General features: G+C 61.9%; 52 protein-coding genes and 3 riboswitches (2 of these 55 cut by a window edge). Of the genes, 24 read left to right on the top strand and 28 right to left on the bottom strand.

Annotated elements, in window-relative coordinates; genetic code table 11:
• From P3T25_RS05775 to P3T25_RS05765, 3 genes are all read right to left on the bottom strand, one after another.
• Nucleotides 1–356: the start of an urea amidolyase associated protein UAAP1 gene (locus tag P3T25_RS05775; RefSeq protein ID WP_154565901.1), read on the bottom strand. The gene continues 400 nt to the left of window position 1, outside the view; only the first 356 of its 756 coding nucleotides appear in the window; it begins with the start codon at nt 354–356; its stop codon lies beyond the left edge, outside the window.
• A gap of 57 nt (nt 357–413) precedes the next feature.
• Nucleotides 414–571, bottom strand: a riboswitch (guanidine-I (ykkC/yxkD leader).
• A 512-nt stretch (nt 572–1083) separates the two neighbouring features.
• Nucleotides 1084–2142, bottom strand: a complete 1059-nt coding sequence (locus P3T25_RS05770; protein WP_154565900.1) for an isopenicillin N synthase family dioxygenase — start codon at nt 2140–2142, stop codon at nt 1084–1086.
• Between the two features lie 9 nt (nt 2143–2151).
• A complete protein-coding gene (locus P3T25_RS05765) occupies nt 2152–3090 on the bottom strand; it encodes a sugar phosphate isomerase/epimerase family protein (protein ID WP_429357678.1) in 939 nt (312 codons plus the stop codon).
• A gap of 156 nt (nt 3091–3246) precedes the next feature.
• Between P3T25_RS05765 and P3T25_RS05760 the strand changes: the two genes are divergently transcribed.
• The 4 genes from P3T25_RS05760 (at nt 3247) to P3T25_RS05745 (ending at nt 6771) form a co-directional block, all read left to right on the top strand.
• Nucleotides 3247–3615, top strand: a complete 369-nt coding sequence (locus P3T25_RS05760; protein ID WP_154565898.1) for a MarR family transcriptional regulator — start codon at nt 3247–3249, stop codon at nt 3613–3615.
• 117 nt (nt 3616–3732) lie between these two features.
• Nucleotides 3733–3866: riboswitch (guanidine-I (ykkC/yxkD leader) on the top strand.
• 173 nt (nt 3867–4039) lie between these two features.
• Complete coding sequence (locus P3T25_RS05755; RefSeq protein WP_154565897.1) at nt 4040–5083, top strand: ABC transporter substrate-binding protein; 1044 nt, start codon at nt 4040–4042, stop codon at nt 5081–5083.
• 68 nt (nt 5084–5151) lie between these two features.
• Nucleotides 5152–5607 (top strand): hypothetical protein, encoded by a 456-nt coding sequence (locus tag P3T25_RS05750; RefSeq protein ID WP_429357677.1) that lies wholly within the window; start codon nt 5152–5154, stop codon nt 5605–5607.
• 120 nt (nt 5608–5727) lie between these two features.
• The gene (locus P3T25_RS05745) at nt 5728–6771 is read left to right on the top strand and encodes a rod shape-determining protein (protein WP_028194510.1); all 1044 of its coding nucleotides are present in this window, start codon (nt 5728–5730) and stop codon (nt 6769–6771) included.
• Nucleotides 6772–6781: 10 nt separating this feature from the next.
• On the opposite strand, the gene P3T25_RS05740 is transcribed toward P3T25_RS05745, so the two are convergent.
• The 9 genes from P3T25_RS05740 to atzF form a co-directional block, all read right to left on the bottom strand.
• A complete protein-coding gene (locus P3T25_RS05740) occupies nt 6782–7531 on the bottom strand; it encodes a GntR family transcriptional regulator (RefSeq protein ID WP_154565896.1) in 750 nt (249 codons plus the stop codon).
• A 36-nt stretch (nt 7532–7567) separates the two neighbouring features.
• Nucleotides 7568–7954, bottom strand: coding sequence for an oxalurate catabolism protein HpxZ (gene hpxZ, locus P3T25_RS05735; protein ID WP_154565895.1), 387 nt, complete (start codon nt 7952–7954; stop codon nt 7568–7570).
• A complete protein-coding gene (locus P3T25_RS05730) occupies nt 7945–8640 on the bottom strand; it encodes a cysteine hydrolase family protein (protein WP_154565894.1) in 696 nt (231 codons plus the stop codon). Before P3T25_RS05730 ends, hpxZ begins: the two co-directional genes overlap by 10 nt.
• On the bottom strand, nt 8637–10274 hold the full coding sequence (locus tag P3T25_RS05725) for an ABC transporter ATP-binding protein (RefSeq protein ID WP_154565893.1): 1638 nt from the start codon (nt 10272–10274) through the stop codon (nt 8637–8639). Before P3T25_RS05725 ends, P3T25_RS05730 begins: the two co-directional genes overlap by 4 nt.
• Before the next feature lie 3 nt (nt 10275–10277).
• Nucleotides 10278–11012 (bottom strand): biuret amidohydrolase, encoded by a 735-nt coding sequence (gene biuH / locus P3T25_RS05720; protein WP_154565892.1) that lies wholly within the window; start codon nt 11010–11012, stop codon nt 10278–10280.
• A gap of 61 nt (nt 11013–11073) precedes the next feature.
• Entirely contained in the window at nt 11074–12000 is a 927-nt protein-coding gene (locus P3T25_RS05715) for an ABC transporter permease (protein ID WP_154565891.1), read from the bottom strand.
• Nucleotides 11993–13108 carry an ABC transporter permease gene (locus P3T25_RS05710; RefSeq protein ID WP_097396658.1) on the bottom strand — a complete coding sequence of 372 codons (1116 nt, stop codon included), beginning with the start codon at nt 13106–13108 and terminating at the stop codon, nt 11993–11995. Before P3T25_RS05710 ends, P3T25_RS05715 begins: the two co-directional genes overlap by 8 nt.
• A 57-nt stretch (nt 13109–13165) precedes the next feature.
• On the bottom strand, nt 13166–14263 hold the full coding sequence (locus P3T25_RS05705; protein WP_054042313.1) for a BMP family ABC transporter substrate-binding protein: 1098 nt from the start codon (nt 14261–14263) through the stop codon (nt 13166–13168).
• A 40-nt stretch (nt 14264–14303) separates the two neighbouring features.
• Entirely contained in the window at nt 14304–16169 is a 1866-nt protein-coding gene (gene atzF / locus P3T25_RS05700) for an allophanate hydrolase (RefSeq protein ID WP_168435943.1), read from the bottom strand.
• A gap of 350 nt (nt 16170–16519) precedes the next feature.
• Here atzF and P3T25_RS05695 point away from each other — a divergent pair, with 350 nt between their 5' ends.
• Nucleotides 16520–18106, top strand: a complete 1587-nt coding sequence (locus tag P3T25_RS05695; protein WP_154565890.1) for a gamma-glutamyltransferase family protein — start codon at nt 16520–16522, stop codon at nt 18104–18106.
• A 34-nt stretch (nt 18107–18140) separates the two neighbouring features.
• Here P3T25_RS05695 and P3T25_RS05690 read toward each other — a convergent pair whose 3' ends face one another.
• Complete coding sequence (locus P3T25_RS05690) at nt 18141–18902, bottom strand: GntR family transcriptional regulator (RefSeq protein WP_154565889.1); 762 nt, start codon at nt 18900–18902, stop codon at nt 18141–18143.
• On the bottom strand, nt 18899–19864 hold the full coding sequence (locus P3T25_RS05685) for a polysaccharide deacetylase family protein (protein ID WP_154565888.1): 966 nt from the start codon (nt 19862–19864) through the stop codon (nt 18899–18901). Before P3T25_RS05685 ends, P3T25_RS05690 begins: the two co-directional genes overlap by 4 nt.
• Before the next feature lie 316 nt (nt 19865–20180).
• On the opposite strand from P3T25_RS05685, the gene P3T25_RS05680 reads away from it, so the two are divergent.
• The 5 genes from P3T25_RS05680 (at nt 20181) to P3T25_RS05660 (ending at nt 26847) form a co-directional block, all read left to right on the top strand.
• Nucleotides 20181–21239 carry an ABC transporter ATP-binding protein gene (locus P3T25_RS05680; protein WP_429357676.1) on the top strand — a complete coding sequence of 353 codons (1059 nt, stop codon included), beginning with the start codon at nt 20181–20183 and terminating at the stop codon, nt 21237–21239.
• 152 nt (nt 21240–21391) lie between these two features.
• Nucleotides 21392–22687, top strand: coding sequence for an ABC transporter substrate-binding protein (locus tag P3T25_RS05675; protein ID WP_154565886.1), 1296 nt, complete (start codon nt 21392–21394; stop codon nt 22685–22687).
• 108 nt (nt 22688–22795) lie between these two features.
• Complete coding sequence (locus P3T25_RS05670; protein WP_154565885.1) at nt 22796–23710, top strand: ABC transporter permease; 915 nt, start codon at nt 22796–22798, stop codon at nt 23708–23710.
• Between the two features lie 2 nt (nt 23711–23712).
• Nucleotides 23713–24606, top strand: coding sequence for an ABC transporter permease (locus P3T25_RS05665; protein ID WP_154565884.1), 894 nt, complete (start codon nt 23713–23715; stop codon nt 24604–24606).
• 966 nt (nt 24607–25572) lie between these two features.
• On the top strand, nt 25573–26847 hold the full coding sequence (locus tag P3T25_RS05660) for an acyl-CoA dehydrogenase family protein (protein WP_266239288.1): 1275 nt from the start codon (nt 25573–25575) through the stop codon (nt 26845–26847).
• Nucleotides 26848–26984: 137 nt separating this feature from the next.
• Here the strand turns inward: P3T25_RS05660 and P3T25_RS05655 are convergent, their stop codons facing one another.
• Entirely contained in the window at nt 26985–27959 is a 975-nt protein-coding gene (locus tag P3T25_RS05655) for an aliphatic sulfonate ABC transporter substrate-binding protein (RefSeq protein ID WP_429357675.1), read from the bottom strand.
• Between the two features lie 185 nt (nt 27960–28144).
• Between P3T25_RS05655 and P3T25_RS05650 the strand changes: the two genes are divergently transcribed.
• The 5 genes from P3T25_RS05650 (at nt 28145) to P3T25_RS05630 (ending at nt 32810) form a co-directional block, all read left to right on the top strand.
• A complete protein-coding gene (locus tag P3T25_RS05650; RefSeq protein WP_154560432.1) occupies nt 28145–29203 on the top strand; it encodes an LLM class flavin-dependent oxidoreductase in 1059 nt (352 codons plus the stop codon).
• A gap of 102 nt (nt 29204–29305) precedes the next feature.
• Nucleotides 29306–29824 carry an SLATT domain-containing protein gene (locus tag P3T25_RS05645; RefSeq protein WP_266239323.1) on the top strand — a complete coding sequence of 173 codons (519 nt, stop codon included), beginning with the start codon at nt 29306–29308 and terminating at the stop codon, nt 29822–29824.
• A 449-nt stretch (nt 29825–30273) separates the two neighbouring features.
• Nucleotides 30274–31044 (top strand): DUF4118 domain-containing protein, encoded by a 771-nt coding sequence (locus tag P3T25_RS05640; protein ID WP_154560433.1) that lies wholly within the window; start codon nt 30274–30276, stop codon nt 31042–31044.
• A 3-nt stretch (nt 31045–31047) separates the two neighbouring features.
• Nucleotides 31048–31932 carry an alpha/beta hydrolase gene (locus P3T25_RS05635; RefSeq protein ID WP_154560434.1) on the top strand — a complete coding sequence of 295 codons (885 nt, stop codon included), beginning with the start codon at nt 31048–31050 and terminating at the stop codon, nt 31930–31932.
• Between the two features lie 80 nt (nt 31933–32012).
• Nucleotides 32013–32810 carry a MipA/OmpV family protein gene (locus tag P3T25_RS05630; protein ID WP_154560504.1) on the top strand — a complete coding sequence of 266 codons (798 nt, stop codon included), beginning with the start codon at nt 32013–32015 and terminating at the stop codon, nt 32808–32810.
• Between the two features lie 61 nt (nt 32811–32871).
• Here P3T25_RS05630 and P3T25_RS05625 read toward each other — a convergent pair whose 3' ends face one another.
• Nucleotides 32872–33576, bottom strand: coding sequence for a YceH family protein (locus P3T25_RS05625; RefSeq protein WP_154560435.1), 705 nt, complete (start codon nt 33574–33576; stop codon nt 32872–32874).
• Nucleotides 33577–33799: 223 nt separating this feature from the next.
• Between P3T25_RS05625 and P3T25_RS05620 the strand changes: the two genes are divergently transcribed.
• Complete coding sequence (locus tag P3T25_RS05620; RefSeq protein WP_154560436.1) at nt 33800–34372, top strand: helix-turn-helix domain-containing protein; 573 nt, start codon at nt 33800–33802, stop codon at nt 34370–34372.
• A 12-nt stretch (nt 34373–34384) separates the two neighbouring features.
• A complete protein-coding gene (locus P3T25_RS05615; RefSeq protein ID WP_154560437.1) occupies nt 34385–34912 on the top strand; it encodes a GNAT family N-acetyltransferase in 528 nt (175 codons plus the stop codon).
• A gap of 112 nt (nt 34913–35024) precedes the next feature.
• Here P3T25_RS05615 and P3T25_RS05610 read toward each other — a convergent pair whose 3' ends face one another.
• Nucleotides 35025–35657: a LysE family translocator gene (locus tag P3T25_RS05610; RefSeq protein ID WP_168435690.1), complete on the bottom strand. Its 633-nt coding sequence runs from the start codon at nt 35655–35657 to the stop codon at nt 35025–35027.
• A gap of 232 nt (nt 35658–35889) precedes the next feature.
• A riboswitch (glycine riboswitch) is annotated at nt 35890–35983 on the top strand.
• A gap of 175 nt (nt 35984–36158) precedes the next feature.
• On the opposite strand from P3T25_RS05610, the gene P3T25_RS05605 reads away from it, so the two are divergent.
• Nucleotides 36159–37370 carry a D-amino acid dehydrogenase gene (locus P3T25_RS05605; protein ID WP_429357674.1) on the top strand — a complete coding sequence of 404 codons (1212 nt, stop codon included), beginning with the start codon at nt 36159–36161 and terminating at the stop codon, nt 37368–37370.
• A gap of 211 nt (nt 37371–37581) precedes the next feature.
• Nucleotides 37582–37848, top strand: a complete 267-nt coding sequence (locus tag P3T25_RS05600) for a BON domain-containing protein (protein WP_154560439.1) — start codon at nt 37582–37584, stop codon at nt 37846–37848.
• On the opposite strand, the gene P3T25_RS05595 is transcribed toward P3T25_RS05600, so the two are convergent.
• From P3T25_RS05595 to P3T25_RS05580, 4 genes are all read right to left on the bottom strand, one after another.
• Nucleotides 37845–39032 (bottom strand): acetate/propionate family kinase, encoded by a 1188-nt coding sequence (locus P3T25_RS05595; RefSeq protein WP_429357673.1) that lies wholly within the window; start codon nt 39030–39032, stop codon nt 37845–37847. The genes P3T25_RS05600 and P3T25_RS05595 overlap by 4 nt on opposite strands.
• Before the next feature lie 12 nt (nt 39033–39044).
• Nucleotides 39045–41438: a phosphoketolase family protein gene (locus tag P3T25_RS05590; protein WP_429357672.1), complete on the bottom strand. Its 2394-nt coding sequence runs from the start codon at nt 41436–41438 to the stop codon at nt 39045–39047.
• Between the two features lie 373 nt (nt 41439–41811).
• Nucleotides 41812–42018 (bottom strand): hypothetical protein, encoded by a 207-nt coding sequence (locus P3T25_RS05585; RefSeq protein ID WP_101563197.1) that lies wholly within the window; start codon nt 42016–42018, stop codon nt 41812–41814.
• A gap of 31 nt (nt 42019–42049) precedes the next feature.
• Complete coding sequence (locus tag P3T25_RS05580) at nt 42050–42172, bottom strand: hypothetical protein (protein ID WP_266239280.1); 123 nt, start codon at nt 42170–42172, stop codon at nt 42050–42052.
• A gap of 324 nt (nt 42173–42496) precedes the next feature.
• On the opposite strand from P3T25_RS05580, the gene P3T25_RS05575 reads away from it, so the two are divergent.
• Nucleotides 42497–42622, top strand: a complete 126-nt coding sequence (locus P3T25_RS05575; protein ID WP_257021129.1) for a hypothetical protein — start codon at nt 42497–42499, stop codon at nt 42620–42622.
• 34 nt (nt 42623–42656) lie between these two features.
• Here the strand turns inward: P3T25_RS05575 and P3T25_RS05570 are convergent, their stop codons facing one another.
• The 4 genes from P3T25_RS05570 to P3T25_RS05555 all read right to left on the bottom strand — a co-directional run bounded on the left by P3T25_RS05570 (nt 42657) and on the right by P3T25_RS05555 (nt 46650).
• Entirely contained in the window at nt 42657–43361 is a 705-nt protein-coding gene (locus P3T25_RS05570; RefSeq protein WP_171927091.1) for an HAD family hydrolase, read from the bottom strand.
• A 15-nt stretch (nt 43362–43376) separates the two neighbouring features.
• Nucleotides 43377–44414 (bottom strand): phosphogluconate dehydrogenase (NAD(+)-dependent, decarboxylating), encoded by a 1038-nt coding sequence (gene gnd, locus P3T25_RS05565; protein WP_233464864.1) that lies wholly within the window; start codon nt 44412–44414, stop codon nt 43377–43379.
• A gap of 404 nt (nt 44415–44818) precedes the next feature.
• On the bottom strand, nt 44819–46141 hold the full coding sequence (locus P3T25_RS05560) for a sugar efflux transporter (protein WP_429357671.1): 1323 nt from the start codon (nt 46139–46141) through the stop codon (nt 44819–44821).
• Between the two features lie 128 nt (nt 46142–46269).
• Nucleotides 46270–46650, bottom strand: coding sequence for a DUF2628 domain-containing protein (locus P3T25_RS05555; protein ID WP_266239277.1), 381 nt, complete (start codon nt 46648–46650; stop codon nt 46270–46272).
• A gap of 355 nt (nt 46651–47005) precedes the next feature.
• On the opposite strand from P3T25_RS05555, the gene P3T25_RS05550 reads away from it, so the two are divergent.
• A complete protein-coding gene (locus tag P3T25_RS05550; protein WP_054035427.1) occupies nt 47006–47326 on the top strand; it encodes a thioredoxin family protein in 321 nt (106 codons plus the stop codon).
• Nucleotides 47327–47367: 41 nt separating this feature from the next.
• Nucleotides 47368–48387 carry a class I fructose-bisphosphate aldolase gene (locus P3T25_RS05545; protein ID WP_154560446.1) on the top strand — a complete coding sequence of 340 codons (1020 nt, stop codon included), beginning with the start codon at nt 47368–47370 and terminating at the stop codon, nt 48385–48387.
• A 36-nt stretch (nt 48388–48423) separates the two neighbouring features.
• Here P3T25_RS05545 and P3T25_RS05540 read toward each other — a convergent pair whose 3' ends face one another.
• From P3T25_RS05540 to P3T25_RS05530, 3 genes are all read right to left on the bottom strand, one after another.
• Nucleotides 48424–50577, bottom strand: coding sequence for a hybrid sensor histidine kinase/response regulator (locus tag P3T25_RS05540; protein ID WP_266239321.1), 2154 nt, complete (start codon nt 50575–50577; stop codon nt 48424–48426).
• 285 nt (nt 50578–50862) lie between these two features.
• Nucleotides 50863–53079 (bottom strand): glycogen debranching protein GlgX, encoded by a 2217-nt coding sequence (gene glgX / locus P3T25_RS05535; RefSeq protein WP_429357670.1) that lies wholly within the window; start codon nt 53077–53079, stop codon nt 50863–50865.
• A 282-nt stretch (nt 53080–53361) separates the two neighbouring features.
• The gene (locus P3T25_RS05530; RefSeq protein ID WP_429357669.1) at nt 53362–53820 is read right to left on the bottom strand and encodes a response regulator; all 459 of its coding nucleotides are present in this window, start codon (nt 53818–53820) and stop codon (nt 53362–53364) included.
• Nucleotides 53821–54579: 759 nt separating this feature from the next.
• Between P3T25_RS05530 and P3T25_RS05525 the strand changes: the two genes are divergently transcribed.
• Both P3T25_RS05525 and zapE read left to right on the top strand, forming a co-directional pair.
• Nucleotides 54580–56901, top strand: a complete 2322-nt coding sequence (locus tag P3T25_RS05525) for a PAS domain S-box protein (protein ID WP_154560448.1) — start codon at nt 54580–54582, stop codon at nt 56899–56901.
• Between the two features lie 19 nt (nt 56902–56920).
• On the top strand, nt 56921–57296 hold the beginning of the coding sequence (gene zapE / locus P3T25_RS05520; protein ID WP_266258512.1) for a cell division protein ZapE. It continues 731 nt past the right edge of the window; the window shows 376 of its 1107 coding nt (coding positions 1–376); it begins with the start codon at nt 56921–56923; the stop codon falls past the right edge of the window.

Raw genomic sequence — 57296 nt, 5'->3', positions numbered from 1 at the left:
GTGCCGTATTTGTCGGCGAACAGTTCGGCGTCGCCTAGGCCGCCTAGCGGATCGTGCCAGCCGAGCGTATCGGCGGTGATCGACGCCATGACGCGGCCCATATCCGAATAGAGCACGTGACCGCGTGTCAGATGCGCGGTGTGTTGTGCCTTCAAGGTATCGGCCATGTTGTAGCGTTCGAGCGGTTCGTCGTGCCGGTAGAACACGGCGGCCAGATTGGCGCCGCCCTCGGGATCGACGATGCGCAGCGCCATGCCACGGCGCAGCACGCCGGACCAATGCGTGCCGGCAGGAATCACTGTTTCCCACAACACATGCGGGATCGGTGCGAGATCGACTGAGGTTTGCGTCGACATGGAGGCTCCAGGTATCGGTTGGGAAAAAGCATGAGAGGGCGATTGACCGACATCGCGACCTCCCGGGCTTTTATCCCTCCGTGGAGCCTCGCCGGCGCCTTGAAAGAAGGTGAACGGCAAGACCGGATTGCTCTCGGACCAGACATCGTGTGCGCGCTTTGAAGCCTTCTGGAAGCCTTTAAAGCGGTACGACCGGAACCCTAGCGATCCTGAAGATGATGCAAATTACTTCGCACCTCTCGCTGCGTAGCTAAGCGAGTTGCGTGCCAGCGTGATGTTGCTGAGGCCGCAGGCGCATTGTGGCAAGGGATTGAATGGTATCGGCGGCACAATGCGGCAAGCAGAGGTTCATTGGCTTGATGGCGCACGCACCACGGCTGAGGGCAAACCGGCACCAGTTGAATGCGCGAAGCACCATGATTGGGCCGCGCGATTACGTTTATCACGGGGTGTAGGGGCTCTGCACGATGGCACGGTGTGTGCGTGATAAGGCGTCACACACTTCACCGCCCTCATCCGACCATGCTCACGCTTGCCACGCTTCGCCGCACGCTCTACACGCTCATGTCGGCTCGTTTCATCGAACTGCAAAAGCAACGGCGCCGCTCGTAGACTAGGCTGCGCGTTGGTTGAGAACCTGTGTCTTGCAAGCACGTTCCGGCCAGATAACCAGCACTAAACGCGCTTCCGGGGCGGCCACACACACGGCCTCAATGAGTGCCATCAGTCAGGCAACATCCTGCTCAGTACCCGCATAACGAGCCTGCTGCCCAAAGCTCGCCAACCCCTTCGACCCCTCCGGCAACACCAACTCACCGCGTTCGAGACGCTGCTTCAAATAGGTAAAGCTCTGCGCCGTCTGCGCGAACAGATGATCTCCCGCCGAAACCGGTGGGTATTTCGCCAGCGCCTCGGGTGTTGCAAACTGCGGCAGTGGTAGGACCACGGTGTGGTAATCGCAGGCAAAGAAGAGCGGAAACGAGTAGCGCTCTTCCCTCACCTTGCGCACGCGATGTGACGTCGCCACATACGTGCCGCCCGTCCATACCTCCAGCATGTCGCCGATGTTCACGACAAACGCGTTGTCGACCGGCGGCGCGTCGATCCACTCACCCTCGCCGTTCATCACTTCGAGGCCAGGGGCCGTCGGCAGCAGGATCGTGAAGCACTCATAGTCAGTATGCGCACCGATGCCCGGCCGGTCTTCCGCGGACGGGTCGAAGGGATAGTGAAGCAGGCGCAGTTGGCTCGGGGGCTTCTGCAAATAGCTGTCGAAATGCGTCTCCGGCAAGCCGAGTGCAAGCGAGAAGCCACGGAACAACGCGCGGCCGAGCGCGAACGCCGCCTCGTAATAGCCGCCGATCGCTTCACGAAAGCCTGGCTGCTCGGGCCACAAATTCGGCCCGAGCATCGGCGTGCCGGCCCGGACATCCGGGTCGTCAGGCGGCAGTTCCCGGCCCGTGTCGAAACCTTCCTTCCTGTCGCGCTTGCCGCCTGCGAAAACCTCTTCGCCTTCGGGTACATAGCCACGATGCGCAGTCGATTTGCCAATGTAATAGCGCATCTTCCAGTCGTCGGGGGCGGCGAAGAACTGCTTGGCCTGTTCTATGAGCGCAGCTTGCTGTGCACGCGAGACCTGATGACCAGTGACGTAGAAAAAACCCGCGTCACGCGCCGCGCGGTCGAGTTCGCGGGCGGCTGCAAGACGCTGGTCGGGATCATCGCTAAAAAGGCCGCTGACGTCGACGATGGGCAGACGGTCGAAACGCGTGTGGGATTGGCTCATGAGCTTGGCTTATACGGGCTGCGGTTCGGTGGGCGATTGAGTCGGCGAATGCATTTGCGCGGACAGGTTCGCTTGCGATTCGGTTTGCTGGCCGCCACGCGCCTCACGTCCGGCAAGAAACGCCGCGATGTGACGTCGCTCTTCGCGCCCCATCCACGTGTTGATCTCCCATAGATCGGCCACCGGAGCATTCGTGAACGGCAAAGTGTGCAGATAACCGTCGGGGCCGAACTCGGGTGTCATCGTCGTGGTCGTATAGCCCCTATCGACCTGCGCGCTCCACAGCGCCTCCCAGATCCGCTGATGCGAGGCGAGGCAGTCCGCGTACTCAGGTGCAGCCGGATGCGGCACCTGCGGACCTTGCGGATAGCCAACACGCCCGTGCAGATGATGCGCATGCGGCGCAAGCTCGAGGATCGTGTCCCACTCGCTGTCGAGAAGACGCTCGCACACCGATACCCAATGGCTGAAGTCGCAAGTCAGCTTGAGGTCCGGCACGGCACGCGCGACGTCGCGGGTAATCCATGGGTTGTAGAACGAGCGGCCGCGATGCGTCTCGAAGCTGCAGATCACCTCGTGCTTCGCGGCGATTTCCACCGCGCGCGTGAAGAAATCCACCTGTGTGGCGGCCGGCCATGCGTCGCAGCCCGCCATCACATTGAAAAAGCGTGGCTTGAGCGGCTTGCCCCAAACGATCTTTTCTTCGAAGTCGCGCAGGTGGTCCGCGGGTGTGGCGGACCGTTCCGGCACATAACTGCCCGCCGTCGTAATTTCCGCAATGAACTCGAGACGTTCATCCGCGATTGCCTGCGCAAACGCTTCACGCTCAACCCCACCCGTCGGAACCGGCGCTTCGATACCGTCGAACCCGGCGGCACGTACCATTGGCGCCGCATCATGCGGACCACCATCGAATCCCCAGAACGTCTTGAACAATTCGAATTTCATCGCCTCTCCAATTACATGCAAAATTGCATGCAATAGTACACACGAAATTCCTTCGCCAATAAAATATCCCGGCCTCGCCATGCATAATTCTGGCGCGCCCAATTTCCGGCGCGATTAGCACTTAAACTGTGCACCCCTCCTCCTCGTGGTGAATCGATGAAGAAGAAACTTGCGCGTCACAAGGGGCAAGCCGTCGCGCGCGCCATTCTCGACATGGACTGGCAGTGGTCCTCGCATTTCGGCGACCTGGGGCTGAACGACCTTAACTACAGCGATCTGTTTTGCCGGATGTGGGTCGAACCGGAAGATGATTTCGCCAAGACGGCGCTCTACGAGTTCATGCCTGGCGTGAGCCGCCGCACCGCGGTGCGCTACGTGCAGGAGCTGATCGACGCCGGCTGGCTGCTGGAGACGAGTTCCGAAGCGGATCGCCGCATCAAACGGGTCAGTCTCGCGGCCTCGATCGAGGAACGCCTCGAGCAGTTTCTCGCCTACGTGCATCAGCGTTTCGCCACCTTGGATTGAGCCTTTGACGCCATGTCCGCGTTGAAGCATTCGCATAACAAGCATCTCGAGGCATCGCGCAATCCGGCTGGCATATTTCTCGCTAGATTAATCGCCGAGAGGTGCGGCAGCGTCGCATCTTAGGGATGCTAGGGTTCCGGTTCGCGAGAATGTCTGGTCCGAGAGCAGCCCGGTGCACCTGTTCGTTCGATTCGGACTTGATCCGGGAACGAGCTGGCCGCACTACACGGCGGGACAAAAGCCCGGGAGATTGGCGATAGCGATGCCTATCGTGCCTCTCCGTGGCCGGCGTTTGTCTCCCGCAGTTTTCGCACAGTGTCCGCACCAATCGGATTCTCGCGGGAACCGGTCATGTTGTTTTATCGCGCAGTCGCCGCGCGATCCAACTCAACAATCGCAATTGACCGGTCTCCTGGAGAAAACGATGAAACGCTTCGAATCCGCCCGTACGTCCCTTACCTTACTGAGCAGCCTTGCCTCGTCGCGCCGCATGCGTGGCGCGATCGCCGGTGCTGCCGCCGCGGTCTCTATCGCCTTTGCCGCCGCACCTGCACAAGCGACCACGCCGCTCGCCATCGGCTATAGCGACTGGCCCGGCTTCGTCGCGTTCCAGGTTGCCATCGACAAAGGCTGGTTCAAGGAAGCCGGCGTGGATGTCAATTTCCAGTGGTTCGACTACTCGGCCTCACTCGACGCGTTCTCCGCCGGCAAACTCGACGCGGTCGGCGCAACCAACGGCGATGCGCTGGTCACCGGCGCAAGCGGCGCCAAAAACGTGATGATTCTCCTGACCGACTACTCGAGCGGCAACGACATGATCGTGGCCAAGCCGCCCATTCGCACCGTGGCCGGACTCAAGGGCAAGAAAGTTGGGGTCGAAATGGGTCTGGTCGATCACCTGCTGCTGGACACGGCGCTCGAAAAGCATGCGCTCAAGGAATCGGACATCACGCTCGTCAACGCGAAGACGAATGAGTTGCCGCAAGTGCTGGCGTCGTCCGGCGACGTCGCAGCGGTCGGCGCATGGCAACCGAACGCGGGCGAAGCACTCAAGCGCGTGCCGGGCTCACGTCCCATCTTCACCTCGGCCGACGCGCCGGGCCTGATCTATGACGCGATCACGGTCAATCCGGTCAGTCTGCAGTCGCGCAAGGCCGACTGGGCCAAGGTGATCAAGGTCTGGTATCGCTGCGTGGCCTACATCAACGATCCGAAGACGCAACCGGATGCCGTCAAGATCATGTCCGCGCGCGTCGGCCTGACGCCGGCCCAATATCTTCCGTTGCTGAAAGGCACGCACCTGCTCGACGCGACGGCGGCGAGGAAGGCCTTCGTCAAAGGTGACGGGCTGGACTCGGTGTACGGTTCGAGCGTGAACGCGGACAAGTTCAACGTACGCAACGCCGTCTACAAGCAATCGCAGAACGTGAGCGCCTATCTCGATCCGGCGCTGACCAACGCGCCGTAAGTAGCGCTGGCCGGGCGTCTATAGCTATACACGGTAATATGGGGGCAGCACGCTCCGTCGCTGCACACATGCGATTCATTGCGGCGCCGGAGGACGGCCACAAGGAGGCAATCGTGTATAAAAACCGGTCTCGCTATCACGCCCTGGTTGCGCTGGCACCCGTACTGGCGCTGCTTTTGTCGCTTCTGCTGCTGACCCAGCCGCGATCCGTGTTAGCCAGCGAAGACAGCGCCAACGGCAGCGCGGAAGCCGCGGGCCAGCGCGCCCGCTTTGCCAAAGAATTCTGCGGAGGCTCCGAGCAGGACGTGGTCGAGTACAAGGAGAAACTCAGAAAGGTCCTGACCGAAGCCAGCCAGTTCGATACGCGCTGGCAGGCGGGCTGGCAGCGCGGGGATAGCGATGCGATCCAGATGCGCGCGCTGCAACTCAACTCCCCGTCGGAATTCGCAGTGCGGGTCAAAAGCAACTGCGACCGCATCAAATGGCAGGGCGACAACTTGCTGCGAGCACGCCCGCCGAAGTAGCCCGGCGCCCGAAACTGTTATTCTTCCCTCTCTCCGGCCATCACCTGGTCGCCTGCCGCCTCCGGGCGGCATCCCAAGCGGCGCGCTCACGCGCCCGGCATCAGCGAGACAGGAATTTGCATGTTCGGTTTTTTGCGTGGCTATTTTTCCAACGACCTGGCAATCGACCTCGGCACGTCGAACACGCTGATCTATATGCGTGGCAAGGGCATCGTGCTGGACGAACCCTCGGTGGTCTCGATTCGTCAGGAAGGCGGCCCGAACGGTAAGAAGATCATTCTGGCCGTCGGCAAGGAAGCGAAACAGATGCTCGGCAAGGTGCCGGGCAATATCGAGGCGATCCGCCCGATGAAGGACGGCGTGATCGCCGACTTCAACATCACCCAGCAGATGATCAAGCGCTTCATCCAGATGGCGCACGAGTCGCGGATGTTCGCGCCGTCGCCGCGCATCATCATCTGCGTACCATGCGGGTCGACTCAGGTCGAGCGCCGCGCGATCAAGGAAGCCGCGCATAGTGCGGGCGCCTCGCAGGTCTATCTGATCGAAGAGCCGATGGCCGCAGCGACCGGCGCCGGCCTGCCGGTGTCGGAAGCGACCGGCTCGATGGTGGTCGATATCGGCGGCGGCACGACCGAAGTGGGCGTGATCTCGCTCGGTGGTGTCGTCTATAAAGGTTCGGTGCGCGTGGGCGGCGACAAGTTCGACGATGCGATCGTCAACTATATTCGCCGCAACTACGGCATGCTGATCGGCGAGCAGACTGCCGAGGCCATCAAGAAGGAAATCGGCTCCGCGTTTCCGGGCTCCGAAGTCAAGGAGATGGAAGTCAAGGGCCGCAATATGTCCGAAGGCATTCCGCGCAGCTTCACGGTGTCCAGCAACGAGATTCTCGAAGCGCTCACCGATCCGCTGAACCAGATCGTTTCGGCGGTGAAGATCGCGCTGGAACAGACGCCGCCGGAACTGGGCGCCGACATCGCCGAGCGCGGCATCATGCTCGCGGGCGGCGGTGCGTTGCTGCGCGATCTCGACCGCCTGCTCGCGGAAGAAACCGGCCTGCCGGTGTTCGTCGCCGAAGCGCCGTTGACCTGTGTGGTGCGTGGCTCGGGGATGGCGCTGGAGCGGATGGATAAGTTCGGCGGGGCGTTTTCGTACGAGTGAGGGTGGTCACTCAGGACACAAACGGCAACTTGCTATCGCGCGCAGCGGCCAGCATGGAAAGCGTGATCTTGCGCACTTCCAGCTTGCTCTGCGTGATATGCGCGCGCAGCAGGATGATCGCTTCCGTCACCCGGTTGCGTTCGATCAGGTTCAGCATGGTGGCGTGCTCGTCGTAGGTGGCGCTCGTGCGGTGCGGTTTGAGGAAGTCCAATCTACGCACGATGCGGATGCGCTCGGTCACTTCGTTATGCACGCGCAGCATCTCCGCGTTGCCGGTCGCCGCGACCAGTTGACGGTGGAAGTTCTCATCCATGCCGAACATCTTGACCGGGTCGCTCTCGCGCAATTCGGGCTCGACGCACCATATCGCCTTCAGCGCTTCGACGGCCGCATGCGCGACGTCGCCGCCCGCCCCCACGCGTTCGACGGCCGCTACCTCCAGCACGATGCGCAAATCGTAGAGCTGATCGAGCTGGTCGAAATTGATCGGCGAGACTTTCCAGCCACGCCGGAAGCCGACTTCCAGATAACCCTCGCGTTGCAAACGAAACAGGCCGTCGCGCATCGGCGTGCGCGACACGCCGTAGTGCTGCGCGATGCCGTTTTCGGAAAAACGGTCGCCGGGAAACAGGCGAAAGCTGAAGATATCGTTCTTCAACTGCTGGTACACCTGCTCGGCGAGCGGATTGGCGGCGCCCGGCACGGCAGGCGTGTCAGGCTCCGCGGGGGTCTCGAGCAGATTTGTCGTATCGTCGTTCATTAATGCCACATCCCCTTTTTTCTTATTATCGGCGTTTCATGGCATGGCGATAAGGCTGACGTGCGCCGCGACGATCTTCCAGCCGTCGGCGGGACCGAGCCTCGCCCACGTCTGCATCTGACGGCCGATCAAAGGCGTCGCATCACTGGTGAACTCAGTGCTGACGGTGGCGAAGTCTGTGCCGAACGTTGTTACCACGGTGCGATGCAGCTTGCGCGACTTCGGCACCGGCTCGCAGCTCTCGCGCCATGCACGGATCGCTTCGCCGCCATGCTGGATTTCGGCGATTCCATAGCGGACCGTCTCCGGCGTGTGCCAGAAAAGCGCGTTCATTGCCGCGACGTCGTTGTCGACCAGCGCCCGCTCGTATTCGACAAAGGCTGCCTGCACTTGCGCTACCACTTCGGGCTGATTTATCTCCATGCCGGGATCGTCTCGTCGAGTTTCGTCAATGAAGCAAGCGGTGCGGTCCAGCCGACAATGCCGCCTTGCGAGCGCACCATCTCGAGCGTCGCCTGTTTGAACGCGGGGAAATAGCTGGCGGTTGCGTCTTCGATCAGCAGACTGTCGTAGCCACGGTCGTTGGCTTCGCGCATCGAGGTCTGCACGCACACTTCGGTGGTCACGCCCGCGAACACGAGATGCGTGATGCCGCGCGTCGCGAGCTCTTCGCCGAGCCGGGTGGCGTAGAACGCGCCCTTGCCGGGTTTGTCGATCACGAGTTCACCGGCAAGCGGCGCGAGCGGCTCGATGATTGCATTACCGGGCTCGCCGCGAATCAGGATGCGCCCCATGGGTCCTGCATCGCCGATGCGGGCATTGGGCGCGCCTCTGAGCCGTTTCGCCGGCGGGCAGTCGGACAGATCCGCCGCGTGCGATTCACGCGTGTGCACCACGAGCCATTGATGCTTGCGCGCGAAGGCCAGCAGCGCGGCGACGGTCGGCACGATCTCAGCCAGCAGCGACACGTCGTTACCAAGCGATTCGCCGAAGCCGCCCGGTTCGATGAAATCGCGTTGCATGTCGATCAAGACCAGCGCGGTTTTCGTGGGGTCCAACGTGAAGGGACCCGGTTGGGCGTCGATCGTCAGCGGGGTTTGCTGTGTCATCCGATGGCTTCCTTCATTCTTTCTGCGGGTACGGCGCGATGCGCCGGCGTGTCGCCGTGCCCTGCCATATGCTGACCGAGCACGGTCCGATCCGCACGTGCCGCCGGCGTCTCGAACACCAGTTTGCCCTCCGCGATCACCACGATGCGGTCCGCCAGTTCGAGCAGTTCGTCAAGGTCTTCGCTGACCAGCAGCACTGCCGCGCCTGCATCGCGTGCAGCCATCAGACGGGCATGGATATCGGCGACGGACGCGAAATCCAGACCGAACACAGGGTTCGCGACGATCAGCACATCCACCGGCTGTCCGAGTTCGCGCGCCAGCACTGCGCGCTGCACGTTGCCGCCCGACAGCGTGCCGATGGTTCGTTCGGGTAGCGGTGGACGCACATTGAACTCGGCGATCAACTGCGCGGCGCGCTCACGCACTGCACGCCGGTCGAGCCACCAGCCGCCGCGCCGCAACGGCTCGCGATCGAAGTCGCGCAGCGCGAGGTTCTGCGCCACGCTCATCGCAGCGACGCAGGCGTTTTTCAGCGGCTCCTCGGGAATCGCGAACACGCGCCTTTGGGTCATCTCTTCGCGCGTTGCGTGATAGGCCTTGCCCGCTACCTCCATGTCGCCGGCTTTCACACGACGCTGCCCGACCAGCGCTTCCACCAGTTCCTTCTGTCCGTTCCCTGAAACGCCCGCAAGTCCGAGGATTTCGCCCGCACGCACGGACAGCGTCGCGTGCTTGACTGCCGTGTGGCCGCGATCGTCTTCGACTGAAACGTCGCGCAACGCGAGACGCACTTGCGCCGTGTCGTCGACTGGTTTGCGTGGCAGGCGTTCCACGGTCACCGCAGCCATCACCGGCGCTTCGTCCTTCAAAGGGACTTCGTTCGGCGCATGGGTAGCGACGGTGCCCATCATCCACGCTGCGAGTTCGTCGCGGCTGGTGTTGGCAACCGCGCTCGTGCCGACTTGCCGGCCCTTGCGCAACACGGTGACGTCGTCGGCATAAGCCATCACTTCGCGGAACTTGTGCGTGATCATCAGCACCGTCAGCTCGCCGCGCGAGGTCAGATCACGCATCAGGCCGAGCACTTCGTCCGCTTCTTGTGGTGTCAGTACCGAGGTGGGTTCGTCGAGAATCAGGAAGCGTTGCTGCAAATAAAGCTGTTTCAGTATCTCGAGTTTCTGTTTTTCACCGGCGGCGAGCATGGCCACCGGCGCGTCGAGCGGCAAGCGGAACGGCATGCGCTGCATGAACGCGGCAAGCGCGACGCGCTCGCCCTTCCAGTCGATTTTCCACGGCATCCGTCCGCGCGCGAGCAACAGGTTTTCTTCGACCGATAGGCCTGACGCCAGCGTGAAATGCTGATACACCATGCCAATGCCGAGCGCCTGTGCATCGCGCGGCGATGCGATGTGGACCTCACGATCGTCGGCGGCGATCTGTCCGTCGTCGAGCACGCCGTAGCCGACCAGTCCCTTCACGAGCGTGCTCTTGCCCGCCCCGTTCTCGCCAAGCAGCGCGTGAATCGTGCCGGCTTTGACCTTGATCGAGACGCTATCCAATGCGCGAAACGCGCCGAACGATTTGCTTGCGTTCAGCACTTCCACGCCCAATGCCTTCGGCGCCGTGGTCATGGTTTATCTGCCTGAAGTGGCCAGCGCCGCTGCCGGCGCCGCCGTCGTGGCCAATAGCGTAGCCAGCAGCGCGTGCGAATCCGACACCGTGCCGAACACGCCGCCTTGCATGGTGATCATGTGCAGCGCGGCGTCGTGATTGCCCTTGTCGGTCGCGCCGCAGCAATCGGCCAGCACCGTGCATTCGAAGCCGCGATCGTTGGCCTCGCGCATGGTCGTGTGGACGCAGACGTCGGTGGTGATGCCGGTCAGCACCAGATTGACGATGCCGCGCGTACGCAGGATCAGTTCGAGATCCGTCGCGCAGAAAGAACCCTTGCCGGGTTTGTCGATGATGATCTCACCTGGCAGCGGCTTCAGTTCGTCGATGATTTCCCAGCCCGGTTCGCCGCGCACGAGGATCTTGCCGCATGGGCCGTCGTCGCCGATGCCTACGCCGTCGGTGCCCGCGCGGCGGCTGCGCCAGCGTTTGTTCGCGGGCAGGTCGGAGAGGTCCGGGCGATGCCCTTCACGCGTGTGAATGATCGTGAAGCCCAGTTCGCGCATCGGCTTCAGCACGCTTTTGATCGGCTCGATCGGCGCGCGCGTCAGCGACAGGTCATAGCCCATTTTGTCGACATAGCCGCCGTGGCCGCAGAAATCCGTCTGCATGTCGATGATCACGAGTGCAGTGTTGTCCGGCCGCAGGTCGCCATCGTAGGGCCACGGGTAGGGTTTCGCTTCGATGAATCGGTTCATGGCGGTGAGATCCTTGTTAGGTCCTGGCGGGGTCTTTGAAGGCACGCACGGTAGGGCAAGCTCAGCGAGTCAGGCTCAACTCGCCCGGCGCGCCAGCCAGCGTGCGATCCGGACGGCAGTTGACGATCATGATCGCGAGCGTCAGCACATACGGCGCCGCGTTGTAGAGGTAGTAGCCGCTCGTCACGCCGATCGCCTGCAACGCCGGCCCGAGCGCGCCGGCCGCGCCGAACAGCAACGCGGCCCACAGGCAACGCAAGGGCTGCCAGCGCGCGAAGATCACCAGCGCCACCGCCATCAGTCCTTGTCCGCTGGAGAGCCCTTCATTCCAACTGCCTGGATAAACCAGCGACAGATACGCGCCACCGATGCCCGCGAACACACCGCCCACCGCCGTCGCGGCGATGCGCACGCGCGTCAACGGATAGCCCATGGCACGCGCCGTCTCGGCGTGATCGCCGACGAGCCGCAGCACCATCCCCCAACGGGTATTGCGCAAGCCCCATTGCTGAACGAAGGCCAGCACCACGCCGATCACGAACAGCAGGTTGATATGTAGCGCGTTATGCAATTGAGGCGACGAGGTCCACGTGCCAAGATCGATAAACGGCAGCATCGGCGCCTGCGGTTCGATGAAGGGTTTGCCGAGATAGAACGCGAGCCCGGTGCCGAGCAGCATCAACGCGATGCCGAACGCAATGTCCGACACGCGCGGCAACGAGCACACGAGACCATGCAGGCAGCCGAGCAGCAAGCCGACGAAACCGGCCGTAAGCACGCCGGCCCACGGCGAGCCGGTCAGAAAAGCACCGGCATAGCCGCTCATCGCGCCTGACACTAGGATGCCTTCGAGGCCGAGATTCACGCGCCCGCCCTTCTCGGTCAGACACTCACCGAGACTAACGAACAGATAAGGCGTGCTGACACGGATCGCCCCGGCGAACAGCGACAGCAACAGGATCACGATGGGCGAGTGCATATCAGGCATGGGTCTGCTCCAGTTGCACGGGAAGATCGGTCTGCGCGGCGGCCTGCAATTTGACGCGCCATGCGGCGATGCGCCCGCCAAGTGCTTCCCACGCGAGCAGGTTGGCGAACAGCAGACCTTGCAAGACGAGCGTGGTGGCGTCGGGGAGATCGAGCCGACGTTGCAGCAGCGAACCGCTCGCCTCGATGCCGCCGATCATCAGCGCGCACGCGATGATCGCGAGCGGATTCTGCCGTGCGGCGAACGCAACGAGGATGCCCGCATAGCCATAGCCCGCGAGCAATGATGCATTTGCGCTGCCCTGCACCGCCGCCACTTCGAACATACCGCCGAGTCCCGCCGCAGCACCGCCCAATACGCACGCGGCAAGAGCCAGCAGATTGACCGGCAAGCCGACCAGACGCGCCGCGCGATGACTGCCGCCCACCACGCGCATCGCAAAGCCCTTGGTGCTGAACTTCACGAACACCCACGCCGCGATGCACGCGACGACGCCCCAGAACAGTCCCCAGTGCGTGTCGAGTCCGGGGATCGAGCCGATCATCATCGCGTCGGGCACCGGATAGGTGGACGGTTTGTTCAGGCTTGCGGGGTCGCGCAGCGGCCCTTCCACCAGATGTTTGAAGAGCGCGATCGCGATATACGACATCAACAGGCTGCTGATCGTCTCGTTGACGCCACGCCACTGCCGCAACGCGCCGACCGCGCCGATCCAGATACCGCCGGCCAGCATGCCGGCCACCGCCATCAACGGCGTGGCGATCAGCCACGGCGTGCCGTGCGGCAGCATCTGCGGGACGATCGCCGCGCACATGCCGCCGAGTGCGAGCGCGCCCTCGCCGCCGATCACGATCAGTCCAACCTGGGCGGGCAGCGCGACGCACAACGCGGTCAACATCAACGGCGACGCACGCAGCAAGGTGCTCTGCCACGCGAACGACGAGCCGAAAGCGCCCTCAAAGATCAGCCCGATCGCATCGAGCGCCGGCTGCCCCTGCACCAGCAGGAACAACGAAAACAGCAGCAGCGTGCCGAGCACCGCCAACGCGGTCGGCAACGCGGGCAAGAGCGACAGCATCACTCTCGCGGTAGGGGCATTGGGGCGCATCACGGCTCCTTCGCTCATGCAAAGTCACGCACACTCACACAATCACGCAGGCCAGGATCAGATCTGACCGACGACGCCTGCCACCAGATAGTTCATGCTTTCGAGCGTGTAGTCGGTCTGTATGTGGCTCGCGCCGGAGGCGATCGCCGTGCCGCCCTTGTTGTCCTTCATCGGTCCTTTGAAGATCACGAAATTGCCGGCCACCATGCTGCCTTTGATCGAGTCGGCGTTCTGCTTCGCCGGCGCGGTGACTTTCGCGCCGTACGGCGACATCTTCACGAAGCCTTCTTTCAAGCCGCCGCGCAACACGTTCGGTTGCGGCGTGCCGGCCTGTGCGCCCGTGACCAGTTGCTTGTACGGCGTCGCCCAGTCCCATTCCGCGCCGGTCAGATAGCCTTTCGGCGCGAGCGCCGCCTGGCTCGCGTGATAACCGCAACTCATCGCGCCGCGCTTTTCCGCCGTTTCGACGACGACCTTCGGACCGTCGACGTGACAGGTCAGCACATCGCAACCCTGATCGATGAGACTGTTGGTGGCTTCCGCTTCCTTCACCGGCATCGACCAATCACCCGTGAAAATCACCTGCGTGGTGATCGACGGATCGACGGACTGCGCGCCAAGCGTGAACGAGTTGATGTTGCGCAGCACCTGCGGAATCGGTTTGGCGGCGACGAAGCCGAGCTTCTTGCTCTTCGTCATGTGACCCGCGACCACGCCGTTCAGGTACTGGCATTCGTCGATATAACCGAAGTAGCTGGTGATGTTCGACGGGTTGCCCTGCTTCCACAAACCGCCGCAATGCGCAAAACGCACCTTCGGATATTTGGCCGCCATCTTCAGCACATGCGGATCGAAGTAACCGAACGAGGTCGCGAAAATAAGCGTCGCGCCGTCCTGTTCGATCATCGCTTCCATGGTTTTCTGCACGGCGATGGTTTCGGGCACGTTCTCCTCTTCCACCACCTTCACGTCAGGCATTTTCTTGATGACGGCGGCAGCGGTCGCCTGGGCTTGGTTGTACCCGTAGTCGCTGCGCGCGCCGACGTAGATCACGCCGACCGTCGTCTTCGGCGCGGCAAACACCGATTGGATCGGCAGGATATTGCCGAGCGTCAACAGGCTGGCGCTCTTGATGAAATTGCGGCGACTGGTCATGGTGTCCAATTCCTTGTGGAGAGGTGAAGAGCGTTGGCCTTCAGTTGACATTCAGGCTGTCGAGATAGGCCAGCCAGCCGCCAAACGAGGTGATGTCCGCTGCACCGCTGCTGTCGTTAACCGCCGACGGTTCGCAGATGAAGCCCTTCACCGTGAGGCCGTTGGCGAGTTGCACAGAGCCGATGCCGAGCGGTGCGGGCACGTCGGCGACAAATTTGCCGAAGCTGCGCAGCGGCATTTCCCAGACTTCCACGGCGATGGGTGCGCCTTGCTGATCGGTGACGCGCACCAAGCCTGGCTTGGGCGGCTGCGTGTTGGCAAGCGCGTAAAGCGTGTAATCGGCGGCGGTTTGCGTCGCCATGACAAAACGCGCGCCGGCTTCCTGAAGCTGCCAGTTCAGCGGCTGGCCGCGCAGATGCGCACCGACCACGGCAAGCGCGATGGTCTGCTCCTGAAATGGCAATGGCGCGATCGCGTTTGCCGCGGGCGCGGTTTTCTTTTCGGTCACGGTCGTGGCCGAAGCCTCGCTCGCGCTCCGGGCTTCGGTCACGAACAGCGCCTGGATCCGCGCGCCCAATTCCGCGAGACGCCGGTCTGCGCCGCTCGGCGCGATCAGCGTGACGCCGGCCGGCAAACCGTCCTGGCGACGCCGGCACGGCACGGCCAACGCGCACAGATCGAGCAGGTTGACGAAGTTCGTGTAGTAGCCAAGCTGGCTGTTCAACTCCACAGGATTGGCCTGCACATCGGCGATCAACGGATGCGTCGGCGTGGTCGGGACGATCAGGATGTCGATCGTCTCGAAGAGCTGTTCGGCGTGCCGCTTCAGATCGGCGAGCGCGTACTGGCCATTGAACGCGTCAGCGGCACTGTAGCGATCCGCTTTGCCGATCACCGTTGCGACGACCGGATGGACCGCTTCGTGATGCGTCTCGAAGAATGAACCGAGCGCGGCGCGCCTTTCCGCCACCCAGGGGCCGTCGTAGAGCAGCGCGGAGACCTGTTTGAGCGGCTGGAAGTCGATCGGCGTGGGTGCGAGATGCAGATGGGTAGAGAGCGTATCGAGTGCGGCTGAGAAGGCCTGATTCGCCGCTGCGTCCCCGTAGAACTCGAGATGATCCGGCACGCCGATCCGCGGCGCGCTACGCAGGAGACCGAGACCCGGTACCTTGCGCGAGTAACCGTCGAGCGGATCGAAGCACGCGATTTCATTGAACACGCGCCATGCATCGTCAACGTCGTGCGCGAACACCGAGATCGTGTCGAGGCTGCGGCACGCCGGCACCACGCCGCGCTTGCTGACGAGTCCAAGCGACGGCTTCAGGCCGACAAGCCCGTTGAACCCAGCCGGCACGCGCCCGGACCCGGCCGTGTCGGTGCCGAGCGAAAAGGCCACGCAACCCGCGGCCACAGCAACCGCCGAGCCTGAACTCGACCCGCCCGACACGCGCTCTGGATACTCGGTGTTCCGCACCGCGCCGTAAGGCGAACGCGTGCCGACGAGACCGGTCGCGAACTGGTCGAGATTGGTCTTGCCGATCAGGATCGCGCCGGCGTCGATGAGGCGCTGCACGGCGAATGCCGAGGTGTCCGGCGTATAGCTGAACGGCTCGCACGCGGCGGTGGTCGGCAAGCCGGCAACGTCGATATTGTCTTTGACCGCGAACGGCACGCCGAACAGCGGCATCCGTTCGAACACGGCACTGCCCTGCTCTTCGTAAAGCGCTTCGAGCGCGTGGGCGCGGGCCTCTACGTCCGCAGCGGGCACACGCAGGATCCAGACTTCCGGCCGGTCGATTTCGGCGATACGGGCAAGCGCCGACGCCACGGCCTCAGTCGGCGTAAGACGTTTGGCGGCATAAGCCGAGAGGAGGCTACGGACCTTCAGGGGCGACGAAATTGGCACTGGTTTTTCCTTGAGTTCAATCTTGAATACAAGTTTGGACTCAAATTAGCAGGAGCTATGCCAGGTGACTTTCAAGTTCGCCCGAACGCGCTGTCAACCTTGCCAGGTTTGGTTTTGCGACGATTTACCGGCGGCGAGGACGGGCCGCGCTGCCGCCTTTCGATCAAAGCGTCATGGTGCAGCGCTCCCCAACTCGGGGCTCCTGCGCCCTGCATTCGAGCCTGGCGCGCAGCGGCGCGCCGCGATCGCACGTTACCGCTACGTGCCGATTTTTTTCGGCGCCGTGCGCGAACTTATACTCGCTACTCCGACGACCTCACTCACTGCTCATCCCCCGTAGCGGAGCATCGATGCACGACACCCGACTCGCCAGTTCGACTGCCGGCATGATCACCAGCCCTCATGCGTTGGCGAGCGAGGCGGGTCGCGACGTATTGCGTGCCGGCGGCAACGCGATCGAAGCCGCGATCGCCATCGGCGCGGCTCTCTGCGTGACGTATCCGCATTTCACCGGGCTCGGCGGTGACGCTTTCTGGGTGATCGGCGACCGGCAAGGGATGTTGCGCACGGTGTCGGGCATCGGTCAGGCCGCGCAGCAACTGCCCGCGTTCACAGGCGCCATTCCACTGCGCGGTGCTGCCTCGGCACTCACCACGGCCGCGACCGTCGACACATGGCGTCAGGCGTACGAGATCAGCAAAGACGCATGGGACGGCGCGCAATCGTGGTCGTCGCTGTTCGACCGTGCGCTGGAATATGCAACCGATGGCTTCCCGGTCACGCCCTCGCAGCATTTCTGGCAAAGCATGCGGGCGGACGAATTGCATGCCCTGCCCGGCTTCGCGGCAACTTTCGCGCCGCACGGCCATATTCCTGCCATCGCCGAACGTTTCGTGCAACCCGCGCTGGCGAAGAGCATCGAGCGGATTGCCCGCTTCGGCGCACGCGAATTCTATGAGGGCGAGCTTGCGGAGCGGATCGCACTCGGTTTGCGCGAAGCCGGCTCGCCGCTGACGTTGAGCGATCTGGCGCGAACGCAAGCACGCGATGAGGCGCCATTGCGCGTGGCCTACCGTGGCGGCGAACTGGTCAGCATGCGGCCGCCGACTCAAGGTGTGACGACCCTGCAGATCATGGGCATGCTCGATCGTTTCGACATTGCGCAGATTGCCGAGGGCAGCGCCGAGTACTACCACCTGCTGGTGGAAGCGGTGAAGGTCGCGTTCGTGGACCGCGACCGCTTCGTGTCCGATCCTGAGTTCAACTCCGTGCCGGTCGACGACATGCTGTCGCCCGCCGCGCTCGATGCGCATGCACGCTCGATCGATCTGCGTGAAGCGCGCGCATGGCCCCATGTGTTCCGCCCGGGCGACACGGTGTTTATCGGCGCGACGGATAGCGAAGGCCGCAGCGTCAGTGTTCTGCAAACGGTTTACTTCGACTGGGGTAGCGGCGTGGTGGCGGGCGATACGGGGATTCTGTGGCACAACCGCGGCGCGTCATTCAGCACGAATCCCCGGCATCACAACACGGTGCAACCGGGCAAGCGGCCGTTCCATACGCTCAACCCCGGCATGTATCTGAAGAATGGCCGGCCACATCTGCTGTTCGGCACGCAAGGCGCCGACGGTCAGCCGCAAACGCTGGCCGCGATCCTGACGCGGCTGATCGACTACGGGATGGACCCGCTCACTGCCCTCGCCCGTCCTCGCTTCCTGCTTGGCAAGACTTTCTCCGATACACGCGATGCGTTGAAGCTCGAAGAAGACGCCGGCGCCAACGTGTTCGCCGAACTCGCTGCACGTGGACATGAGGTGAGCGCTATTCCGGCGCAGAGTCCGTTGGCGGGCCATCCAGGCGTGATCCGCATCGAGTCGGACGGTGCAGCATCAGGCGCGCACGATCCACGTAGCGACGGCCGTGCGCTTGGGGTTTGAGTCAGCCGGGCATCAAGCGGTCGCGTGTCGCCACTCACGTAGTTTCCCGCGCTGACGCATTGGCGTAGCCAGTGATGCCGAGCAACTGGCCCAGGCTCTTCTCGCCGCGCATCCGCGAGGTTTCGATCCGCTCCTGGATATCGCGAAGGTGCGCTTCCATATGGGCCATAGCGCCCGCTGCATCGCGTGCCTCGATGCAATCGACAATCGTCGCATGTTCAGCGTGCTCGCACGGCGCGTGCCCCGGCGGTTCATATACGCCGACAATGAGCGAGCAGCGCGAAACCAGTTCCTTCAGATAGTTTTGCAGGATCGAGTTGCCCGCGAGCGCAGCGATGCGCATATGAAAACCGCTCGCGAGCGTGGCCCACGAAGGCTGGTCGAAGCGATGCATCGCCTCGTGTTCGCTCGCCAGTTGCTGGCGCAAGGCCTTGATGTCCTGGGCGCTCGCGCGCTGTACGGCCAGCTCGACCAGCATGCGTTCAACGGAGCGCCGCGCTTCGAAGATCTCGCGCGTTTCCTCCGGCGTCGGCTCGGCGATCACTGCGCCCTTGTTCGGCCGCAGCACGACGATGCCGTCGTAGGCGAGCTTTTCCAGCACGCGCCGCACGACCGCGCGGCCCACGCCGAACAGTTGGCACAACTCGGGCTCCGGCAGCTTCGTGCCGGGCGTCAAACGGTGGTTCAGCACGCCGTCGAAGATCGATTGATAGATGCGCTCGTCGACGTCCGCTTCTTCCTTCGGTGTTTTTCTGGCGGTGACCGCGCCAGCTTTCGGGTTGGTGCTCGTGCTCATGCGACCTCCGGGCGCAACACGCCGTCCCGCTCCAGTTCGTCCATGTGATGCGCGATTGCGCCCGGCGTCGTGATCCACACATCGCCTTTCGCTCGTGCCGCGGCGATATGGTCGAGTGCGCGGCGCAGATGCCGTAGTCGATATGGCTGCCCCACCAGATAAGGATGGAGCGCGATACCCATCACGAGCGCCTGCGGCTGCGTGCCGCGATTAGCCTGTTCAAGCATCTCGTCGAACTGATCGACGATCATGTCGGCGAACGCGCGGCCGTCCATATGGCGGCCCACCATCATCGGCAGATCGTTGAGTTCCTGCGGGTACGGAATCGACCATAACGGCCCACTGCGTGTAGCCATGCGTACCGGACGATCGTCGTGACACCAGTTCAGCGTATAGCGATAACCGGTCTCGGCCAGAAGGTCAGGCGTCAGGTGCGATTCGGAGATCCACGGTGAGAGCCAGCCCTGCGGTGGCGTGCCGGACGCTTCGGCGATACGTTCGCGGCAATGCAGAAGCAGTTCGCGTTCGCCGTTTTCGTCGAGGTCGCTTTGCCGGTGTGCATTGGTGTGACCGTGACCGATCAGTTCGTCGCCACGCGCCACGCAGGCCGCAATCAGTTCCGGGCAATGGTCGTAGAGCGCGGTATTGATGAGCGTGCCTGCTGGCATTGCCAGTTGGTCGAACAGTTCGATGCAGCGCCACGCGCCCACGCGGTTGCCGTACTCGCGCCAGCTATGGTTCAGCACATCCGGTTGCGGCGAAATCGGGCCGAGCGCGGCGCCGAGTCCCTCGCCGAACGCAAAGTGCTCGATATTGAAGCCGAGGTAGACCGCGAGTCCGCTATCGCCGGGCCAGCGGAACGCATCGCTGTCCGTGATCGGGCGATAGGAAAAGCGGCCATGGGTGGCGATCGATTGACGGGCGCGATTCTCTGCTGCGGGCATGTTCCGTGTGTCGTTCATGTAAAGAAGCCGTGAGTGACTAAAAGCGACGCGTGGCGCCCTGCATGAACCGAGTTGGCCGGATCATGCCCCGGGACGGACCGAAGACGCACCGCGATTGCGCAAAAGAAACGCTTTGATCGCTGACGATCGACGCTGCGGATCGTTTGCAATATGTGAGCCAACTCGTCGACGTTAAGCACACCGGCGCGTTTGCAATCCGCGACCACTACGAAGCGACGGATGGCACATGTCTTGCATTTGGATGGCTTCGCCGAGGCATCGCGTGTGGTTTTGCGTGCGTCAGCACTTCGCCGTTCACGAGGACACCCACTCCATGATTCAGCCTGCTTCAACGGTGCTCGAAACTACAGCCGCCGATATCGAACTGGTGCACGTGTCGAAGCAATACGGCGACTCGCTTGCCGTCGACGCCATCGATCTGCGCATTGCCGGCGGCCAGTACTGCTGCCTGCTCGGGCCCTCGGGATGTGGCAAGACCTCGACCCTGCGCATGATCGCCGGGCATGAATCGGTCACCGAGGGTGACATTCTGATCGCGGGACGCAATGTCACGCGGGAAGAACCCGCTGCCCGCGGCACGGCAATGGTCTTTCAGAACTACGCGCTGTTCCCGCATCTGAGCGCGCTCGATAACGTCGCGTTCAGCCTGAAAATGCGCGGCATCGCGAAGGATGTGCGCCGCAAGCGTGCCGGTGAGCTGCTGGAACTGGTCGCGATGTCCGCGTATGCCGAACGCAAACCGGCGCAACTGTCGGGTGGCCAGCAGCAACGTGTGGCGCTCGCTCGTGCGTTGCTGAATCAACCGGGTTGTCTATTGCTCGACGAGCCGTTATCAGCGCTCGATCCGTTCCTGCGCGTGCAGATGCGTGCGGAACTCAAGCGCTGGCAGAAAGAACTCGGCATCACGTTCGTGCACGTCACACATTCGCAGGAAGAAGCGATGGCGCTTGCCGATCTGGTGGTCGTGATGAGTCACGGGCACATCGAACAAAGTGGCTCGCCGCACGAAGTCTTCAATCGCCCGCGGACTGAATTCGTCGCGCGTTTTCTCGGTGGTCACAACGTATTCAACACGAACGGCCGCTCGTTTACCGTACGCGCCGATCATTTGCGGGTGGTGCCGCACGGCGTCACGCCCGTCCAGACCGCAACCGGTGAGAGCGGCCTGACGCGGATTGGCGGCGTGCCCTGCAAGGTACGCGAAGCGGAGTACCAAGGCACCCATTTACGCATGACGCTCGATCCGCTCGACGGCTCGCCTGAACTGATTTCGCTCGTGAGCGACGGCGACTATGACCCTGCGCGGCTCGGCCCCGACGCGCGTGTGGTGGTCTGGTGGAACGAGCAGGACGCGCATCCGCTGGCGGCCTGAGCAGGTGCGCGGTTGTGTTCTGCCTTGCGCGACATGGCGGCGCAAAGAACGTCTCTGAACGAGTAGCGTGAACCGAGCTTCAACTGAACGACAAACAGGCGCTGATCGAACATCAAGCGCGCATCAAACGAACGTCAACTGAGGAGAAGGCAATGAGTGAAGCGAACGAGAGCCCGGCAGCGGCCGCATCCGATCTGAAGGAAAAGGGCCTGTCACGCCGCACGTTCATCAAGGGCGCTGTGGCGGCGGCCGGCATTGCCGGTTTTCCGTACGTGCATGCGCAGGAGAAGATCACGTTGCGCTACCTCGGCACGGCGGTGAACCAGAGCGCCGACATCGCGAAGAAATTCAAGGAAGACACAGGCATCGACATTCAATACGTGCCGGTGACGACTGACGACGTGGCCAAGCGCATCATCACGCAGCCTAACTCGTTCGACATTGTCGACACCGAATATTTCGCGCTCAAGAAACTGATCCCGGCCGGCACGCTCGCGGGCATGGACGCGAAACGTATCAAGCTCGCCGACAAGATCACGCCGGTGTTGACACGCGGTGAAGTGAACGGCAAGAAGATCGGCGATCAGGGCACCGCGCCGAAAAAGGTGATGTTCCTGACCGGCCCGCGCTCCACGGAATTCTCCGCAACGCCGACCGAATGGATGACGCTGATCCCGACCACATACAACGCGGACACGCTCGGCATCCGTCCCGACCTCATCAAGCGGCCGATCGACAGTTGGGCCGAACTGCTCAATCCGCAATTCAAGGGCAAGGCGGCGCTGTTGAACATTCCCGCGATCGGCATCATGGATTCGGCAATGGCGATCGAGGCGATGGGTCACGTGAAGTACGGCGACAAAGGCAACATGACCAAGGCCGAAATCGACCAGACCATCAAGATCCTGATCGAAGCGAAGCGCGCCGGCCAGTTCCGCGCGTTCTGGAAGGATTTCAACGAAAGCGTGAACCTGATGGCGTCGGGCGAGGTGGTGATCCAGTCGATGTGGTCGCCGGCCGTAACCAAAGTACGCACCATGGGCGTCGCGTGCAAGTTCCAGCCGCTCAAGGAAGGCTATCGTTCGTGGGCGTCAGGTTTCGGCTTTCCGCGCTCGCTGCAAGGCAAGAAACTCGACGCTGCGTACGAGTTCGTCAACTGGTTCCAGGACGGGTGGGCAGGCGCCTACCTGATGCGTCAAGGCTATTACTCCGGCGTGCTCGAGACGGCGAAAACGCACATGCAGCCTTACGAATGGGACTACTGGATCGAAGGCAAAGCTGCCGCGCAGGATATCAAGGCACCTGACGGCCAGTTGCTCGAAAAAACCGGCACGGTGCGCGACGGTGGCTCGTACAACCAGCGCATGGGGGCGATTGCCTGCTGGAATGCGGTGATGGACGAGAACATCTACATGGTTCAGAAGTGGAACGAGTTCATCGCAGCTTGAGCGTGGCTTGAGCGACTGAATCGCATGCCGGACTGCCGGTGCATGACATGCCGGCAGTTCTTCGATGACGCGGTCATGCCGCAAAAGTGCTTCCACTGATATCCGCCCATGGCAACGATCGACCTTCCCTCTCACGCGCAGGATGAGCCCGTCAAACACCGGCGCGCGCCGGCATGGTTGCAGGCGACGCCGCTTTCGCTCACGTTCCTGCTGTTTTTCATCGTGCCGTTGGCCATCACGTTGATCGTCAGTTTCTGGGACTTCAACGAATACCAGATCATCCCGGCGTTCACGTTGAAAAACTACGCGGCGATTTTCAACGGCTGTTCGTCGATGACGGACGTCTGTGTGACCTTGAAAACGTACTGGTCGACGCTCAAGTTCTGCGCGATCGTATGGGCCGTGACCTTGCTGCTGGGTTTTTCGATCGCTTACTTCCTCGCGTTCCACGTGCGCACGACGAGCATGCAGACAATCCTGTTCCTCGTCTGCACGATTCCCTTCTGGACGTCGAACGTGATCCGCATGATTTCCTGGATGCCGTTGCTCGGCCGTAACGGGCTCGTCAATCAGGCACTGCTGGGCGCGCATCTGATCGACCAGCCGCTCGAATGGCTGCTGTATTCGAACTTCTCGGTCGTGCTGGCGTTCGTGCACCTCTATACGTTCTTCATGATCGTGCCGATTTTCAACGCGATGATGCGGATCGACCGCTCCTTGCTCGAAGCGGCACGCGATGCGGGGGCGAGCGGCTGGCAAGTGATTCGCGACGTGGTGTTGCCGCTATCGAAGACCGGCATTGTGATCGGCTCGATCTTCGTGATCACGATCGTAATGGGCGATTTCCTGACCGTCGGCGTGATGGGCGGCCAGCAGATCGCATCGGTCGGCAAGATCATTCAGGTCCAGACCGGCTACCTGCAATTTCCCGCCGCGGCAGCCAACGCGATCATTCTGCTGGCTGTCGTGTTGATGATCGTGTGGGGTCTGACGCGGGTGGTCGATATCCGCAAGGAGCTGTGAAGATGCAGGCCATTCGCCTCAAACATCGGGAGCGTCGGCCGGCCAGCTTTTACTGGCTCGCGTTGCTGTTCGGCTTGTTCGTCCTGTTCCTCTATGGACCGGTCATTACGATTTTCATTCTTTCGTTTCAGGGACCCGAGGGCGGGCTGACGTTTCCGATGCGTGGCGTGTCGTTGCACTGGTTTGCCGCGCTGCGTGACGGCGTCGGCGATGTCGACATCTGGGGTGCATTTGGGCGATCAGTGCGGCTCGCGCTGGCTGTGACAGTGTTGACGGTGCTGTTCTCGGTGGCAGCCGGATTGGCTTTTCGCCGGCGGTTTCGCGGGGATACGGCGGTCTTTTACGTCTCGGTCGCCAGTCTGATCATGCCGTCCATTATCGTTTCGCTTGGGATCGGGCTGACGTTCCGGTTGCTCGATAACGGTGTGAAGTATCTCGCTTCCGCGTGGGGGTATCAGTCGTTTGCCGATACCTATACGACGTCGATGGGCTTGTTCACGTCGGCGCTGGGTGCGCATTTGACGTGGACGCTGCCGTTCGGTTTGCTCGTGATGTTTGCTGTGTTCAACCGCTTCAATCCTGCTTATGAAGAGGCTTCGCGGGATCTTGGCGCCACGCCGTGGCAGAGCTTCCGGCACGTTGTTTTGCCTATCATCGGACCTTCGGTTGTCGGCGTCGCAATGTTTGGTTTCACACTTTCATGGGATGAGATTGCGCGTACCTCGCAGGCGATTGGAGATCAGAATACCTTGCCGCTCGAATTGCAGGGTCTTACCACGTCGGTGACGACGCCTGTGATTTATGCGCTTGGGACGATGACCACGGTCTTGTCGCTCACGGTTATGGTTTTGTGTTTGCTCGCGGTGCGGGGGTTGGGGCGTCGGCGGGTGAAGTAACGTTTCTTTGCCTGCTCGGCGCTTGTTTTTCTGTTTGCCTGGGGTGTTGGCTTTTCCTTGTTCTGGCCTTGGTGCCTTTCCTTGCATTGTTAGTGGTCTATTAGCGTTGCCCCTGTGCGGGGCGGCACCTACTTCTCTTTGCCGGCTGCAAAGAGAAGTAGGCAAGAGAAAGCAGCTCAAACCACTCCTGCTAAGCGGGTCCCGTGGTCTGCTGCGGGTAGTGGTGCATCTGGAATCTGTGTTCGTGCCCCTGCATACGCCAGTGACAAGGGAGTCATACTTCCGGCGGCGCTGCGCGCGCCGAAGCGTACTTCATAGAACCGACCACTGCGTTTTGGCGCCCGCGCCTCGCCACCGAACCGCGACTCGTCACTGCGTCACCACCGCGATTGTGATTAGAACGGCAACCGCAATCGCCTACCGCAGCTGTGACTGTGACCGAGACGATGATTGCAGTACACCGACGCATCGTTTGAAATGGGGGTTCCGGGTGAGTGCTGCAGCGCCTCGTCGAGGCGAAGCCGACGGCCCCCACAAACCTCAACCGAAGCCTGTGGTTTCCCATGCAGACCCGTCCGCGACGCACGCTGTGCGGAGTGGGGGCTGATGAATCCTTTGTCACTAACGCCGAATGCGCGAGAACACGGATTCCAGATGCACCACTACCCGTGGCAGACCACGGGCCCCGCTTAGCATTAGCGGTTTGAGCTGCTTTCTCTTGCCTACTTCTCTTTGCAGCCGGCAAAGAGAAGTAGGTGCCGCCCCGCACAGGGGCAACGCTAATAGACCACTAACAAAACAAGGAAAGGCCAAAGCCCAGGCACACAGACAAACAAGCGCCGCGCAGGCAAAAAAACCATTTCACTCCCCGTTCTAAGAATCAACCAAATACTTGGTTGCCCACCCCCTTCCCCTCCCGTACCGTTCTCAGATTGCGCTCGGCGCCCGGCCCGCTCTGGAGAACTCATGCCAACATCTGAATCGCACGCATCCCCGAATCCCACCACCGCAGATGCAGCAGACCCGTTCGGCGAAAACGAACTAACCCAACGCTTCGCACCTGTATTCGCCCGCATCGCCGAAGGTGCAGTAGAACGCGAACAGAATCGGGAACTGGCCTACGCGCCGGTGGAATGGCTGCGCGAAGCCGGATACACCAAACTGCGCGTGCCCAGGCGCTTCGGTGGCGAAGGCATCTCGCTGAAAGCGTTCTTTGCGTTAGTCACGCGTCTCGGCGAAGCGGACTCGAACCTTCCGCAAATCCTGCGCGTGCACGGAGGATTTATTGAATCGCTGCTGGAAAATGGTGATGAATCGTTGCGTGACCGATGGTTCACGCGTATCGCACAAGGTCAGATTATCGGCGGCGCCGTTTCCGAACGCACCGGCGTGACCAACAACAGCGTACGTCTCACCCAAAGCGACGGTGCGTGGCATCTCGACGGCGAGAAGTACTACACCACAGGCACGCTCTACGCCGACTGGGTCGACGTTACCGCGCACGACGGCGAAAGCGACGTCCGCGTACTCGTCAAAACCGATGCGCCAGGGCTCGCCCGCATCGACGATTGGGATGGTTTCGGGCAGCGTCTGACCGGTAGCGGCACGGCACGTTTCGATCACGTGCCGGTCTCACTCGACAATCTGTACCGCCGATATAACGCGTCCGAACCACGCCGTAACAGTCTGCTTACTGCGTACTATCAGGCACTGCATGTCGCGAACCTTGCCGGTATCAGTCGCGCGGCACTGCGCGATGCGGTGGCGTTCACACAAGGTAAAACGAGAACCTTCGGCATTCCGGGTGAATCGAGCCCGCGCGACAATCCCTTGGTGCATCGTGTAGTCGGCCGGCTTGCAAGCCTTGCGTACTCGACGCAGAGCATCAGCGCTTCGCTAGCCAGCGCGATCGATGAAGTGTCGGTCGCGCGGCAGGAAGGCCGCACTGACGAACAGACCTATGTGCGCCTCGACATCCAGACTTTCCAGGCGCAGCAGATCGTCATCGAACAAACCCTGCAAGCGGCGACTTTGTTGTTCGAAGTGGGCGGTGCATCGGCGACCAGCGAGACGCGCCGCTTCGATCGGTACTGGCGCAATGCGCGTGTGCTGGCGTCGCACAATCCGGCAATCATCCGCGAAGCCGCTATCGGTGATTTCTATCTGAATGGAACTGCGCACAAGGAAAGGTTTGGCGTGGCGCGGAATCCGGAAGTCTCCGCGGCGGCTGCTCAGCTGTAAAAAAGTATCAGGTCGAGGTGCCCGCCTATGCCGCGGCGCACCCGGCGCGCTAAAACGACTAAGGCCGCTCACGCGGCCTTAGAACTTTTTGCCCGGCAGGAATCTGGTTCGACGCTGGATCCAACAGGTTCCTCAGATCACTTCGCCGAGGGCGTCCAGATACGGATGTCCGTCGCTTTCAAAGTGGCGGGAATCAGCCCCGCGGCGCGATACGTGTCGGCGATGCGCTGCTGTTCGGCCAATTGATCGCGTTTCACCGGCACGATGTCGTAGCTGCGACGGCTATTGGCCAATTCGACAGTCGGTTCAGGAATATTGCCCCACACTGGCCCGAGAATCTGTGCGGCTTCCTGGGGATGTGCCTTGACCCACTTGCCCGTCGTGTTCAATTCGTCGAATACGACGCGCAGCACATCGGGATGCTTGTCAGCGAAGGTCGTTGTCGCCGTATAAAAACGGTTGTATTGAGCGACGCCGCCGCTGCCGTTCGCGATCACACGAACATGCGCCTCACGCTGCTGGGCCGCGAGAAACGGGTCCCAGATGGCCCATGCATCGATATTGCCGCCGCGGAAAGCGGCGAGCGCGTCGGGCGCCTCCAGATAGCGCACCTGTATATCGTTGATCGTCAGACCCGCTTTAGCCAAAGCGCTCAGCAACAGGAAGTTGCAGCCCGAACCTTTGGACACCGCCACACGTTTGCCCTTCAGGTCCGCCACCGAATGAATCGGCGAATCCGGCGGCACAATGATCGCCTGGGCGGTCGGCGCAGAGGTCTCTTCGGCGTAATAGGTCAGCGGCGCATTGGCGGCCTGCGTAAAGAGCGCAAAGGCATCCGCCACATCCGCATGCAGATCGACGCTGCCGGCGTTGAGCGACTGCAGCAGGCCCGTCGAGAACTCGTGCCAGCTCACGTCATAGCCGAGCGCGTTGAGCTTCTTCTCGAGGGCGCCAGTTCGCTTCAACAGAATGAACAGCGTCGATGAGCGCTGGTAGCTGATCGACACCGTTTCGTTGGCGCATGCCACGTCGGTCGACAGCACGCCGCCCATCAACGTCAGGCATACGCAGAGGCGTCGCAGGCTTCGGGAGCCGGAGAAAGCGAGGGGCATCGATCGAGATCCATGTGAAGTGGGTATGCGGAATCGCTGAATATATAAAAGAATGACACACGGCCAAAGACTGATTTCATCGATCGATATGGGTAGAAATTGGAACGCGTGGCGGCGGTATCGCTCATCATTCGAAGTTTGATGCGACTTGAAGCGCACGCTTTCACCGTGGAGATTTCTGCGTTATGTCGACACTCCCTCCCCGCTTCGGCGTCTGGGCACTGGTTCATGGCAGCCGCGCCGCGCTGCAGGACCCCGATGAACCGTACGACGCGTCGTGGGCGCGAAACAAAGCCCTCGTTCTCGAAGCCGAGCGGCTCGGTTACGATTCCGTGCTGGTCGCGCAACATACGATCAATCCGCACAATCCCGACTTCGATCAGCTCGAAGCGTGGACCGCCTCGGCCGCGCTCGCGGCGCTAACCGAACGCATCGAGATCATCGCCGCCATCAAGCCGTATCTGTATCACCCGGTGGTGTTGGCAAAGATGGCGCAGCAGATCGAACACATCAGTGGCGGGCGCTTCGCGATCAATCTTGTCAACGCGTGGAATCGTCCTGAGCTGGAACGCGCCGGTATCGGCTTCGCGGAGCACGACGCGCGTTATGCGTACGGTCGCGAGTGGATCACAGTGGTGGATTCCTTGCTGCGCGGCGAGCGTACGCGTTTTCGCGGCGAGCATTTTAATGTGGATGACTATCTATTGCGCCCCGCGGATCCGTTTCGCAACCGTCCGCGCATCTACGTCGGCGGCGAATCGGAACCGGCGCGGGAACTGGTCGCCGGCAAGGGCGACGTGTGGTTCATCAACGGCCAGCCACTGGACGCCGTCAAAGCGTTGATCGCGGATGTCTCCGGCCGCAAGCGCCCCGCTCCGCACGAGCCGCTGCGTTTTGGTTTGTCGGCCTTCGTCATCGCTCGTGAGTCCGGCGAGGCCGCCGATCAGCACCTCGCCCATCTGTTCGCACTGGCCGCAAAAGATGCCCCGCTACGCGAGCAACAGAAATCGAACATCGACCCCAAGGCGGTGATGTTCCAGACCTTCGCGCAAACGCCGCGCGTGGGTTCGAACGGCGGCACGGCGGCTGGACTGGTCGGCAGCTATGACACGGTCGCGCAGCGGATCGCCGATTTTCATCGTGCCGGGATCGAGTTATTCATGTTGCAATTCCAGCCGTTCGAGACTGACATGCGCATTTTTGCCGAAGAAGTGATTCCGCGGGTACGTCACCTGCTCGGCTGATCCGGGCGAGGTCCGCGGCTTTCCGCGCGTCGCACTCATGTGGCACAGTATCGTCAGGCGCATGCGCTACGCTTGCGATACTGGACAGCCCCGATGAGCGAGATGAAGAACCCGACCGCCTACGAGCCCCCGGTCGACGAAGACCAGCTTCTGCTGAAGTGGATCCGGCGCGCGCGTGAATCCCAGATGAGCCATTACGACATGGCCGACCTGCTATCGGCGCGGGACCGCAGCGTCGGCTGGCTGGTCACCGCATTGACCGCGTTTGTGGGGACGGCCGTGTTTGCGTCGCTGACTTCGACCGCCGTCTCGCCGGCGCTCAGGATCTTCGTGGGCTTCGTGAGCGTTGCGGCGGCGGTCTCAGCCGCGCTGCAAACCTTCCTCAGATATGCGGAGCGTGCGGAAAAGCATCGCGCGGCGGGGGCCCGCTATGGCGCTGTGCGGCGCAGGCTGGAAGCGATCTTCGCAGGTGACGCCGACGCACGCGATGGCCACTATCTCACCGCGATCCGCGACGAACTCGACCGGCTCGCTGAAGATTCACCGAACGTGCCGCCGCGCATTTTCTATCGCACCCAGCGAACCCTGTCCGCCGAACCGCGACGAAGCCGCGATGCCTGAGCGACCCGGTTGACTGTAGTTGTCGAAGAATGCGGGGTCGTCGTAAATGTTCTGTGTCATTTGTAAATGGCATTAACTTCAATTGAAGCAACGCGACCGCTGATGTATATGCGCGGGACCCGCAGCGTGTCATTTGCCCATGCAGTTTCAATTGCTGGGATCAACCACAATTCCTGTTGAGGCGCCTGACAGCCTATATAGGCCGCGCCTTGCGGCCCTTAAGGGTCACTTAAGGACATTGCCTGCACAATGCTCGGTGGTGAGAATACCCCTATCTACAGGCATGTTTTTCCACCACTCATTCGAAACACGATAGTCCCGCCCGGCCTTCCGGTATTTACGTCTTTCCGGGCCTTGGCGTCCGCCCGATTATGGTATCGTCCGACCTGCGCTTTAAGGCGCATTGCCACACTCAATCGGGAAGCGCAATCGCTCCCTAAAAAAAGATTATGGAAGTCCAAAACGCCCGTCGTTGGGCACCACGGGGAACCCGCGTCTGGCTCACCGCGGCCGCCGCATTGGCGATCGCGAGCGGAGTACGCCTGTTGCTCCATCCGCTGCTGGGACCGATCATGCCGGGCACCGCCTTCTATATCGCGGCGGCGCTGGTCGAGTACTTTTGCGGGCTGGCCCCGGCGCTTACCGTCATGGTGCTCGGCCTGGGTATCGCCGACTATCTGTTCGTCCCGCCCTACGCAACCATCGACGTATTCGATCGCGCCGACCTCGTCCTGCTGGTCTCGTATCCGTTGGTGACGCTGCTTGTCATCGTGCTGATCGAACGCCTGCGCCGCTCGCAGTTTCGTGCCGAACTGATCGCGTCCGTTGCGCAGTCGCGCTATGAAATGCTGCTGCGTCACGATAACGAACGCATGCTGGCACGCCGCGGCGTCGACGAAACACACCGGCTGCTGCGCCACCTGTCCCATCACCACAGGACGTTCATTTTCATTCAGGCGCTCGAGCGCAACGCGTTACAGCCGGGCAACGACGTCAAGCCGCAAGGCGTGCTGCCGCGCCTGCCCAACCAGATTGCACCGGGCCCGCGCTTCGCCGATGTCGATCCCGACGACATCCAGCGGCTCAGCAAGGCGCTGTGGCCCGGCAGCCATCGCGTGCACCTGAAAAGTGGCGATGGTCCGTCGAAGCTGACCGAGTGCATGTGCGAACGGTTCACCACCCACGCCGGCGAGTTTCTCGTCCTACGGATCGGAGCCTGATCCATGAGTCAACCGACGAGTCTCTTCTTACCCGGCGACGATCATGCCGTGCTGATGTTGCACGGCCTGTCGAGTTCGCCGCTCGAATTGCGTTTTCTCGCCCGCTATCTGAACGCCGAGGGCTTCACCACCTGCGCGCCCGTCCTGCCGGGCTACAGCGCCGGCTCGGAAGAAGAAGCGATGGAGGCGTGGCTCGAGGCGGCCGTGCGCGAGTACGACGCGTTGGCCGAGCGCTTTGCCCGCGTCTCGATCTGCGGGCTATCGATCGGCGCGGCCCTGGCGCTGGCACTGGCGCATCGCCGTCCAGGGGCGCAGTCGCTTGTATTGCTGTCACTGACGCTCTCATACGACGGCTGGGCGATCCCCTGGTATCGTTTCCTGCTCAACTGGGCGTACTTCACGCCGATGCGCAAACGCTGGCGCTACCGCGAGGAGGCGCCGTTCGGCCTGCGCAACGAAGCGCTTCGTGCAAAGATCGCCCGCGCGATGCAGCGCAGTGACTTCAGCGAAGTCGGTCCGTCGACGATTTCATTGCCGGCATTGCACCAGGCGAGCCGCCTCGCCGCGAGCGTGCGCACGCAGGTACGCGACATCAAGACCGATTGCCTGATTGTCCATGCGATCGACGATGAGACGTCGAGCCCACGCAATGCACGTTTTGTCGCCACGAATATCGGCGCAGCCTTTTTACGCACAATCTGGCTGGATGATTCGTATCACATGATTACGTCGGACAACGAGCGCGAAATCGTCGCGCGCGAAACCACCCTGTTTCTGCGCGAGAGCGAAGCCGTCCATAGCGGCGACGACGGCAAACAACAGGTCGTCTCGAAGGCTCTGGCGCGACGCCTCAGGCAACTCGCGGCGCTTGGCAAGGAGCGCGCATGACGGCGGATACCACGCTGAGGTTCGGCAAGCCCACGCGCGTTTCGCTGCGTACCACCCTCAGGTTCGGCAAACCCGCACGCATGTCGCTGCTGCTCGCCGCTGCGCTTGGCCTTTGCGCTGCGCATGCTGCCCACGCGGACGATGCAAGTCCGAACGCGACGACTGACGCCAGTACCGGCGCGGCCACCGACAGCAAATGGAAAATCGGCGTGGGTCCTGGCGTGGTGATTACGCCCAAGTACCCGGGGTCCCGCCAGTTGAGCGTATTCCCGTTCCCTGCGCTGGACATCTCATACGACGACCGGATTTTCTCGCAAGGCCCAGACGTGCTCGGCGTGAACGTGCTGCGCGGTCCTGCCTATCACGTGGGCGCTGCACTGACTTTCGATTTCCAGATGCGCAAGGAGTCCGACGATCCGCGCCTGCATGGACTTGGTGATGTGAATGGCGGGCCGAAACTGAAGCTCTTCGCCGACTATACGTGGTGGGCGTTTACCGGGTCGGTGGCGTTGTACCAGGATATCGCCGGGCATCACCAGGGGACGACAGTCAGCACGGATTTCGTCGCTTCCGCGCCGGTTGGCGGCTGGTTGTTCTCGGTGGGACCTGGCTTCACCTGGGCGAATGGCACTTATACGCGGACGTTTTTCGGCGTGTCCGGGCAGCAAAGCGCGGCGTCAGGTTTGCCCACGTATAACACCAGTGCAGGCGTGCGGGACGTCCACATGAACGCCATGGTGACTTACGACTTTTCGAAGCACTGGAATGGCTCGGTTTCCGCGACTTTCGGGCGACTGGAGCACGACGCGGCGAATAGCCCGATTACCGAAAAAAGATTCGAGCTCAATACGCTCGCTTCGGTGAACTACAAGTTCTAGTTTCTGGTTTCTCGCGCGCTCGCAGCGTGCGAGAAACCAACCGCCAATCACCAATCGCGTTTCAATCCCCCGTACCCAGCTCTTCAACTTCAATCCCCAACTCGGCAGCCATTCGCCGCACCACCACCCGAAGCCGGCTCACCTCGTCGGCAAGCCGCTTCTGTTCAGCTTTGACCGCCTCGAACGCCGACAGCGGCACGACCTCATCGTCCCCGCCCGGCTGGGCAAGATCGCTTGCGCTGACTTCGCCGCATAGCAGATGCATCCAGCGATTTTCGCGCTCGCCCGGCGTGCGGGCCAGCTTCACCACCCGCGGCGGATCGTTGGCAGCCAGTTCGTCGAGAAACGCCTCGACCGACGAGATGTCGGCAAATCCATGCAGACGCGCGCTGTTCAAGCGCAACTCGGCTCCGGTCTGCGGACCGCGCAACAGCAACGTGGTCAGTAACGCTGCCGACTGGCTCGGCAACCCCAACACCCGATTCATGTTGTGTTCGAAACGCGGTACACGGCTGCTGCTGCCTTCCATCACCAGGCTCAGCCGCTTCAATCCGTCGATGGCGGTCAGCACCTCGGCTTCGGTCGCATTCATCACCGGCGCGCGGCCGGTTTTCTGATTGCAACCCAAGGTCAACGCGTTCAGCGAAAGCGGATAACTATCCGGCACGGTGTGCTGCTTTTCGACGAGCACACCAAGCACGCGCCCCTCAAGCAAGGTCAAGGCGCGGATGGAGGGACGGGAAACAGCGTCGGGAGTGGAGTTCATAGAAGATGTCGCGGCATGCGCCGCCGGGTCTCGTGGATGGTGTGCCTTACCGTTGCACAGCCTGGCGGCGGGTTTTAGTTGGTGGCCACTATGATAAACGGCCCGGCCGCTCGCAGTGTACGAATCTCCGCAATGGCGAAGCGTGCCCGGACCGTGTTCGCATCCGATTCGGCGCATTTTTGTTTCGTTGACGGATTCCCATATTCGAGATAATTTCCCGGATATGGAAAATACACTCGCCGACGACAACGCCATCGACCGCCGCATCGCCCAGCGTCTGCGCGGATTACGCGCCGAGCGCAACTGGTCGCTCGACGATCTCGCCAAGCTGAGCAACGTCAGCCGCGCCACCCTCTCGCGCCTCGAGAACGCCGCCGTGAGCCCCACGGCGAGCGTGCTGGGCAAGCTCTGCGTCGCCTATGGCTTGCCGATGTCGCGTCTCATGCACATGGTCGAAGATGACTTCGCGCCGCTGGTGCCGCGCGACGCGCAGCCGGTCTGGGTCGACCCGAGCGTCGGCTTCCGGCGCCGCTCCGTGTCGCCACCCGCTCAGGCGCTGAGCGGCGAGGCGCTGGAGTGCGAACTCGATGCCGGCGTACGCATCACATACGACGCGTCGCCGAGAGCCGGCCTCGAACATCATCTGATCCTGCTTGAAGGGCAACTGCAGATCACCGTCGACGGCCGAAGTCACGATCTGCAACCCGGCGACTGTCTGCGCTACCAGTTGTTCGGCCCCAGCGCTTTCGTCACGCCCTCGCATAGCGCGGCGCGCTACATCCTCTTCATCGTCTGAGTTCGAGCCACCATGAACGCGACTACCATCACGACCTTTTCCGCCGACGACCTCGTTCGCCATCTGCCCGAACTCGGCGCGCTGCTGCGTGCCTGCGTCCATGACGGTGCGAGCGTTGGCTTTGTATTGCCGTATAGCGTCGAGGAGAGCGAGGCGTTCTGGAGCGGCAAGGTTCTGCCGTCGCTGCGGGCAGGCGCGCTGGTGCTTTTTGTTGCTCGCCATGGCGAGGCGATCGCCGGCACCGTGCAACTCGATTACGACACGATGCCGAACCAGCGTCATCGCGCCGAGGTGCGCAAGCTGCTGGTCCACCCCGCGTTCCGCCGCCAGGGCATCGCCAAAGCGCTGATGGCGGAACTGGAACACCGTGCGCACCAGTTGCAGCGCAGCCTGCTGACGCTCGATACGCGCACCGGCGACAAGGCCGAGCCGCTCTATGCCTCGCTGGGTTATCAGACGGCCGGAGTGATTCCGCAATTTTGCCGCGACACGCTGGAGGAGCGGCTTGATTCAACCACCATCATGTACAAGACGCTGTGAGCGTGACGCAGGCAGGCCGCCTGTGATGCACCACGAGCATGGTAGTCGATACTGACCGATGCTCGGCGAGGAAGGCCGCGATGCAGACTCAGGCGAGTCTGGATCGCGTGGCTTAACGGCGCGAATCGAGCGCGATCCGTACGGCCAGACCGGCGAGCACGGTGCCCATCAGCCAGCGTTGTACCTGTAGCCAGATCGGCCGCCCAGCGAGAAACCCGGCGATCGAACCTGCCATGGTCGCAATCAACGCGTTGATCGTGACGGAGACGACGATTTGCACGCAACCCAGCGCGATCGACTGCGTGAGCACGCTGCCGTGCTCCGGTGAAATAAATTGCGGCAGCAGCGACAGATACATCACCGCGATCTTCGGATTCGCGAGGTTCGTGACGAGCCCCATGGTGAACAGTTTGCCGCGGCTGTCGTGCGGCAGGTCGCGCACCTGGAACGGCGAGCGGCCGCCCGGCTTGACCGCCTGCCACGCCAGATACAGCAGGTAGAGCGCGCCGCCGAAACGCAGCGCGTCGTACGCGTAGGGCACCGTCAACAGCAGTGCGGTGATACCGAACGCCGCGCAAAACATGTAGAACACAAAGCCGAGCGCGACGCCGCCGAGCGACACGAGCCCGGCGCGCCGCCCCTGGCAGAGTGATCGGGAGATCAGATAGATCATGTTCGGGCCGGGCGTGAGCACCATGCCGAGCGAGACCAGGGCAAAGGCAAGCAGCGTTGTGGCAGCGGGCACGGCGTTCTCCTGTGGGAATTGAAGTCGGGCAATGCCGCCAAATATAGCCGACGCCGCCGGTTCAAGCCTTAAACCCCCACGTAAAAAGTCCCTATAGGCAGTTGAATGGCTTTGATTGCGCCAGTGGGGCGGACGCGCCGTTGCATATGGCACCGTACTGTGCCGATTGCGCGCTGCATCGAAAGAAACACTTGCGGTGAAATTTATTGCCCGGTATCGTCGAGCCGTTCTGCAATGCAGCGCGGGAGAGATCGTCAGAGGATTGTGACGACGCCGACGGAGCAACCGCCCCGGAAACTCTCAGGCAAAAGGACCGCGTAGCTGGAACATCTGGAGAGCGGCGCCGTGCGCGCCCACCGAAGGGGATTCCCTGCATACCGCTTGCATCGCAAGCGATATGCTCACAGGAAGAAACTCTCAGGTACATGGACAGATGGGGCATCGACGCCGGTTTCGACACGAAATCGACACCGGTGATGCTCAACTACTCTGGACCATGTCATGTCACGAATCGCCATTATCGGCGCCGGCATTACCGGCGTTACGACTGCTCACGCCCTTGCGCAGCGCGGCCACCACGTCACCGTGTTCGAACGTCATCGCTATGCGGCGATGGAGACCTCGTTCGCCAACGGCGGCCAACTGTCCGCGAGCAATGCCGAAGTCTGGAACAGCGCGGCCACGGTGCTGAAGGGCTTGCGTTGGATGCTCACGCGCGACGCCCCGCTGCTGCTCAATCCGATGCCCACGTGGCACAAGTATTCGTGGATGCGTGAATTTCTGCGGCAGATCCCGCATTACCGTACGAACACTGTCGAAACGGTGCGGCTCGCGATTGCTGCGCGTGAGCATCTGTTTTCGATTGCCGAGCGCGAAGGGATCGACTTCGATCTGGAGCGGCGCGGCATTTTGCACATCTACAAGACGCGCAAGGAATTCGATGCGGCCAGCAAGGTGAATGAACTGCTGCGCGAAGGTGGGCTGGACCGGAATCCGGTGACGTCGAGCGAGTTGCACACGATCGAGCCGACGTTGCATGGCGATTTTTTTGGTGGGTTTTTTACGCCTTCCGATTCCACTGGCGATATTCACAAGTTCACGCGCGGGTTGGCTGATGCTTGCGTGCGGCATGGTGTCGAGTTTCACTACGACGCGGAAATTACGGCGATCGAGCAGCCGGCTGAGGGACGGTTCTCGTTGATGGTCAATCTGGAAGGTGAGTCGCAACAGTTTGCTTTCGAGCGGATCGTGGTGTGCGCCGGTGTGAAGAGCCGCGACTTCGCGGCGATGCTTGGCGATCACGTGAACGTCTACCCGGTTAAGGGGTATTCGATCACCGTATGTCTCGATGATGAAGTGAGTCAGCAGAACGCGCCCTGGGTAAGTTTGCTCGACGACAGCGCGAAGATCGTGACGAGCCGGCTTGGCGTGGATCGGTTCCGGGTTGCGGGGACGGCGGAGATCAATGGGTTCAATCGGGATATCCGGTCGGATCGGATTGCGCCGCTGGTCGACTGGACTCGACGGTATTTTCCTGAGGTGTCGACTTCGAAAGTGATTCCTTGGGCGGGGTTAAGGCCGATGTTGCCGAGTATGTTGCCGAAGGTCGGGCGCGGAAAACGGCGCGGCGTTTTTTATAACACCGGGCATGGGCATTTGGGGTGGACGTTGTCGGCGGCTACGGCGCAGGTTTTGGCGGGTTCCATTCAATAGGGCTTGTTTGCGTGCGCGGCGCTTACTGCCATACTTCCGGCGGCGCTGCGCGCGCCGCCGCGGTTGTTCATCGAACCGGCCGCCGCCCTTTTGCGATGAGGCTTACTAGCCTGGACTCGATCTGACAGGTGGTCCGGAAGCGTCGCCAAAGGCAAATCCAGCGACATCTGCTAGTGTTGTCCAATCGGTGTCCACTCTCGAGGGAATCTCCATGACCAGATCCCGCTCCGTCACGCGCAGCAACCCAAGCATGCGGCTCACTGATGAACAAATCGCCGCAGAAGCCACGAGACGCTTGGCATGGGATACGGCCGTCCCCCCAAACACCCTGCAAGTCAAAGTCTCACACGGACGCATCACCCTGCTCGGTGTACTTCAACATAACGAGCAACGAGCCGCTGCACTTGAAGACGTTTCCCGCCTGTTCGGCGTCACCGGCGTCTCTGATCACGCCATCGTCAAAGCGAAGTTGCCCTAATCCGCTTTCGCTCGCAACAGCATCCGGCAATGCCTCGCGATCTGCTTCTCCTCCTCGGTGTGAATCGCCCTCACCTTCCCCGCTGAATCCCCTTCCGATAGCCCCAAAAACGCAAGCCCCTCGCACACTCGCTTACGAATCTCCTCACTGTGTTCACCGATTCCCCCCGTGAACACCAGCAAATCGATCCCACCCAACAAAGCCGCATAGGCGCCGATCGTCTTGCGCACGGCCGTAGCAAACGCATCCAGCGTCAGCGATGCATTCCCATCGCCCGCGGCGGCGCGCTTTTCCAGCGCCTGCATATCACTTTCGCCATCGGCGTAACCGGCGAGGCCGCTCTGGCGATTCAACAGCGTCTCCAGCGCATCGGCATCGAGCTTCTCCACGCGCATCAGATACAGCAGCACGCCTGGGTCAAGGTCGCCGCTTCGCGTGCCCATCGGTACGCCGCCGGTCGGAGTGAGACCCATCGACGTATCGACGGATTTGCCGTTCTGCAATGCACATAAACTCGACCCGTTGCCCAGATGGGCGAAGACTGCTCGCGGCGGCAAATCGGCACCGAGCCGCGCCACCAGCGATTCATACGACAGCCCGTGAAAGCCGTAGCGAATCACACCGGCCTCGGCATAACGGCGCGGCAACGCAAGCTGCGCCGTGCGTGCCGGAAGTGTGGAATGAAACGCCGTATCGAAGCAGGCGAAATGCTCGGCGTCGCCGAAAATCCTGGTTGCCTCGTCGATCAATGCCAGCGCCGGTGGAATGTGCAAGGGCGCAAAGTGCACGGCGTCCTGCAAGCGCTGCCGGACTTCAGCCGTCAAACGTTGATGCGTTCGCAGATGCGGCCCACCATGCACCACGCGATGCCCCACCGCAGCAGGACGCCCGTGCTTCTGCACCGCAAGCACGCGCGCGAGCTTCTGCAACGCGTCGGTCTGCGACTCCAGCACATCCTCTTCTTGCACCAGTACGCGGCCATCAGGCGACTTGATGCGCAAGCTGCCGTCGCCGCGCCCAATACCTTCGGCGCTGCCTTCCAGCAGCAATTGTTCGTCGCCGCCGGAGCGCGCAAACAGTCCGAATTTCAGCGACGACGAACCGCTGTTCAACACCAGAATCGTTGGAGTTGGAGTTGGAGTTGGAGTCTGCGTCGGCTCGCCGGTCTTCTCATGAGTCGCCATGACACGCTCCGCTCAGCCCTTCCACGTCCAGTTGCGGATCTCTTCCTTGTCGATGCCCTCGGCATGCGCATAAGCAAGATGCTCGATGATCTGCCCACGCAGCCACTCTTTCGCGTGGTCGCCGACACCGCGCAGCGCCGGCACGCGATCGATCACGTCGATCGCCAGCGAGAAACGGTCGACCTGATTGATGATCGCCAGTTCGAGCGGCGTATTGATGTTGCCTTTCTCGTGGTAGCCGTGCACGTGCAGATTGCCGTGATTGATGCGGTTGTACGTGAGCTTATGCACCAACGACGCATACGAATGGAAGTTGAAAATCACCGGCGTGCTGGTAGTGAACAACGAATCGAAATCGCGATCGGACAGACCGTGCGGATGCGCATGTTCAGGCATCAGGCGGAACAGATCGACCACGTTGACAAAGCGGATCTTCAACTCGGGAAAACGCTCTTTCAGAATCTGCACGGCGGCAAGCGCTTCCATTGTCGCGATATCGCCCGCGCAAGCCATCACCACGTCCGGCTCGACGCCCTGATCCGTCGACGCCCAATCCCAGATGCCAATGCCCTTGGTGCAATGCGTGACGGCCGAATCCATGTCGAGATACTGCAGATGCGGCTGCTTGTCGGCGACGATCACGTTGACGTAGTCGCGCGAACGCAAACAATGATCGGCGACGCTCAGCAAACAGTTCGCATCGGGCGGCAGATAAATACGCACCACGTCCGGGCTCTTGTTAGTCACGACATCGAGAAACCCCGGGTCCTGATGCGTGAAGCCATTGTGATCCTGGCGCCATACCAGCGACGTGATCAGCAGGTTGATCGAGGGCACCGGCTGCCGCCAGCCGAGATCGCGCTTCGCTTTCTCCAGCCACTTGGCGTGCTGATTGAACATCGAATCGATCACGTGGACGAACGCTTCATAGGTAGCGAAAAGCCCATGACGTCCTGTCAGCACGTAACCTTCGAACCAGCCTTCGAGCGTGTGCTCGCTCAGCATTTCCATCACGCGGCCGTCCACCGAGAGTTCACCGCCGTCTGCGTCGCTTGCCATGGTTTCGGCGAGCCAGGTTTTCTCGGAGGCCTCGTAGATGGCCGTCAGCTTGTTGCTCGCGGTTTCGTCCGGGCCGAACACGCGGAAATTCGTCATGTTGTTGCGCATGACGTCGCGCAGAAACGTGCCGAGCACCTCAGTCGGCGACGTGTACGAGCCGCCAGGCTTTTTCACCGCTACCGCGTAGTCGCAAAACGCCGGCAGGTCGAGCGTTTTGCACAGCAGGCCGCCATTCGCATGCGGATTGGCGCTGATGCGGCGCGTGCCTTCAGGCGCGAGTTCGCGCAGTTCCTCGACCAGACGCCCTGCTTTGTCGAATAACGATTCCGGTTCATAACTGCGCAGCCAGCTCTCGACGAGCTTCAGGCTCTTGCTATTCGTGACCGGATCGAGCACCGGCACCTGGTGCGCGCGCCACGAGCCTTCCACCTGATGGCCGTCGACTTCCTTCGGCCCGGTCCAGCCCTTCGGCGAGCGCAGCACGATCATCGGCCAGCGCGGCCGCGTTGCATCATTGGCTTCACGAGCATGTTGCTGGATCGCGCGGATTTCACCGACGCATTGTTCGAGCGTCGCGGCCATCTGCTGATGCATGGTGTCCGGATCGTCGCCTTCGACGAAATACGGCTTGTGGCCATAGCCGGTCAGCAACGATTCGAGTTCCTCACGGGGAATCCGCGCGAGGATCGTCGGATTGGCGATCTTGTAGCCGTTCAGATGCAGAACCGGCAGCACCGCGCCATCACGAATCGGGTTGAGGAATTTGTTCGAGTGCCATGAGGTGGCCAGCGGTCCGGTTTCCGCCTCGCCGTCACCGATCATCACCGTGACGATCAGGTCGGGGTTATCGAAGGCCGCCCCGTAGCCGTGCGACAGGCTATAGCCGAGCTCGCCGCCTTCGTGAATCGAACCCGGCGTTTCAGGAGTGCAATGGGAGCCGATGCCGCCGGGAAACGAGAACTGGCGGAAGAAGCGCTGCATGCCGGCTTCGTCCTCGCTGCGGTCAGGATAGATTTCCGAGTAGTGGCCCTCCAGGTAGCAATGAGCCAGCGTGGCAGGCGCGCCATGGCCCGGTCCGGCGACATAGATCACGTTCAGATCGAGCTTTTTGATCAGCCGGTTCAGATGCACCAGCAGGAAGCTTTGCCCGGGGTCCGAGCCCCAATGGCCCAGCAGGCGATTCTTGATGTGTTCGGGTTTGACCGGTTCACGCAATAGCGGGTTGTCGCGCAGGTAGATCATGCCGGCCGAGAGGTAGTTGCAGGCACGCCAGTAGCGGTCCATCTTGCGCAACGTTTCGGGCTCCAATGTTTTCGGCGGGGACGGACGGGAGGTTGCTTCGGCCATGGTGCCACTCCTTGAAAAGGACTGTCAGGCTGGTTAGCGGGTGCTGCAGCGATTGTTCGCGACGCGATCAGTGAAGAAAAACCGGCAATGGCGGCCGTCCTGTCATGCGCATGACATAACGCAAGCGTAGGGAAAAGGTCCGTTGTGCAAGGTTCCTGGGGGCGGGCCGGCGATCGTCAGGGGTGTGACAGGACATGCGCGTCATGGTTCGGCGCGATCGTCCAAAGTTTGATCTTGCGACGCGTGTGCGTCGCTTTCGTGTAGGCGCGGGAAGCGCCGATAGGGAAATGGCCGATCCGATTGCCGGCCCGAACGTTGGCTAACGCCCGTTCGATTGTTTGTTCGTTCGTTTGCGGGTGTTCAGTTGAAGGCCTTACACCGGCTCTTTCTCTTTCCGTTGTGGTGGCTGGTAGCGCCATTTGCTGGCATTGGGATCGTTGCGGGTGTCGTCGCGTTCGCGTTGCTCGGCGCGCGCTTCGTCGGCGCGGCCGAGTTCGGCGCGCCGGTCGCGCACGGCGCCAGGCGAATCGGACTGACGCAACGGCGACGGCGAACGTCGCGGAGCAGGTATTGGTGACATGGTGCCTCCCTTTTCGAGGATGTGTGACGAATCAACGTTTCTTGCCAGTCCAACGGTGGTCCGGGCGGTGCAGGAGACGAAGCTGACGCAGGTACATCGAAGCGCCGAACATCAGCGCCATGCCTGCTACGATGCCCCAGATTGCGGATGTCATGATTTTTCCTTGGCCCGCCGGCCGCACTGCGTTTGATCGCCTGCGACGTGAAAGTGGGCATCCGATTGAGCGCGCGGTCGATTTTCAGCAAATCGGGTTACGACGCGCGCCAAGCAAGGATCATGCGCTCAATTGGCCGCCGTGTCTGTACGCTGTTGGACTGTCCGGCTGACGGGCGCGGTTGGCGCGGCAGAAGCCGCCGGTCTTGCGCCAAACTTTAAGTGGGCATTAAGTGAATGCGATTAAGCTCTTCATGCTAAATGCGCGACGGCGGGCCGCATCTGGCGCATCCTCTGCTGCTCGCCCTCTATCTGAACGGCCACCATGTCGACACCCAGCCGCCTCAAAGGGCCCCTGATTCTCCTTCTCTCGCTTGTGCTGTTGTGCGCCGGTGTCGCCGTGCTGGTGGGCGTGTTCGGCTTGCTGGTCAAATTGCTGGGCCTTGGCTAGCAAGCCACCCGGTGGGCGCTGAAAGGCAGAAAATCTAGGCGCCCCCTACCGTCCCGCCGCTCAGAAGCATATCGACGTCGATATCAGCCAGCTCCCCAATCCTCTCGATGGTCACATCCGCGGGCGGATTGCTGGAAATCTCCTTGGGATCGAATGCGTAGTGCCCTTGGCGAGGGAAAACCGTAGTCAGCGTCTCTCCCCAGGCCTTCTTCATGGCGGTCAGAATCCGCAATTTGTCGTCCACCATCACATAGTGCCGGGCTGGATAGCACTCCATCACCTGATCGAGCATCTGTTCCTTATGGATGTAGATCAAAACCCGTCCCCCTACCTCTTCCCATAGGCCCGAACGGGAAATCTTGCGCGGCTGGAACACCACATCGCCGTCGGACAAAATCACCGCAGGCCCCCACTGCGACACATGTTTGATCGCATCCAATGCCCCCGGATACAGCCGGTTCGCAAACGGATAATCGATCAGAAACGCCGACATCAACAACAGGCGTGTGTCCCGAGGGTTCTCCAGCCGATACCGCTGCAACGCGCCGAGGTAATCGGCGTAGCCAAGCTCCGCCCGCAGACCTTCGAAAATTTCCCAGTACCGCGCACAGTTCTGCTCGCCGAACTCCCGTTTCATCTGCGCGCGTAAATCCGCCAGCACATGATCGTTGTCCAGCAACGTGTTATCGCAATCGAATAGAAAGACGACGTCGTGAGGCGTGGTATTAGAGGCTTGCATTGCGGCTCCCCGGAATTAGCTCTTGTGTCCATCGGCCGGCGTGGCCGCTTTCTCGACGTGACCGCCGAAGTCGTGCCGCATGGCCGACAACACCCGGTTCGCAAAATCCGCGTCGCCCCGCGAACTGAAACGCGCGAATAGCGCCGCGCTCAGCACCGGCGTCGGCACGCCTTCGTCGATCGCTGCCGCCACCGTCCAGCGCCCTTCGCCCGAATCCGATACGCGCCCTGCGTAGCTTTGCAGATCGGCGTCGCTGACAAGCGATCCTGCTATCAGGTCCAGCAGCCACGAACCGATCACGCTGCCGCGCCGCCATACCTCGGTGACCTCGGCGAGATTCAGTTCGTATTGGTAAAGCTCGGGACGGCGCAGCGGCGATGTTTCGGCATCGGCTTCGCGCGCGTGTTTGCCGGCATCGGCGTGACGCAGAATGTTCAGGCCTTCGGCATACGCGGCCATCATGCCGTATTCGATGCCGTTGTGGACCATCTTCACGAAGTGCCCGGCGCCCTGCGGACCGCAATGCAGGAAGCCCTGATCGGCCGTGCTGCTGCCGGCTGCGCGCCCCGGCGTGGCAGGCGCTGCGCCCGCACCCGGAGCAAGCGTCGAGAAAATCGGTTCGAGCCGTTTCACGACTTCAGTCTCGCCGCCGATCATCAGACAGTAGCCGCGCTCACGTCCCGCGACGCCGCCGCTCGTGCCGACGTCCACATAGTGAAGCCCGCGCTGTGCGAGTTCGGCGCTACGGCGTATGTCGTCGTGGTAATAAGAGTTGCCGCCGTCGATCACAATGTCGCCGGGCTCCAGCAAGGGCACGAGGTTCTCGAGCGTCCTGTCGACCACCGCCGCGGGCACCATCAGCCACACTGCGCGCGGTTTTTGCAGTTGCGCGACCAGGTCTTCCAGCGATGCGGCACCCGCGACGCCGTCCTGTTTCAGTTTTTCCACCGCCGCCGGTTGGACGTCGTAAGCGATGCATTGCTGACCGCCCTTCGTCAGGCGCCGCACCATGTCCGCGCCCATGCGTCCCAATCCAATCATGCCTAGCTGCATATCTCGCTCCGGAAAGTGTCTCGTTGCGCTGCTCGATCTGGCTCGGTGTGCTGCGGCCATGCCGCGCGCTCCGCAGGCGGCAAGTGGCTCTCCTAACTGTAGTTGCGTTTTGTGTGATCCGACGGACACACGGTAGCAGGCTCGCACCGTCCATGCAGTGAATCGGGCACCCCTGCCTGCATCAAACGACAATACGCTTCTTTGGTGAGGTTTTGCGCAGCCAGAAGTTCCGGACGTGCTTCGGTATGCGCTGCAGTCAGGACGTAGGCTTCGATTTAGCTAACTGCCTTCTTACACTTCTGGCACGGGATAAAGCGCGACGCTTTCGCGGGCGCCGCCGCATGTGGGCATGGATCGGATCGGCTTGAGCGCGCCAAGGGCGTGGCAAGTACGAACTGCAAGCCCTATTGCCGGCGCGCCTGGACCTTCTCGTATTGCTGGAGCGCGAAACGCCGCACCGCACGCCACATGAGCGGATAACGATAGCCCGGCACGGCAAACAGCACCAGCGCACAAAGCGCCAGCAATCCGCAGAACAGGAAGGTGCCGCGATAGCTGAATGCCTCGACCAGCAAACCCGACAACACGCCGGAGAGAATCGAGCCGACCCGCGCTGCGTTGAAGAATAACGCCGTCGCGCGGCCCGGCGCATGCGGCATCAGATCCTGTACGTAGACCATGCCGAGGCACGAAGTCACCGCGACCACGAACGCGTTGAGTATCTGCATCGGGATCAGCACGTGGACGGTCCCCGCCACGGACATTGCGACGAAATACAGCGCGTGAACCGCTGCGCAGGCGGCCAGCCAGTTCGGCTTGTGCAGCGTCGACGACTTCGCGCCGAGCGCGAGCATCATCGGAATTTCCGTCAAGGCGCCGAGCCCGAGCATCACCGACACGTCGAGATGCGTGCCGTTCAGGCCGTGCACGATGTAGAGCGGCAGCACGATCATGGTGGCGTTCGCGGCGAGACCCAGCAAGGTGAGCGCAGCCACGGCACGGCGGATGTCGTTCTGCGAGGCGACGCCCGGCAAGTCCTCGTGCGCCTCTTCGCCGGGTGCGGTCAGCGGCGGCACCGTGATCGAGGCCGACGGCTCCGAGGCCGTGTCTTCGACCGTGTGATCGCCCAGATGGCCTTGCGGCTCCCGCATGCGCCAGACAATGGTCGCGCAGGTCGCGAAACTTGCCGCCGCGAACAGGAAGAGCCCATAGAAGCCGGCGCCGGCGAGCACCAGTGCGCCCACCGACGGCCCGAACACCCACGCCGCCGAGAGGATGGTCCGCAAGGTGGCGCTGGCGAATGCGCGCTCCGCGGGGTCCGGCACCGGCAGTGCCGCGCGGCTGAACGAGAACACCATCGAGATGGCCGAGCCGCCCGCGCCGATGAAGACAATGCCGACCGCCAGCAGCAGCCGGTAGTCACGCACTACGCATAGACAGAGATAACCGAGAGCGGCGGCCACCAGTGCCGCCAGCAGCAACGGCCGATGCCGTCCGCTCGTGTCGCTCCAGCGGCCGGCGAAGGTGCTGGCGAGCACCCCGCTGGCAGCGATCAGCGTCATGAAGATGCCGAGCCTGAGCGGCGTCATGCCGGCGCGTTCTACGCCGAACAGCGACAGATACGGAGCGGTGAACGACATCGCCACACCAAGCATGAGGGTGGCGGCGGCCAGCGGCTTGAAGCCAGGGATGTGCAGCAGGTCGAAAAAACGGGAGGTTTTCAACACGGGTGGCGGTGGGTCAGGGAAAGCGAGTCTGCGACGCGCGATGCGCGGCGCAGACTTCGTGGCCGGAACGAACGGGGCATTATCGGCCTGGCTTGCCGACGCGTAAACCTGCGCCCTCGCATCCCAATTCAGGGGATCTGCTCAGGGGGATGTACGTGAGTGGCTTGAGCCTCAGCACTATCCGCTCCCGCCGAACTGCCCTCGCCCGCCGGACGCACGACGACGTATCCGCGCTGCTCGAGCGTCCAACGGTGCCACTGGTTGCCATAAACACCACAGACAACGCCGAACAGCACCGACAGCACCAGCCCGATCGTGCCGATCGTTTCACCCCACAAGCCCGAGAAAAACAGCAACGTGTTGACCGCCAGCATGATGAAAGTGGCAAACCACATTCTCTTCGACATGGCCCAAACGAAGCCCAATAGCAACGCGCCCCAACTGAAACCGGTGGCGACCGCAACCGTTTCATCCTTGCCGGGGTGCCGAAGGTAGATCTTTTCTGCCATGTCCTTTCCTGAACGCGATGGTGCCTCGAGGGCGAATCATGACGTTTAACATGTCACGCTGACAAGAATATGCGTTTGTGTGAATACAGGCACTGGCCGAGGAACAACACGTTAGCGTTGAGGACTTTTTCCAGAACCCTGCAGGTCAGGATGCTTTGGCGCTGGCGGTAACGCAATGCGCGAGGTAGCAGGTTTTGTGCTTCGGCTGGCATTGTGGGTTTGCCTGCGCACAGGCAACTGCCACCCGCGCTGACGATCCTGACCATAGCTGCTACTCTTACAAAAATCGACGGGCAGCGAGACTCCGCGACAGTGGAAAGCCCTGCCGGCACAGGTAAAAAGCACCGGAGCACTCATGGCAACCCGAACAGCCTATTCCCCCAAAGCGCCCGCACGAGCCGAAGTCGACGCCTTCCCTGGCGTCACGGTCATAGAATTCGGCACGGACTGGTGCGGCTACTGCCAGGGCGCACAAGCATCGATCGCAAAAGCTTTCGAACCGCATGCCGGCATCAGGCATCTGAAAATCGAAGACGGTCCCGGCCGCCCGCTGGGCCGGTCCTTCAAGGTGAAACTCTGGCCCACGCTGATCTTCATGCGCGACGGCGCCGAAGTCGCACGCATTGTGCGCCCGGCTAACGCCACTGAGATAGCCGAGGCTTTCGCGTCGGTCTGACAAGACTTCATCCGCTAACCGGATTACTGGGAGCACACTTCATGGACACCCGTAGCGAGCTGCAAGCCACCGTCGATGCGATGGCCCAACCCGGCAAAGGTCTTCTCGCCGCCGACGAAAGCGGCCCGACCATTGCCAAACGCTTCAAGACGATCGGTCTCGAATCCAGCGAGGAGAACCGCCGCGCCTATCGCAATCTGCTGCTGACCACGCCGGGTCTTGGCGAATTCGTGAGCGGCGTGATCCTTTACGAAGAAACACTCGGGCAGAAAGCGGACGACGGTACGCCTTTTCCGCAACTCTCCGCGAGGAACGGCATCGTGCCCGGCATCAAGGTGGACCTCGGCAAGATTCCGCTCGCGCTCGCCCCGGGTGACGAAATCACCGAAGGCCTCGACGGCCTGGCCAGGCGTTTCGTCGATTACAAGCGACAAGGCGCGCGCTTTGCGAAATGGCGCGCGGTCTACAACATCACGGCTAGCTTGCCGAGCCGCCTAGCCATCGAAGCGAATGCCGACTCCCTTGCGCGCTACGCGGCGATCTCGCAGGAAGCGGGCATCGTGCCGATCGTCGAACCGGAGGTACTGATGGACGGCGATCACACCATCGGACGCAGCGCGGAAGTGACTGAGGCCGTGTTGCACGAAGTCTTTAACGCACTGCACCGGCATCGCGTGGTGCTCGAACACATTCTGCTGAAGCCGAGCATGGTGCTGGCGGGTTCTGAACACGCTCAGCAATCGTCGACCTCGGACATCGCGGCGCATACGGTGCGGATACTGAAGCGCACGGTGCCGTCGGCGGTGCCAGGGATCGTGTTCCTGTCCGGCGGGCAAACGCCGGAAGAGGCAACGGCCAATCTCGATGCAATGAATCGCCTCGGGCCGCTGCCGTGGAATCTGAGTTTCTCGTATGGCCGCGCGTTGCAGGAACCGCCGCTGCAAGCATGGAAGGGTCAGGCGAGCAACGTCAAGGAAGCCCAGCAGGCGTTGCTCAAGCGCGCCCGCCTGAACAGCGCGGCGGCGCTCGGCAAGTACGACGCTTCGCAGGAAAAGAGCTAGTCTCGTGACGAGCGGCTCGCGCTTGCCGAAGCGGCCTTACGGTTCGCAAACAACCAGCGCGTGCAGCTCGTCAATATTGAAGGGTTTGGCGAGTATCGCTACGCCGAGCCGGCGCGCCCGTTCGAGCTCGTCGGCGTAGCCGGTCATCAGCGCGATCTTCTGCGCCGGCCACGCGCTGCGTACTTTCTCCGCAAGGTCGATGCCGTTTAGCTTGCCAGGCATCTGAATGTCGGACAGCACGAGTTCGAACTTCGCGCCACCGCTCAGCGCGTCGAGCGCCAGGTCGGCGGTCGGCTCATGCCGCACTTCGCAGCCGAAGGTTTCCAGCACGGCGGCTACGCCCGCCGCCACCTCTTCGTTGTCTTCGACCAGCAATACGACGCCCATTGGAGCCGGTGCCGGCTGTTGCGCAGTTTCTACATCGGGCAGTACCGCCTTCTGCCGATCGCGATAGCGCGGCAAATACAGTCTGACCGTTGTGCCACTGCCCGGCACGCTGTCGATTTTGGCCGTGCCGCCGGCCTGTTCACACATGGCAAGGACCTGGGCGAGGCCGAGGCCGGAGCCCGAGCCGCGCAGCTTGGTGGTGAACAGCGGCTCGAACGCGCGACGGGCGACGCCTTCGGGCATCCCTTCGCCGTCGTCGGAACAGGCAATCAGCACGTATTCGCCGTCGGGCAGCAAGGTGTCGCTGCCCACCAGACGGTTGTTCTGGCAACGGATCACGAAGCGGCCACCGCGCGGCATCGCATCGCGCGCGTTGACCGCCAGATTCATGATCGCGAATTCGAGGTCGGTCGGGTCGGCCAGCACCTGCCAGACGTTGTCGACCATGTTCAAGGCCATTTCGATGTTGTCGCCGAGCGCCGCGTCGATGAGTGGCGCGGCGCTCGGCAACCATGTGGCGAGGTTGACCGGTTCCTGCTTGACCGGCTGTTTTTTCGCCACGCTCAGGAGCCGCCGTGTCAACGATTCCGCCGTGGCGGTGGCGCGCTCGACGGCCTGCACCTCTTTTTCCAGGTTGTTATAGCGCTTCAAGCGCGCGAGTTCGGTGTTGGCCGATACGACCATCAGCAGATTGTTGAAATCGTGCGCGACATTGGCGACGAGATTGCTGAGCGCACCCATGCGCTGCAATTGCCGGCTCGACGCCTCGGCAGAAAGACGCATCGCAACTTCGCCTTGCCAGCGCTCCCACGCGCGGCGCTCGCCGGCAAGCTGGCGCAATGAGAAAAACACCAGCAGCCAGATCGCCACGCAAGGCACGGCCGTGATCGCCGCGATCGCCATGAAATGCTCGCGCCACGCGGCGCCGATCGAGCCCGCTTCATACGCGCTCATCACATAGAGCGGGTAGTCGCCGACGCGGCGAAACGCCAGCAGCCGTTCAACGCCATCGACCGTTGACGTCAGACGGATATGGCCGAATAACTGTTTGTCGCGCAATGCCGCGATGAACGCGCTTTGCTGGGTAGGCTTGGCGCCGCTCGGCCACGCCGGATAACGCACCAGCAAGCTGCCGTCCTGACGGTACAGACCTAGCGAGAGCGACGTATCGCCATTCGTCAGTTCACGGTAGAAGCGCGAAAAGTAGTCGGTGCGCAACGCCACAGACACCACGCCCAGGAATTGCCCATTCTCGCCCGAGCGGCCGGTCGCAGTGTTGAACACATTGGTTTGCGACAGCGGCCCGAATAAGGGTAGTGAGAAATAGGGTTGCGGCCGCATCGCCTTGGCGGCAGTGAAGTCTTCACGTTGACTATTCGACATGACCGGCGCCGGATAAGCGCGACTCGACACCAGCAGTTTTCCATCCGCACCGAGCAGGTAAATCGATGCGACCTGCGGAAAGTCACCGCCGATTTGCCGCAGACGGTCGTGCAAGCCGGCTTCCTGCGCGCGAATCTGCGCGTCATTGTCGTTGCCGAGCAGGTCGACGATACGCGAGGCCATCTGCTGGTCGAGGTCCAGCACCTTGACGGCCTGTTCCTCGGTGACGCGCGCGAGCCGGTCGATCATGTCGTTCGAATCGGCAATCCGGCGCTGGTAATCGAAATACCCGTAACCCGCGAGGCAGGCCAAAGGAAACACAATCGAAACCGCGAGCACGATCAGAAGCACGCGCCGCGTCACCGCGAAATTACGCGACGGCATGGGGAAATCGACTGCAACACGTTCGGCACGTTGCACGGTCACGATCTCCATGAAAGATGAGTACGGGTCGGGGTGGTCGTGCACGACGCGCCCCGCGTTGTCCGTGCGCTTTTTCCGCTCCCCGGAATTTACCGCACTTCCGCCGTTCTCCATAGCGTGGCTCGTGACGGAAACGACGCACGTGTGGCGGCCGTTAGTCGGGCACACGCATTGCGCACGTAGGGCGTCCACTGATAGGCCGTTCACCGCGTGTTGCAGCGCGGTGAAGAACACTCAGGTGAGTTGGTTCCGGGTAGGTCCCATTTAGTCAGACGTAACGGGTCACGTTCCCGCCGGGCGTTCGTTTTCGTCAGTGGTAAGTTGTTCTTCCAGGCGATCAAACACGCGTTGCGTCGCGCGGCTTGGCGCGTCGAGTGCGAACAGCAGCAATGAACGGCCCGTCACCTGATAGGCGTCGCCGGCGCTGAATTGCGGCAACTCTGCGCGCACCGGCATATTCGTATCCAGCAGACAGGTCCACTGATCGCCTTCGGGAATGTCGGGCAGCGTGAAATTGACCACGTCGTGATGCGCGTTCAGCACCAGCAGCAAGGTCGCATCGGACGCGGGACGTCGAATGCCGCTCGCCTGAGCGCGTCCGTCGATCACGAGGCCGAAGCAGCGCATTGACGGATCGTCCCACTGTTCCTGCGAAAGATCGGTGCCGTCAGGAGAAAGCCAACGCGCGTCGGTCACGTCGAGCGCCTCGTTGTATTCGCCGGTGAGAAAGCGCCCGCGACGCAGTACCGGCAGACGATGGCGCAGCGTGGTCAGATTCTTGACGAACTCGATCAGTGCACGGCCGTCGTCGTCGATGCCTTCCCAATCGACCCAACTGATCTCATTGTCCTGGCAATACGCGTTGTTATTGCCCTTCTGCGTGCGGCCGAATTCGTCGCCCGCGAGGATCATCGGCGTGCCTTGGGAGAGCAGCAGCGTGGCCAGCAGATTGCGTTTCTGGCGCTCGCGTTGCTGCCGGATTTCCACATCGTCCGTCGGACCTTCGACGCCCATGTTCCATGACTTGTTGTCGGAGTGGCCGTCCTTGTTGTCTTCGCCGTTGGCCTCGTTGTGCTTGTCGTTGTACGAGACCAGATCGTTGAGCGTGAAGCCGTCGTGCGCGGCGACGAAGTTTACGCTGGCCCATGGACGGCGCCCACGATGGTTGAACTTGTCGCCCGAACCGGTCAGGCGCTTGGCAAGATCGGGGACTTCGCCTTCGTCGCCCTTCCAGTAGCCGCGCACCGTATCGCGAAAGCGATCGTTCCATTCGGCCCAGCCGGGTGGAAAGCCGCCCACCTGATAGCCGCCGGGGCCGCAGTCCCACGGCTCGGCAACCAGTCGCACGGCGGAGAGCACCGGGTCCTGCCGGCAACTGTCGAGGAAGCCGCCGCCTTCGTCGAACCCGTGCGTTTCACGGCCGAGAATCGTGGCGAGGTCGAAACGGAAACCGTCGATCTTCATCTCCGTCACCCAGTAGCGCAAGCTGTCGGTGACCATCTGCAGCACGCGTGGATGGGACAGATTGAGCGTGTTGCCGGTGCCGGTATCGTTGATGTAATAGCGCGGCTCGTCCGGCATCAGTCGATAGTAAGACGCGTTGTCGATGCCTTTGAAGGAGATCGTCGGACCACGCTCGTTGCCTTCCGCGGTGTGGTTGTAGACCACGTCGAGAATGACTTCGAGGTTGGCATTATGAAAACGGTCGACCATCTCCTTGAATTCGCCGACCGAGTCGATCGACGACGCGAAGAAGCGCGGGTCGGCCGCGAAGAAGCCGATCGTGTTGTAGCCCCAGTAATTGGTGAGGCCTTTGTCGAGCAGATGGCTGTCGTTGACGAAGGTCTGAATCGGCATCAATTCGACCGACGTGACACCGAGGCTCCTGATGTAATCGAGCACCACTTGCTGGCCGAGTCCCGCAAAGGTGCCACGCAAATTCTCCGGTACTTCGGGATGACGTTTGGTAAATCCGCGCACGTGCGTTTCATAGAAGATCACGCGCTCCCAGGGCAGCGCATTGCGTTCCGGATGACTCCACGAAAAGTTGGCGTCGACCACCTTGCACTTCGGCACGAAGGGCGCGCTGTCGCGCTCGTCGAATGACAGGTCGCCCTCTTCCGAATCAAGCGTATAGCCGAAAATTTCCGGCGCCCATTTGAGCTCGCCGATATGCGCTTTGGCGTAGGGGTCGAGCAGGAGTTTGTTCGGATTGAAGCGATGTCCTTTTTCCGGTTCATAGGGTCCGTGGACCCGATAGCCGTACACGGCACCCGGTTTCAGATTCGGCACGAACACGTGCCAGACCTCGTCGGTGTACTCCGGAAGCTCGATGCGTTCGATTTCTGTCTCGCCGGTTTCATCGAACAGACAGAGTTCGACTCCGGTTGCATGCGCTGAGAACAGCGCGAAGTTCACGCCGCTTCCGTTCCACGTCGCACCAAGCGGGAAAGGTGTGCCTTCCGCGATGCGCGTCGAATAGCTGGCCTGGGATGACATAGGGATTCCTGTGGAAGCTGAAGGCGCTTGCGCACGTGTTTTAAGCGCGCAAGCTTGCTGCTCCAGCAAATTATGGACCTGAGTGTTGCGCGCGCAGCACAAGGCGTCCTTCAGGCAACTACGGAAAAACGCACGGACGTCGCAGTGCAAGCACTGCATACGATGCATTCGCCGTGCATGAATGGAGACAGGAATGACGCGGGCTAAAGAGTGTCCGCTGAACCGGCTGACCGGTGAGAACTTCGCAGAGGAATTAACGCATCGGGCATAAATACGCCGTCTTTACTGTGGTCCCACAGTATGCAACGCGGCGGCAGACTCGAGCACGCGCAAGAGGCGCTCCGGTGTCAGGGGTTTGGCACAATGCGCATCGAAACCAGCGGCCTTGGCGCGCACCTTGTCTTCGCGCGAAGCAAAAGCCGTACAGGCCACCAGCAGCATGTCCGAAGTCAACGGGTTGGCCCGCAGGCGGCGAGCCAGCTCGAGACCATCGAGGCCGGGCATCTTGATGTCGAGCAGAACGGCGAACGGCTGCCATTCACAGGCCATGCCGCACACGGCGAGCGGATCGCACAGCGCGCGGCACTCGAAGCCGTCGGCGCTCAGCAGCATCTGCAAAGCTTCGGCCGCGTCGCGGTAATCGTCGACCACGAGCACGCGACGGTTTGATGCCATCGCATACTGAATAGTCCGCCAAACCACGACGTCATCGCTCTCGTCCATTCTGTCGTCGAACGTCACCCTGGTCTCCCGGCTTCTTTCTGGTGCCACGTTTGGGCATCGAGGAACATGCGTGCAAGATTCGCTCCCACCGCGCGGCAAGCGCTTATCGCTCGCCAGGCATACGCTTCGGTTTTCGCCACACCACGCTCGATCCGCCGCTGCACACGCGCTACCTCATCACCATACCGTACTGGGCCGACTACCGCTTCCTGATTTATGCTGTCTTGACGCCTCCGGACACATCGTGCGCAAGCACGGAATATTGCGTTGAAATACGGATGAAACGCACTTCCGCCGTGCATGCCGCCCTTGCTGCGTGCATTGCGCATGGCTTTATATTCACCTTTGCATCATCGGCCCGTTGTATACGAGCGAATATAGTCACTGCGAGTTGGGGAAAACACGCAAACTTCAGTTGAAGGAAAACGCGAAATTTTGTCGAAAAACGGCGTCGCATTGAGGATTCCTGCTTGCGGGTTATCCCGCACAGCCGGGCTGAGACCGCCGTCGCGAACCGGGCATGCCAACGATACGAATGACTTTTCCATGTCGGCGCGCAGCCCAGGCCTCGCGGCGAGACTGCGGTAACATTCCGCATCGATGCCGGGCCTGGCGTATTCCCTACCCATCCCGGCAGGCCACAGGACTCGACGATGAGCGTCACGAAGCGCAACAACGTAAAGATTTTCGGTAGCGGCAAGCGGACCATGATGTTGGCGCATGGTGTCGGCGACCAGCGCATGCAACGCCACCTCGCGCCGCTGAGCCTGTAAGACGATGCAAAGCACGCACCGCCCCTTGCCGTCCGCCGATACCTTGTTCGAGCACGCCGCCTGCGGCCTGCTCGTGACCACCCCCGACGGCTGGATCCTGCGTGTGAACGCAACCTTCTGCAGTTGGCTCGGCTATAGCGCGCCGGAGCTTGCCGAGGTAAAGCACATTCAGGATCTGCTGACAGTCGACAGCAAGGTGTTCCATCGGACGCACTGGTCGCCGCTGCTGCAAATGCAGGGTTCGGTGGCCGAGGTCAAACTGAACATGCTGCATCGGGACGGCCACATGGTGCCGATGCTGCTCAACGCGGTGCGCCGCGATCACGGCGAAAGCAGCTACCTCGAAGTGGCGGTGCTGATCGTCGCGGATCGTCACAAGTACGAGCAGGACTTGCTGCTTGCGCGCCGCAACGCAGAAGCGTCTGTCTCCGCGCATCAACTCGCTCAGAAAGAATTGCAGGAAAGCCGCGACGTGCTGAGCCTCGCCATGCGCGGGGCGCGCATGGGTGCGTGGTCGCACGAGTCGAAGTCAGGCAAATTCTGGTGGAGCCGCGAACTGGAAGCGCTCGCGGGCTTCGCCGAGGGACGGTTTGCGAAAATGCCCGGTGGCTTTTTCGAACTGATTCATCCCGGCGACCTGATTGCGCTCAACGAGGCAGTCGATCATGCGGTGAAAAGCGGTGACGACTACGTCGCCGAATTCCGCTTCCTGCATGCAAGCGGCGACTGGTGCTGGATGGAAGGCCGTGGCCGCGCCACCTACGACCGCCAGGGCGAGCCGCTGACAATCTACGGCCTCGGCATCGACATCACCGAGCGCAAGGACGCGCAGACCGTGCTGCTGCGCCAGGCAGCGATTTTCGAACACCTGAGCGACGCGATCGTTATCACCGACCTGCGCGGCAACATCACCGATTTCAACGCCGGAGGCGAGCGCGTGCTGGGTTATCGCCGGCGCGAAGTTCTCGGCAAGCCGATCGCCATGTTCTATCCGCCGGAAGACGCGTTACGCATCCACCGGGAAGTGCTCGCCGCCCTCGCCGCGGACGGCACGTGGCGCCGCGAACTGACTTTCGTGCGGCGCGACGGCACACGCGGGGTCTGTGAAACGGTGGTCAAACCGCTGGCAAACGCGCGTGGCGACATCTATGGCGCGGTCAGCGTGAGCCGCGACATCACCGGGCGCAGGCGTGCCGAACAGCAATTGCAGCGCCTGAATCTGGAACTCTCAAAAGCCGATCGCCGCAAGGACGAATTTCTCGCCACGCTCGCGCATGAGTTGCGCAATCCACTCGCGCCGATGCGCAACGTGCTCGAAATCCTGCGTCTGAAGGAATTCGCCGACCCGCAATTGAGCTGGTCTCGCGACGTGTTCGACCGGCAATTGCAGCACATGACGCATCTGGTCGACGACCTGCTGGAAGTGTCGCGCATCACGCAGGGCAAGCTCGAATTGCGCAAGCAGCGGCTCGAACTCGCGCGTGCGATGCAATCCGCCATGGAAGCGGCGCGGCCCACCGTGCAGGCGTCGGCGCATCATCTGAGCGTGACGTTGCCGCGCGAGCCGCTCTATCTCGACGCCGATCCCACACGCCTGTCGCAGATGATCCTGAACCTGCTGAACAACGCGGCCAAGTACACGCCGCCCGGCGGCAGCATCTCGCTCGCCGCGGAGCGCGAAGGCGATGAAGCGGTGATCGTCGTGCGCGATTCCGGCATCGGCATTCCGCGCGAGCATCTGGACAGCGTGTTCGAAATGTTCTCGCAACTCGCCCCGGCGCTGGAGCGCTCGCAAGGCGGTCTCGGCATCGGTCTCGCGCTGGTGCGCGGCCTCGCCGAACTGCACGGCGGCACGGTCGCCGCATTCAGCAACGGTCCAGGCACCGGCAGCGAGTTCGTGATCCGCCTGCCACTATCGAAAGCGACCCCGGAGCAGTCGGAGAGTTCGCCGGCCGAGATGCCGCGTACGGCAGGTTTGCGCGTCGTGATCGTCGACGACAATGCGGACGCCGCCGATAGCCTCGCCATGGTGCTCGAACTCGAAGGCCACGAGGTGCGCACAGCCGGCGACGGCATCGCCGGGCTGGAACTGATCGGCGAATTCGCACCGCAGGCGGTGATTCTCGATATCGGCTTGCCGCGCCTGAACGGCTATGAATTGGCGCGGCGCATTCGCCACGATCATCAGGACGCCGACATTCTGCTGATCGCCGTCACCGGCTGGGGTCAGCAGCAGGACAAGCAGACCGCTGAAGAAGCAGGCTTCGACCATCATTTCACCAAGCCTGTCGATCCGCGGGAGTTACAACGCGTATTGAGCCGCTAACGCACAGAAACTTCAGCCTATGCTCGATGATCAGGTAATCAGTGCCCTCGCCGCGCACGACATCGTTCCCGATGCAACTCAGCGCGATGCCATCGCGGCGCTCGTCACGTTGCTGGGCGCAAACGGGACAAACGGGCGACGCACAAAGTCCGGTTCCACGCCGGCACATCAGGGCGTCTATTGCCACGGCTTGCCCGGACGCGGCAAAAGCCTGGTGGTCGATACGGTATTTGAGCTGGCAAGCTGCCGGAAGCGGCGCCTGCATTTCCACGAATTTCTGCGCGAGATGAACCGGCGCCTGGTGAATGAGCCGCGCGGCGACGACCGGCTGGGGTCGGTCTCGCGACAATGGCTCGACGGCGTGGAGCTGCTGTGCTTCGACGAATTTCACGTGC

This window comes from Paraburkholderia sp. GAS32 (assembly GCF_050434225.1).
Classification (GTDB): Bacteria; Pseudomonadota; Gammaproteobacteria; order Burkholderiales; family Burkholderiaceae; genus Paraburkholderia; species Paraburkholderia madseniana.
The sequence above is the reverse complement of the archived record's forward strand: the minus strand, read 5'-3'. Positions and strand labels throughout refer to the sequence as shown.

Excerpts from the sequence above, each read along its gene's own strand:
- P3T25_RS05770 (WP_154565900.1), bottom strand. The coding sequence starts at position 2,142 with ATGAGCCAATCCCACACGCGTTTCGACCGTCTGCCCATCGTCGACGTC.
- P3T25_RS05765 (WP_429357678.1), bottom strand. The coding sequence starts at position 3,090 with ATGAAATTCGAATTGTTCAAGACGTTCTGGGGATTCGATGGTGGTCCG.
- P3T25_RS05760 (WP_154565898.1), top strand. The coding sequence starts at position 3,247 with ATGAAGAAGAAACTTGCGCGTCACAAGGGGCAAGCCGTCGCGCGCGCC.
- P3T25_RS05755 (WP_154565897.1), top strand. The coding sequence starts at position 4,040 with ATGAAACGCTTCGAATCCGCCCGTACGTCCCTTACCTTACTGAGCAGC.
- P3T25_RS05750 (WP_429357677.1), top strand. The coding sequence starts at position 5,152 with ATGCGATTCATTGCGGCGCCGGAGGACGGCCACAAGGAGGCAATCGTG.
- P3T25_RS05745 (WP_028194510.1), top strand. The coding sequence starts at position 5,728 with ATGTTCGGTTTTTTGCGTGGCTATTTTTCCAACGACCTGGCAATCGAC.
- P3T25_RS05740 (WP_154565896.1), bottom strand. The coding sequence starts at position 7,531 with ATGAACGACGATACGACAAATCTGCTCGAGACCCCCGCGGAGCCTGAC.
- hpxZ (WP_154565895.1), bottom strand. The coding sequence starts at position 7,954 with ATGGAGATAAATCAGCCCGAAGTGGTAGCGCAAGTGCAGGCAGCCTTT.
- P3T25_RS05730 (WP_154565894.1), bottom strand. The coding sequence starts at position 8,640 with ATGACACAGCAAACCCCGCTGACGATCGACGCCCAACCGGGTCCCTTC.
- P3T25_RS05725 (WP_154565893.1), bottom strand. The coding sequence starts at position 10,274 with ATGACCACGGCGCCGAAGGCATTGGGCGTGGAAGTGCTGAACGCAAGC.
- biuH (WP_154565892.1), bottom strand. The coding sequence starts at position 11,012 with ATGAACCGATTCATCGAAGCGAAACCCTACCCGTGGCCCTACGATGGC.
- P3T25_RS05715 (WP_154565891.1), bottom strand. The coding sequence starts at position 12,000 with ATGCCTGATATGCACTCGCCCATCGTGATCCTGTTGCTGTCGCTGTTC.
- P3T25_RS05710 (WP_097396658.1), bottom strand. The coding sequence starts at position 13,108 with ATGCGCCCCAATGCCCCTACCGCGAGAGTGATGCTGTCGCTCTTGCCC.
- P3T25_RS05705 (WP_054042313.1), bottom strand. The coding sequence starts at position 14,263 with ATGACCAGTCGCCGCAATTTCATCAAGAGCGCCAGCCTGTTGACGCTC.
- P3T25_RS05695 (WP_154565890.1), top strand. The coding sequence starts at position 16,520 with ATGCACGACACCCGACTCGCCAGTTCGACTGCCGGCATGATCACCAGC.
- P3T25_RS05690 (WP_154565889.1), bottom strand. The coding sequence starts at position 18,902 with ATGAGCACGAGCACCAACCCGAAAGCTGGCGCGGTCACCGCCAGAAAA.
- P3T25_RS05685 (WP_154565888.1), bottom strand. The coding sequence starts at position 19,864 with ATGAACGACACACGGAACATGCCCGCAGCAGAGAATCGCGCCCGTCAA.
- P3T25_RS05680 (WP_429357676.1), top strand. The coding sequence starts at position 20,181 with ATGATTCAGCCTGCTTCAACGGTGCTCGAAACTACAGCCGCCGATATC.
- P3T25_RS05675 (WP_154565886.1), top strand. The coding sequence starts at position 21,392 with ATGAGTGAAGCGAACGAGAGCCCGGCAGCGGCCGCATCCGATCTGAAG.
- P3T25_RS05670 (WP_154565885.1), top strand. The coding sequence starts at position 22,796 with ATGGCAACGATCGACCTTCCCTCTCACGCGCAGGATGAGCCCGTCAAA.
- P3T25_RS05665 (WP_154565884.1), top strand. The coding sequence starts at position 23,713 with ATGCAGGCCATTCGCCTCAAACATCGGGAGCGTCGGCCGGCCAGCTTT.
- P3T25_RS05660 (WP_266239288.1), top strand. The coding sequence starts at position 25,573 with ATGCCAACATCTGAATCGCACGCATCCCCGAATCCCACCACCGCAGAT.
- P3T25_RS05655 (WP_429357675.1), bottom strand. The coding sequence starts at position 27,959 with ATGCCCCTCGCTTTCTCCGGCTCCCGAAGCCTGCGACGCCTCTGCGTA.
- P3T25_RS05650 (WP_154560432.1), top strand. The coding sequence starts at position 28,145 with ATGTCGACACTCCCTCCCCGCTTCGGCGTCTGGGCACTGGTTCATGGC.
- P3T25_RS05645 (WP_266239323.1), top strand. The coding sequence starts at position 29,306 with ATGAAGAACCCGACCGCCTACGAGCCCCCGGTCGACGAAGACCAGCTT.
- P3T25_RS05640 (WP_154560433.1), top strand. The coding sequence starts at position 30,274 with ATGGAAGTCCAAAACGCCCGTCGTTGGGCACCACGGGGAACCCGCGTC.
- P3T25_RS05635 (WP_154560434.1), top strand. The coding sequence starts at position 31,048 with ATGAGTCAACCGACGAGTCTCTTCTTACCCGGCGACGATCATGCCGTG.
- P3T25_RS05630 (WP_154560504.1), top strand. The coding sequence starts at position 32,013 with ATGTCGCTGCTGCTCGCCGCTGCGCTTGGCCTTTGCGCTGCGCATGCT.
- P3T25_RS05625 (WP_154560435.1), bottom strand. The coding sequence starts at position 33,576 with ATGAACTCCACTCCCGACGCTGTTTCCCGTCCCTCCATCCGCGCCTTG.
- P3T25_RS05620 (WP_154560436.1), top strand. The coding sequence starts at position 33,800 with ATGGAAAATACACTCGCCGACGACAACGCCATCGACCGCCGCATCGCC.
- P3T25_RS05615 (WP_154560437.1), top strand. The coding sequence starts at position 34,385 with ATGAACGCGACTACCATCACGACCTTTTCCGCCGACGACCTCGTTCGC.
- P3T25_RS05605 (WP_429357674.1), top strand. The coding sequence starts at position 36,159 with ATGTCACGAATCGCCATTATCGGCGCCGGCATTACCGGCGTTACGACT.
- P3T25_RS05600 (WP_154560439.1), top strand. The coding sequence starts at position 37,582 with ATGACCAGATCCCGCTCCGTCACGCGCAGCAACCCAAGCATGCGGCTC.
- P3T25_RS05595 (WP_429357673.1), bottom strand. The coding sequence starts at position 39,032 with ATGGCGACTCATGAGAAGACCGGCGAGCCGACGCAGACTCCAACTCCA.
- P3T25_RS05590 (WP_429357672.1), bottom strand. The coding sequence starts at position 41,438 with ATGGCCGAAGCAACCTCCCGTCCGTCCCCGCCGAAAACATTGGAGCCC.
- P3T25_RS05585 (WP_101563197.1), bottom strand. The coding sequence starts at position 42,018 with ATGTCACCAATACCTGCTCCGCGACGTTCGCCGTCGCCGTTGCGTCAG.
- P3T25_RS05580 (WP_266239280.1), bottom strand. The coding sequence starts at position 42,172 with ATGACATCCGCAATCTGGGGCATCGTAGCAGGCATGGCGCTGATGTTC.
- P3T25_RS05575 (WP_257021129.1), top strand. The coding sequence starts at position 42,497 with ATGTCGACACCCAGCCGCCTCAAAGGGCCCCTGATTCTCCTTCTCTCG.
- P3T25_RS05570 (WP_171927091.1), bottom strand. The coding sequence starts at position 43,361 with ATGCAAGCCTCTAATACCACGCCTCACGACGTCGTCTTTCTATTCGAT.
- gnd (WP_233464864.1), bottom strand. The coding sequence starts at position 44,414 with ATGCAGCTAGGCATGATTGGATTGGGACGCATGGGCGCGGACATGGTG.
- P3T25_RS05555 (WP_266239277.1), bottom strand. The coding sequence starts at position 46,650 with ATGGCAGAAAAGATCTACCTTCGGCACCCCGGCAAGGATGAAACGGTT.
- P3T25_RS05550 (WP_054035427.1), top strand. The coding sequence starts at position 47,006 with ATGGCAACCCGAACAGCCTATTCCCCCAAAGCGCCCGCACGAGCCGAA.
- P3T25_RS05545 (WP_154560446.1), top strand. The coding sequence starts at position 47,368 with ATGGACACCCGTAGCGAGCTGCAAGCCACCGTCGATGCGATGGCCCAA.
- glgX (WP_429357670.1), bottom strand. The coding sequence starts at position 53,079 with ATGTCATCCCAGGCCAGCTATTCGACGCGCATCGCGGAAGGCACACCT.
- P3T25_RS05525 (WP_154560448.1), top strand. The coding sequence starts at position 54,580 with ATGCAAAGCACGCACCGCCCCTTGCCGTCCGCCGATACCTTGTTCGAG.